This is a genomic window from Paenibacillus sp. FSL F4-0097 (assembly GCF_038593125.1).
GTDB classification, from domain to species: domain Bacteria; phylum Bacillota; class Bacilli; order Paenibacillales; family Paenibacillaceae; genus Paenibacillus_AQ; species Paenibacillus_AQ odorifer.
On the sequence record NZ_CP151965.1, the window covers coordinates 1,038,083 to 1,095,753 of the forward strand.

Sequence of the window (57,671 nt, forward strand, 5' to 3'; positions counted from 1 at the left end):
GTGCGTTCATAGCAAGTACGTAGATACAACTTTTGGGAGGATGAGTAGATGTCTTTTTTTAGCCGTTTTATGAAAAAGAATCAGCCGGAGCCGCGGCCGCTTTTTTACGATATAGTGTGTCCGTATTGCTTCACCAAATTCTCTCCGGAGGATGTCGTCTTTCGGGCTATGCACAGCCGGGAGGACGATGAAAATTACGCATTGGGTGAGGATGACGCCTTGAACAAATACCGTGAGCGCTTCGGGCTCGATACGGTAGATGACATAGAAGCGATTATCAACCCGGCGGATATTCCGGAAGAATATCATCATTACACGGATCATGTGTTAACTGGGCTTACGGATCGTTACGGTGTGCTTACGCGCAGACGGCTTTGCCCGGCCTGCCATAATGAGCTGCCGGTGACTGCCGGGAAGGTGCCAAGTAACATCATCTCGATTATCGGGGCATCCCAAGTCGGGAAATCGGTGTATATGACCTCGCTGATCCACACGTTGCAGCATACTACAGCAGGTCATTTTGATGCCGCTTGTATGCCGCTTAATGCAGAGATTAGCCGTAAGTTCCGTACATTGTATGAAGAACCGCTTTTTGAGCGCGGGGATCTGCTGGCTTCTACACAGAAGGAAAAAATGCAGGAGCCTTTTATCTTTCAATTTGTCTTTAAGGATGAAAATAAACCGCCACTGACACTTGTATTCTTTGATGTAGCAGGTGAGGGGATGGTGGATCAGGATTATCTTGGACTTCATGGTCAGCATATCAAGAACTCTGCGGGTATTCTGTTTATGGTCGATCCGCTGCAAATCCGTTCTATCCGTGAAAAGATTCATATTAACATCGGTGACCGTCCCGGAGAATGGGTCTCACAATATGACGAGCCGCGCGATGTGGTGCTGACGATGTTTGGTGATTTTATTGCCTATCAGGAAAAGAGTAAGACAGACATTCCAACAGCGGTTGTACTTGCAAAAAGTGATATGCTGCATTCGCTGAAGGATGAGGATGGCGATTATATCAAGTCCAACAGCAATGTGTTCAATAACTATGTTCATCGCAAAACATTAAACATGGACGAGTTCCATAACATCGACGGGGAAATTCGCAGATTTATTGGTAAGGTGGACAGACCCTTTAAAGATACGATGGATGTTTATTTCGCGAATACGGGTTATTTTGCAGTATCTGCGTTGGGCAGCAATCCTGTGAATCAAAAGATTGAGGGTGTAGTAAGCCCGATTCGTGTAGACGAGCCTTTTATTTGGCTGCTGCATAAGCTGAAGTATATTGAGGGGAGCGACGGCCCGTGAATGGTTTCTCAGGGTCAACAATCGCCCAACAGATGTATACCCGCGAACGTCGCGGAGTGTTTCGTTCCACAGAAGGCTTCGATACGGTAGCGAAATCAGATAGTCTAGACAATAATTTTGTGAAAAAAATCCTTCATCCCTTCTGCCTCTACGATGCTCCTGCGGAGTTAACCGCACGTGGGGAGAAGGATGAGGCTGCATATCCTGGAGCGCTGCACCTATTTCATGCCGAGAACGGGGATACAGTTATTGGGCTTAGTCGTTATCAAGCGGCCGATTTCACAGGCCAACGAAGCGCCTTTTTTGCACATAACTATGTAGTTCCTGCTTCACGTTCCGAAGAAATTGTGCAGAGCTATGGAGACTGGCTGCATGCTGATTTTGCAGAGCGTTATACTGGAGAGCTTGGTGGAACCTTGCCGGAGCTGCCCTCTATTCCAGTTGTTCGCACAGACCGCAGCCCGGATCCAATCGCAGGCTTACGCTTGTTAGGGATTGATGAAGGGATATTCAAGGCGTTATTGCAAGCTGTGATGCTCTCTGTAGCAGGTAAGAAAAAAATCTACGTGGCTCTAAACGTACCTATCACCGAGTTGTCCGCGCGGGCGGTGGAGCTTACAGAAATTCTGTATAGCGTGCTGCCGTATGAATTCCGCCGTAGATTAGGCGTGATTACGTATGCGAATGAACCGCAAAGCCGTAAATATATACATCTTAGCTTTGTGGAAAAAGGTTCGCTGCGTCCCGGTGATCGTAGTATTGAGAAGGATTATACCTTCGATTTGGCTTCCGGACGGATGGGGAATGTCGATTTTGGTGAGTCCCGCCAGCCTTATGCTGATTTGGTGTGGAAGCTGTTACTGCTGAATCCAGGAGATATTAACGACTTTGTAAGCTTCGCTGATCAGATTCTGCGTGGAGAGAGTCCTGAGCATAAGCTATCCCTTGCTTTCTATAATGAGCTGGCTATATTTTATGAGATTGAGCAAGGGAACGAGCATTTATATACGGAGAATAAGAGTGCGGTGCTAAGTGGTTTGCTCTCTTACCTTAAACCAGACGGTGCAATTCATTCTAGAATCCGCTTGAACGATATTTTCTTAGAACGGTTCGACCGGGAATTTGATCTGATTCGGCAAAGGAATGTGCCAGATCCGGCGATTATGGAATGCTTTAAGGAGTATTTTGTACTTAAGGATCACAATTACAGGGTCAGAATCGTGGATTATTTCATCAATGGGATGCTTCATAGTGTGGAAGCGGGCCGCAAGGATATCTTGAGTGCCGCTTACGGGATCATTGAGAGTAATGATGAGTTAAGTGCAGCCTACTTCCAGCGCGTGATGTCTGAAACATATTTCCGTAAGCAGCTACTTGAGCCTTATATGGAATCAAGACTAGCTGCGGCGTCCAGATCTGCGGATATACTGAGCTTTGTACTCCATTGGGGGCGGTTCCTGCCAGTGGCGTTAGAGCAGTCTTTTGCTCAAAATGCTGTGAAGGATTATTTGCTTGAAAAGCTCCAGCTGGAACATGATCCGGTGGCTTCTGTAGCGGAAATTCATGAAATTGTAGATAAGGCAGAAAAAGATCGCCGCAAAGGAACAGGAGTTGCTCCTAAGGCACTCTCCCTAATGCAGGATCTTGCTGCTTCAGCAGATAGATTCTTACTGAACCGCTTATCGCTTTCCGATATGACGCAGGAGGAGCTTCTGGAGGTAGTTTTTTTACGGTATGGTAATGTTGTCGATTGGCAGCCGCCACTGGATAGGATTAGCAAGCAGAAAGAGAATGCGCTGCGCGCCGCTTACCGCTGGTTTGGTGAAGAGAAGCCGAATGAGGAGATTTTTGCAGGATTGTCTCCGCAGGAACTAGACGATGTGCAGCTACTGGGTCGTCGTTTGCTAAAAGAGGCGCGTGTTCTGGAACCCTTTGAACGGCTTCCGCTAGCCTTCTACTATACAACTCAGCGTGAAGGGGGTCCGCTGGATTACGATGCGCTTCTGGAGCTGTTAAAGCGTAAAGCCGGTTCCGACAAAGAAATCATCTATCGGTTTTTTGCTTGGTCGCAAGGCAATCCTTTATTTACGGTTTCGAATAAAAAGCTGCAACCGGGTTACCGTAAGGCGATTCTGAAGTATTTCCTAAGCAGTGATCGTGAAGCGTTCAAGAATCGGGAATTCCGAAAGAACTATGTCGCGGCAGCTCGGCCTGCTCTGCAAAATGTGTACAATGAAGCCCGCTCCCAACTGGCTTCCCCGCTGGCGCGCTGGATCAGCCGCAGCCGATTTCGACTCTTAATCTCCGGCTCCATTACGGGTATTCTGGTGATTATTGCAATTATCGTATTCAGTATGCTGCGTCCGGATGATACGAAGACGGCTCTGCCGGGGACAAGCCCTGAGCCGACCCCTGTTCAGAGTGCAGGTAATGAGCTGCCTCCGGCTTCAGTATACTTGAAGGATCAGAGCGACGAAGGAGATAAGGGGAGCAGCATATTGGTGTTCACCTTCGCAAGTGCAGATGACTGTGTGCAGTTTCAACCGACTGAGATTAGTTTAATGTCTTCGTCTACAGAGATAGATAAAAGCTTTAAGGTCGCTGCTACGAATGGCACTTGTCCAGTGCCGTCAACGGATGGGACGGATGAGGGAAACGCCGCTGACGATTCAGATGCCGCTGGCACTACTGGAGGAACAGCAGAAGGTGCAGATGCTCCTAACGCAGTAGCTGATGCTTCTCCGTCTCCTACGCCTTCCTCTGATACTGAGGACAGCACTGGGTTGCCTTCCGCAACAGCTGTGACTGAAGGTGAACAACCATCCTATCAGGTTGAGGTTACATTGGAGCCTGGAGCGACAATTCTAGAGAAAAGTATGATCAAGGCCGGAAGATTTACATTGATCGTAGATCCCGACCCTAATTTTCCACCAGCTTCTGATTCAAGTGCTGAACCCTCCCCAACTGCAAGTCCGGAAGGAACAGCCGAATAACAAGCTTTCTGAACAGCAATACCTACCGGCAGGTGGTGTATTGCTGTTCATTTTTTTGCTGCCCATACTAAGCTTTTCTATAGACATGCTATGTATTAATAGATATGATTATGGATGTCAAAATAAGATACTACATACTGGAAAAGGTGCAGACTCTATCAATCTAGTCGTCTGCTTAAAAGGGAAGTCCGGTGCATGAGTCCGGCGTGGTCCCGCCACTGTATGTGCGGAGCGTTTCTTCTATAAGCCACTGCCCTGAAGGTAGGGTGGGAAGGTGAAGAACAGCGATGAAGCATTAGCCAGGAGACCTGCCTTTTTTGTGAGCGTTTCTATTCTTCGTGGGGTAAGAATGTGGAACATATACAGATGGACTATCGGCAGGAAGCAAGCGCCGGAGCCTCGATTTGTAATCTTCCCTGACCGCCCTCCAAAGGGGCGGTCTTTATGTTATGCGTCTTATTCCCAGCAGTACCCATTCTTATACAGAAAGAGGTTAAACAATGAAGAAAATCATGTCTTCCAAGTTTGTAGCACTTGGGCTGGCCTTATTCATGGTCATTTCAATTCTAGGAACATCTCTTGCTCCGGCAGGACAAATATTTGCAGAAGCGAGCGCTGGCTCCGGTCTGGAAGCAACTGCTGCGGAGCGGATTAATGTTGCGGATGCGACTTATGCGGCTGCAGAATATCTCTTGAAAGGTGGCGTGCAATCGGATTGGCAAGCTATTGGATTAGCGCAAGCAGGATATAAGCTGCCAGCCAGTTACCATTCAGAGCTTGAGAAAAAAGTAAAGGATGCAGCTGGCAATTTCGCCAATGTAACCGATTATGCTCGAATCGTGCTCGCAGTGAGAGCGATTGGTGCAGATCCTACTAGCTTTGCTGGTAACGGAACGACTCCTGGCTATAATCTGATTGAGAAAATTTATAATAACAGCAAGCTCAGTGAACAGACGCTAAATAATCCGGTATATGCCTTACTTGCGCTGGATTCTGGTAAATATAATATCCCAAGTGACGCGAAATGGACGGCGGATAAGCTCCTTACGGAGATTCTCTCCAAACAGAATCCGGATGGGGGCTTTGCATTAACCTCGGGCGCAAGTGAGTCTGATATGACAGCGATAACCTTGACGGCTCTGGCGGCACATAAAAATAATCCTGAAGCCTACTTAGCAGGGCTACAAGCCGTAGCTTGGTTATCTGCAGCTCAAGATAGCCATGGGGGTTACGGTGACAGTGCTGAAAGTAGCGCACAAGCAATCCTTGGACTCACATCCTTCGGAGTTGATCCTAGTGGATTAGAATACACCAAAAACAAAGTGGATCTAATGGAGAACCTGCTTAGCTATCGTCTAGCTGATGGTAGCTTCACCCATAGCCGTGGTGGAAGCAGTAATGTTCTGGCGACAGAGCAAGGACTTCAGGCGCTGGTTGCGTATAATTTGCTGTATAAAGGAAGCAACAGTAAGCTATACGATTTTTCCAAATCCTCCGTTCAGAGCTCACTCATCTACGCTCCTGTAACGATTGAGGGACCACGGGCCACGTTGGCACAAGGGTACGCCTATGCTGGCAACGCACTTGGAGCGTTAGAGAAGCTGGCGCTTCAAACGAACTTGCCGATCACGAATCCTTCGGGCAGTTATGTGACTGGCATCGGAAGTATTGCTGCTGGAAGCTTTGGTGGTTATGACGGATGGATGTATGTTGTATCACGTGACGGAAAATGGATTAATCCCGATGTAGGCATGAGTGATTTTGTACTTAAAGATTCAGATCAGGTACTGGTTTATTATGCCGGAGATGACACTAAACTTGTGGATTCCGTTACCCTTTCCAAAGCAAATCTTAAAGAGGGCGATTCTTTTAACGTCATTGTAACTAGTAAGACGTGGAAATGGGACGCTGCTACGAACACTTCCTCTCCTGTAACTGCAAAAGCTGCGGGTGTTCAGGTCCAAATTGGAGCTCAGACGGTAACGACGAATGCTAAAGGTGAGGCCGTATTCTCAGGAAATGTGCCCGCAGGTGACTATACACTGACTGTAACTGGCTACCGCGAAGGTAAAGCGCCAACGGTTGCTAAATATACAAAAGCTATAAAGGTAATTTCTAAGAATGTAACAGCTTCACTTACCGTTGAAGGCCCGGAAGGATTGATTAGTGAAGGGACTTTAAAAGCCTCCAATGCTCTTGAAGCGTTGCAGCAACTAGGGTCTACCGATGATTTTAAAGTAGATATCACCAAATCGTCTTATGGCAACTTTGTATCAGGTATCCATGGAGTTTCGCAAGGTACTTACGACGGATGGTGGAGCTTCGTAGTATCACGCGGCGGGGAGTGGATATATCCAAGTGTGGGTATGGATGCGTTCGAACTACAGGAATCCGATCGTGTGCTTGTCTATTATGCAGGTGAAAATACACAGGTTATAGATTCTGTGGCGCTTTCCCCAACGCAGCCAAAAGCTAATGAAGCTTTTACCGTAAAGGTTTCTCAGAAAAAGTGGGTGTGGAATCAGGACAGTTTCACTTCTGATCCGGTTACCTCACCAGCAGCAGGTGTGCAGGTTTCGATTGGTGATAAGAAGGTAATCACGAATGAACAAGGTGTAGCTGTTGTTGATGGGGGTCTCCCGGCAAATAGCTATACAATGACTGTTACCGGCTATGCTAAAGACAGCGTACCGAGCGTAGCGCGTTATACTCAGTCTCTGACTGTTGGATCGTCTGTTATTGCTCCAGCTAAAGCTACCGCTACCCTTTCAGTGATTGGAGATAGCCGGAAGGGAACCATCCTAGCCAGTACAACAGTAGCTCTAAAAGAGGGCGAAACGGCTTATAGCTTACTAGTCAGTCAATTAGGCACTAAGGTAGTATCATCCGGCAACGCTGGAAGCATCTACGTGAAGTCTATTGACGGGTTGGCTGAATTTGATGAAGGCCCAAGCAGCGGATGGAAGTATAAAACGAACCGGGATGCTGATCCAAGCATAAGTGCAGACAGCTATATTTTGCAGAACGGTGATACTTTATATTGGTACTATACCTCTGGAGAATAAGGAAGAGGATTGATTAGGCGGGTACATGGATTCGGAGTAACTAACGGATCGGGTGCCCGCCCTTTTTATATTTGGAGGAAAGTCGTTTTATGACAATATATACTTTTATTCGACACAATATTCAAAAAATCATCAAACTCTTAGCCCTTCCGACCGATAAAAATAGATAGATCATAAGATAATGCGAAGGCGGAGTGTAGATGAAAAATTTGAAAGTGAAATACAAAATAGGGCTGCTTTTGGTATTCGCTGTAATCATGGTGAATGTTGTAGGGGGCATAGGCATCATCACGATGACCCGAATGGCCGAAAAGACAAATGAGACATATAATGAAAATTTATTGCCTGTTTCTTACGTGGGGCAGATGCGTACGAATAATCGGGCTATTGAATCCTATCTTTTGGAGCGTTTGATTAGCGTTGATGCCAGCAAAAACAAAGAACTTTCTGAGAGTATCCAAGTGAAGGTTCAGGATAACAATGAACTTATGAACAAGGTGAAAGCGATTCAGTATAATGATCCTGCTATTGTAAGTAAAATCAAAGAGTATGAGTCCTTTTTGCCAGATTATCGCGCACAGCGGGACAACATTATAAAGATTGCTGATAGTAATCATAATCAAGAGGCCTATCGAGTATTTTCAGGCGAGTTTAACGATTCCCGTGAAAAAATGATCAACCTACTTAAAGGAATTAGTGATTCGTTGCTTAAAGATGCTGATGAACACAATTCAGATTCCATGGCAACCGCTAAAAGCATGCGGGTAAACAATACCATAATGATTACGTTCGCCTGTGTGATTTGTATCGTGATTAGTATTGCAATCATTCGACTGATAACAAAACCCCTTAAAGAACTGCAAGGAATAATGAAGCGGGCAGAAAATGGAGATTTGACCGTAATAGCAACGTACACTGCCAAGGATGAGATCGGCCAAATTAACAGTTCATTTAACAATATGCTGCAGGGCTTGCGGAAGATGATGCAAGGGATTGCAGAGAGTGCGGAGCTGCTGTCAGCTTCATCGGAAGAGATGAGTGCAAGCGCTGAGCAGACCTCATTGGCTTCACAAATGATCGCTGTATCTTCTGGAGAGATTGCCGCGGGTTTTGATGAACAGACAGAGAGCATTAACAATACAACACGTTCCATAAAAGCAATGACCAATGATATTGCAGCCGTAGAGGGCAGCAGCTATGAAATGTCGGATCTAATGGGCGTAGTTTCCGGTTCATCGGATCGTGGAGTAGAGGCTGTAGACCAAATCATTGTGCAGATGAAGGAAATTGACCTCAGTGTAACTCAGAGTCAGGAGATTGTTTCTAATCTGGGGACATTGTCACAAGAGATTAATACAATTATTACAACGATTAACGGTATTGCTACACAGACGAATCTGCTTGCGCTCAACGCTTCTATAGAAGCAGCACGGGCCGGTGAGCATGGACGGGGATTTGCTGTAGTTGCTGGAGAAATTCGTAATCTGGCGGAAGCAACTAGAAATAGTTCTTTGCGGGTTACAGATATTATTACACATATCCAAAAGCAAACCGAAAGCGCAGTAGAATCCATGGCTTTGGGTACTGAGCTAGTCACCAATGGCGTAGTTCAAAGTCATCTGGTATCTCAAGCTTTTCATGAGATTCAGACTTCCATTAAAGAAGCTACCTTACAGACAGCCGAAATTAGAGAAGCGGTTGCTCATGTAGCCATGGAATCACAAGGTGTGGCAGCAGCTATGGAACAGGTCAACGTTATATCTAGTAAAGGGGCGGAGGGTGTTCAGGACACAAGTGCAGCGAGTCAGGAGCAACTATCCGCAATGGAGGAAATGTCGGCTTCAGCTCAGTATTTAGCGGTGCTGGCAGAAGATCTGCAAAAAATATTGTCCAGCTTCAAACTATAGAGCTTCATAATAATGTTAAAAAAACAGCAGAGCAGCGGTTCTCCAGTAACGGAGATCGCTGCTCTGCTGTTTGTGGTTTTAGCAGATTGGGAGCAAGCGCGAGCCAGTTGGTCTCAGTTGGTCAAGGGGGATAGATGTAAGCGGACTCAGCAGCTCAGGAGCGGATAGATGTAAGCTGGTCTCCGTAGGTCAGGAGCGGATAGACGTAAGCTGGACTCAGTAGGTCAGGAGCGGTTAGACGTAAACTGGACTCAGTAGGTTGCGGGCAAACATATGCTATGTGGGCTCCAGCGACAACAGTGGCAAGACGAAGGGAAGGAAACAATAAAAACCTTGGAGATGATACCTCGTACCCTGTACCCTGTACCTCGTAACTCGTAACCCGTACCCCGTACCCCGTACCCCGTACCCCGTACCCCGTACCCCGTACCCCGTAACCCGTAACCCTATTGTCCCCGGCTGTTCTCTAGTTTTTTAAACACACTATCTACTTGATATTCCCCAGTTTAATGTCATCTGGGTCCGATAATGTGGGCTTATGCTTACCCCCACAGGCTATCGGACACAGCCGCCGCTATTTGCACATTTATCGCCTTTGTAGCAAAGTTTCGGACTCCAGTGCAGCTATTGGTGTGGAAAACGCTGATAACGGGTGGTTTTTGCACCAATAGCGGCTATGATGTCCGATAGCGTCCGAAATATAGCTAAATCCAGCAATTAAGGTCATGTGGGTCCGATAGCGTGGGCTCATACTCATCCCCACTGGTTTGCGGCTTGGAAGCGGAGTATCGGACACAGCAGCCGCTATTTGCCCATTTATCGCCCTTGGAGCGAAGTTTCGGACACCAGCGCAGCTATTGGTGTGGAAAACGCTGGAAACTAGTGTTTTTTGCACCAATAGCGGCTATGGGGTCCGATAGCACCCGAAACAGTGGCAAATCCAGCAATTAAGGTCATCTGGGTCCGATAGAAAAACTCGGGAGCGCGAATGTGATCGGATTAAATAAAAATTAGTTTTTAGATCAAGACCTGAAAAAAAGAGGGCATCCCCACAGCTAGTTCACAGCTGTGGGGATGCCCTCTTGATTTTTAATAAAAACTCAGCGTGTATCCTTCCAGAAATTCAGAGGTTTCAGATCTGAGCTAATTACGTGGAATGTATATCCTTCTTTTTTCAATGACTCTAAAATACGAGGAAGCACTTTAAGTGTAGCCTTTTGATCATGCATCAGAATAACTGGATTGGTCTGCGATTTCTGCAGCTTATGAACCTGATTCATAACCGAATTATAGATCGTCGTACTAGCATCCTTGTATTTCCAATCCTCAGAGTCCACGTTCCAATCCCACAGATGATAACCTTGAGCCAACACTTTATCTCTAAAGGTCTTTGTGAAATAAGGTTTGCTTCCATAAGGAGGACGAATTAGTGTGGTGCTTTGACCTGTAATCTTTTTCAAAATGGCGTTATCGTTATCCATCTCACCCAGTGCAGCGGCAGGTGAAGCATAAAACTTCTCTTTCCGGTGCGTCATTCCATGCAATGCGAGACCATGCCCTTCATTCGCAATCCGTTTCACTTGCGCAGTATGCTGGTTCATATTCGGTCCGATCATGAAAAAAGTTGCCTTCGCATCATATTTTGCCAAAATATCAAGCAATGTAGAAGTAGTGGCCGTTGGTCCATCATCAAAGGTGAGGTATACGGTCTTACCTTGCTTCCCAACAGTTGGCGTAGAAGTTCCAGGAGTTGCGGTTGGCTTCATTTCCTTTTTAAATTTACTCACAAATGTTGCATCATCTAATGTAGCTGAGCCATCTTTTACACGCAATAAATTTTGATCTGCTTTAAAGGAAATTCCGAAACCAAGATAAGAAGTCAATTTCAGTGGAACCATTGTTTTTCCGTTTTTCAGAAATGTACTCATGGATATGGTCTTTCCATCGCTTAGAGTAGCTGTTGCATGATCATTCAGCAGTTTGATTGATCTGTTCTGACCTGTAACTTTTATCCCATCACTCACTCCAGTTAGCGTTAACTTAAGTTCCTGTGACAGATCACGTAGAGGAACGTAATAGGTATCTTTTACCGAAACTGCTTCAATAGTTGTTAACTTATCGTTCACACCTAACCTAAGGGAGCCTGCACCTGCTGCATTCACTGAATCTATCGCTCGTATTGATCCAGAACCTATGAATAATACGATTAATAATAGCCATACTTTCTTTAAAGACATCGTCAAAAATCTCCTATCTATGTATATTTGTCTATTACCTTATCATACATTGATAGAATGAAATTTGAGAGATTGTAACCCCCAGCAGAATAATTTGTTACCTTTTAGTAGTTAACTGTGATTTCAACCACAATCATAAAAAGCACGTAACTCCGGCTAAATACTGACGCATCAACAAAAATGGTTAAAATAACCCCGTTTTGCGCAAAATAGATGTGTCCAAATTAGCAACTTTAGTAAACTATTGAACAAAGTTTGAACGGAATTTTTCAACCCATAAACAGCGCCGTTACAGTGATCTTTATCATACTATTAGAAACTTGTAACGAATTGATCACACATATTTAACTTGTTCGCCATTATTAAGGTCTTTTTTAGATTAAATGGAAAAATAAGTCTTTTGCTTTCTTCCCCATAAATTCTTACTATATATAAAGGTTAATGTTGAGGGTTAATAAAAGAAGTATTGAAGGAAGGAGCTTAAGCATGAACAAAAAGGGACCGTTATACGCTTTATTTCTCAGCCTAATTTTACTCTTGCCAGGATGCAGTTCAATCGCTGTTCTGAATCCGAAGGGGCCGGCTGCAAGAACTTTATCTGACACGATCATTCTCTCCATTGTTATGATGCTCGGTGTTCTGGCAGTTGTCTACATCTTATATGTCTTCGTGCTTCTGAAATACCGTGCCAAAAAAAGCAACGAAGATTATATTCCTCCTCACGAGGAAGGAAACAAATGGCTGGAGGCTATCTGGATTACCATTCCGATTATTATCGTGGCATTCCTCTCCGTAGTCACCGTCAAAACAACAGTAGATGTAGAAAATGTTGCAGCGGATTATAAAGATCAGAAACCGCTTGTAATCTATGCTTCCTCCTCTAACTGGAAATGGCATTTCAGCTATCCAGAAGAAGGGATCGAAACAGTAAACTACGTTAACATTCCAGTTCACCGCGCTGTAGAGTTCAGATTGTATTCTTTCGGTACGATCTCAAGTCTTTGGATCCCACAATTGGGAGGACAAAAATACGCGATGAGCGACATGATCACAACCCTGCATCTTTCAGCTGATACTGTAGGTTCTTATGTCGGAAGAAATGCGAACTTTAATGGTAAGGGCTTTGCCCACATGGAGTTTGAAACACTTGCGATGACAGATAAGGATTATCAGGAATGGGTGAAAGACGTTAAAGAAACGGCGGGTCCACTGACGGAAGATGAATTTAAAGGTCTTTTGGAAATGGAACATGTCGGACGTAAAACGTATACGAATACTCACTTATCCTTTAGCCCGCCTCCGGGAAGCCATGGTGACCATATGAGTAATGGTGGCACTGAAATGGATACGGATAACGGAAGTATGGAGCATCAGGATAATAAAGAAATTCACCCGACTCCAGCACCATCCAGTGAGACGGAATTCAACACCGAGCCTAATCCAGAACTGGATGAGCCGACACCTAGTTCTCCATTAGAAGAGAGCACAACACATGACGGACACTAGTCAATGTTAATTGAACAACTTGAAAGGAGCGATTCCTAATGGATTGGGATAAATTTAAGGTCCACGGCGAACCCTTGATATACGGAGCTATGGCAAGTATTGTTCTGGCTACGATCGGGATTATTGTCGGCCTGACCTATTTTAAAAAATGGGGATATTTATGGCGCGAATGGTTGACTACTGTTGACCACAAACGTATTGGGATTATGTATATCCTCGCAGCATTGCTTATGCTTTTCCGCGGCGGCGTTGACGCTATTATGATGAAGCTGCAAACAGCAGCCCCGGACATGAAATTTCTTGACGCACAGCATTATAACGAGGTATTTACAACACACGGCTTGATTATGATCCTTTTTATGGCCATGCCGTTTATTATCGGTCTGATGAATGTTATCGTTCCGCTGCAAATCGGCGCTAGAGACGTTGCCTTCCCGCGTCTGAACGCTGTCAGCTTCTGGCTCTTCTTCTTTGGAGCTATGCTGCTTAACATTTCGTTTGTTATCGGGGGATCGCCAGATGCTGGTTGGTCCGCATATTTCCCGCTAGCAAGTCTAGAGTTCAGTCCAACGGTGGGTAATAACTATTACTCGCTCGCACTACAAATTTCAGGTATTGGTACGCTCATCACAGGCGTTAACTTTATTGTAACGATTCTGAAAATGCGTGCACCAGGCATGAAGTTGATGAAAATGCCGATGTTTACTTGGTCCGTATTGATCACCAACGTAATTATCGTATTCGCATTCCCTGTGCTTACGGTAGCACTTGCGTTGATGATGTTCGACCGGCTGTTCGGCTCTCAATTCTTTACGATGGCCAATGGCGGTATGGATATGTTATGGGCCAACCTTTTCTGGGTATGGGGTCACCCTGAAGTATATATCGTTGTCTTACCGGCATTCGGTATTTATAGTGAAATTATCGCCACCTTCTCTAAAAAGAACCTGTATGGATATACATCCATGGTATTCAGTATGTTGATCATTTCTCTCTTGTCCTTCTTAGTATGGGCTCACCATTTCTATACAATGGGTCAAGGTGCTATGGTTAACAGCTTCTTCTCGATTACAACCATGGCCATTGCCGTACCAACAGGTGTGAAAATATTTAACTGGCTATTCACCTTACGAAAAGGGCGAATAACCTTTACGACACCTATGCTATACACCCTGGCCTTTATTCCGATCTTTACGATTGGTGGGGTAACAGGTGTCATGCTGGCTATGGCCAGTGCCGATTACCAGTACCATAATACGATGTTCCTGGTTGCCCATTTCCACTACGTTCTTATTCCAGGTGCGGTCTTCGCCGTTATCGCAGGGTTCCATTACTGGTTCCCTAAAGTATTCGGTTTCCGTCTGAATGAACGTCTTGGCAAGCATGCCTTCTGGTGGATTATTATTTCCTTTAACGTATCGTTCTTCCCGCTGTTTATTCTCGGACTTAAGGGTATGACCCGTCGACAATACACATATTCTGCGGACACTGGATTCGGCCCGCTGAGTATGGTTTCATTTGTAGGTGCGATCGGTCTCGCGATTGGATTTGTAATCCTGGTTTATAACATTTACTGGAGTACTCGTTACGAACCAAGAGATACTGATGGCGACCCATGGGATGCACGTACTTTGGAGTGGGCAACGAAAAGCCCGATTCCAGCTTACAACTTCGCAGTGGTTCCAAATGTAAAAACACGCGATGCATACTGGTCTGCTAAACAAGATAAAGTACCACTTTTTGAAGATAAGATTACTAAGATTCATATGCCTAGCAACACAGGAAAACCATTTATTCTGGGTGTTATCTTCTTCATCGCAGGGTTCTCTCTGGTCTTCAGTCTTTGGATTCCAGCGATCCTCTCTGGAGTAGGTATCCTCATTGTTCTAGCTGCTATGTCCTTTGATCGGGATCACGGATTCTACATCCCAGCAGAAGAAGTTATTGCTACTGAAAAGAAATTGCGGGGTGAGACAGTATGAAAATAGATGCGTCTAAGCCGCTTGAATACTCAACAGAAGAGAATAGTAATAAAATCTTTGGCTTCTGGGTTTTTCTAGGAGCGGAGATTGCACTGTTCGCTACGTTGTTCACTGTTTACTTTGTAATGGTAGACCGTTTTGCCAGCGGCCCTAGCGGGCCGGAGCTTTTCGAAATTGGTCCGGTGATGATCGAAACATTGCTGCTGCTGACAAGTTCGTTTACGATTGGTCTTGCGGTTCATGCCATGCGGCATGGTTACCAAAAAGCCATGATGGTCTTTTTCGGACTAACCCTTCTAATGGGTCTCGGCTTCCTTGGGATCGAAATCATGGAGTTTGTCACTTATGTTCACGAAGGGGCTACACTTCAAACCAGTGGTTTCCTATCCAGTCTCTTTGTACTGCTGGGAACACACGGAGCTCACGTATCGTTCGGGTTCCTGTGGGGTGCGGCTATTCTAATCCAGTTGAAGCGTCAAGGTATTAATCCGGCTACGGCCAATAAATCCTTTATCTTCTCGCTGTACTGGCATTTCTTGGACGTTGTCTGGATCTTTATTTTCAGCTTCGTCTATCTGAAAGGACTGATGTAGCATGATGAAGCAATTGTTTCCAATTCGCCATGTGATGGGTTTCTTAGCCTCTCTTGTCCTTTCTGTGGCTGCACTTGCTGTAATCTACCTTGATCTATCCAACACTGCGAACATGGCAATCCTGCTTGTTACAGCCCTCATTCAGGCTTCCTTGCAGCTCTTCCTGTTCATGCATATTGGTGAATCAGCAGATACCAAGAAAGAACTTTACATCAATATCGCCTATGCCTTATTCGTTGGTTTAGTTACGATATTCGGTACGCTCTTCATCTTCGTATGGGGCTGGTATGCTTAATTACAGTAACTAATACTCAAAGGGACGTCTTCTATGCCTAAATGGCTTAGGGACGTCTCTTTTTTTTGGTTTACTTAGGAGGTTTGTTGTAGCGGATGCCCGGAAATGAGCATCTTCCCAAGCAATAGCTGCACTGGAGTCCGAAACTTCGCTCAAAAGACGAAAAATGTGCGAATAGGGTCATCTAGGTCGAAAACCACGGGGGTTAAGATGGCTCGGCGCGATCGGACTCAGATGACCTTAAAAGCGGAAATCAGCGGCTTTTGAGTCCGAGAGCCCCGTGAGACAAGGGTGGCTCGGCGCGATCGGACTCAGATGAGCTTAAAAGCAGGAATCAGCGGCTTTTGGAGTTGTAACAGACCCCAAAGCCGCTATTGGTGTGAAAAACGCGCAAAATGAGCGCCTTTCTAGGCAATAGCTGCACAGGAGTCCGAAACTTCGCTCAAAAGACGAAAAATGTGCGAATAGGGTCATCTGGGTCCGAAAGCTAGCGGGGATAAGGAGGCTCGGCGCGATCGGACTCAGATGACCTTAAAAGTGGGAATCAGCGGCTTTTGGAGTTGTAACGGACCCCAAAGTCGCTATTGCCTAGAAAAACGCGCAAAATGAGCGCTTTTCTAGGCAATAGCTGCACATGAGTCCGAAACTTTGCTCAAAAGACGAAAAATGTGCGAATAGCGTCATCTGGGTCCGAAAGCCACGGGAGATAGGGGGGCTTGGCGCTGTCAACCTCAGGTGAACTTAAAAGCAGGAATCAGCGTCATTTGTGTCCGAAAGCCACGGGGATGAGGATGGCTCGGCGCAATCGGACGTAATTTTGATTAATAACAAGGGATAGATAGATCCCCAAAGGATAATCTTGGGGATTTTTTGTTGACATATAAATCAAACTGTATTAATAATAGTAGTACAGTTAATACACATCAAAATGGATTTAATGCAAGATAGTGGAAGGAGGAAGGTTATGTTCGAACTGGACGTTCGTAGTCGGAAGCCGATTTATGAGCAGCTGACCGATAAGGTCAAGGAGATGATTCTGCATGGTATTTTGCAGACGGATGAACAGCTACCTTCTGTAAGGACTTTATCCCAGCAGCTAACCGTGAATCCCAATACGATTCAGAAGGCTTACCGTGAATTGGAACGTGAGGGGTATATCTATTCATTACAGGGGAAAGGAAGTTTTGTAGCCCCGATGAAAAAAGAACAAAATGCGATCAAAAAAGCGGAAGTCCGGAATGAGTTGCTGAGGCTGATGGCGGAGGCGGTATACCTTGGGTTCACCGCAGCTGAGATTAGTTCTTTGTACCAACAAGTGGAGAAGCAAAGAGAAGGAGGGAAGAGTGATGATTGAGATTCGAGGAGTCAGCAAGTTATTTCAAGGCGAGAAGGCAGTCGACGATATCTCTTTAACGGTACATAAAGGAACAATTTATGGGCTGCTCGGCTCTAATGGCGCGGGCAAAACTACGCTGCTCAAAACATTGGCGGGCATCTACTCTCCAGATAAGGGGACCGTGCGGGTGGATGGTGAAGCAGTATTCGAACACCCGACGACTAAGCAACGGGTTATTTTTATGCCGGATGCTCCTTATTTTTTCCCACAATCGACCATGCTGCAAATGGCGGCCTTCTATCGCTCGATTTATCCGAGCTGGAATCAGAAGCGTTTTGAAGATTTGGGAACCGTATTTCAGCTCGATAAAAAGCGCAAACTCAGTCGTTTCTCCAAAGGGATGCAGCGGCAAGCGTCATTCTGGTTGTGTTTAAGCTGTATGCCGGATGTGCTGATTATGGATGAACCGATTGACGGATTAGATCCGGTGATGCGGCGTCAGATCAAAAACCTGCTATTCCAGGAGGTTGCTGAACGCGAGCTGACGGTAATCATATCTTCGCATAACCTTCGTGAGATTGAAGATCTGTGCGATCATGTCGGGATTATGCATGGTGGGAAGATGTTGATTGAGAAGGATCTGGATGATCTTAAGGCGGATACACATAAGATTCAAGTGGCGTTTCGGGATGAACGGCATGAGATTCCGTTAGCTGCCAAGTTACAAGTTCTGCATCAAGAGCGCCGGGGAAGTGTGAACCTATATATTGTAAAAGGGGATCGTGAACGGATCAAAGCGGCTTTTCAGGTGTACGAGCCATACGTATTCGATTTGCTTCCATTGACGTTAGAAGAGATTTTTATTTATGAAATGGGGGATGTCGGATATGACGCGCAGCCATTACTACTTTAATAGCAGTATTTTTCGCCAGAACTTCCGCCAGCATGGCTGGATAGGGATTATATATGCACTCGGCTTATTATTCGCTCTTCCATTGCAGCTCTTCATGAGCAACAATCCGGATGCAAAACCGCAGGAAATTGATCATTTATTTCGCATAGCTGGTAGTGTGCAAGCCTTATTTATCATTACGATCCCAGTTGCCGCAGTACTATTCTTATTCCGATACCTTCAGGCAAAATCACCCGCAGATCTTTGGCATAGCCTGCCTTTACGCAGAGAGCATTTATTTACAGCTCATCTGACGAGTGGACTTACCTTACTGTTGCTGCCTGTTTGGTTAACTGCTGGGGTGGTTGACGTTATTAAGCCATGGAGTGGGAATTTTTATATTTTTCAAGGCGCAGATATTTGGCAATGGTGTATCACAGTTAGTATTCTGACTTTGTTCCTCTTCTGCTTTAGTGTTTTTGTGGGAATATGTACGGGCCAATCTATTCTTCAGGGAATTATCATTTATATTTTGCTTATTCTTCCTGCTGTACTGATCTCATTAATCCACAGCCATTTAGCCATGTATCTTTATGGTTATGCAAATGCAAATTCTAACTTGCATGATTCCAATTCGCAGATATGGTCTCCTTTTGTTCATATCGTGTATTATTTTACCGGCAAACCCTTCACCAATACAGAATTATGGATTTATGGGGTATTGGCACTTCTATTTATTGGGTTGTCCTACCTGTTATACCGTAAGCGTAATACGGAAAAAGCGGGTCAGGCTATTGCTTTTGGATATTTCAATCCACTGTTTAAAGCAGGGGTAATGTTATGTGCCATGCTTATTGCCGGTAATTATTTTGCGCAAATGAAGCAACAGCAAATGGGCTGGGTGATTAGTGGATATGCCATCGGAGCCATTATTGGTTATGTTGCCGCAGAAATGATTGTTCGGAAAACATGGCAGATTATGACGCGTAAAGTGGTAGCCGAGTTTGCAGTTTATGCAGTAATGTTGGGATTACTTCTGTATATCCCGGTATCAAGTGTTACGGGGTATGAAGCCAGAGTGCCTTCCGGTGATAAGATTAGCGGAGTATATATGGGAGCTAACTACCGGTTGTATACCCCAACGGATGATTTGTACACTACACCCTACATGGGGCAGAACCCTTTTTCCGATGATAAAGATTATATAGAAGCTGTCCGTAAACTTCATCAAACGGTAGTTGCAGTACGTCCAGATCATACGTCACGACAATATGTTTATGAATATTTTACTCTGGCTTATCAATTGGAGAACGGCGACAAGCTAGTGAGGGAATACTGGATCCCTAAAAAGGGGTTTGAATCAGAGCTAAAAGCGGTTAAGGATACCGAAGCTTACAAGTATGAAAAGTATAATTTAGCTCTCTTAGACAAAGACCTGGATTTTATGTGGGTTACTAACAGGAATAAAAAAGTAGCCATCTCGGATCCCGGGGAAATTTCAGAGCTAAAGCAGATTATCAAACGCGAAATTTCGAATATGTCCTACGAAGTACAGATAGATAAGGACGGAAAACCTGATGTGGCTAATATCCAAGTAGAGGTAAAGGTAAAAGAGAACAGTAATCAAGTTTCTACAGATTATGGTTATTATTATCCGTGGAAGTCAACTTTTCATGAGTTAGAGAAATGGATGAATGAAAAAGGTTATGCCGATAAAATACGAATAACAGCTGAAGATATCCAATCGGCAGAGATTATAAAAGATGATTATATGGATGAGAAAACACCTAAGAACCCTACTAGTCCTGAACAAAGAGTAGCGCTTGCACGTGAAAAGAATCGTACGGCTGTTACGAAGGATAAGGTTTTATTAACAGATGTTTTGGACCATCATTTCAATTATGGTGTTGAGAATGGCAACTACATTGTGAAGTTGATGTACAAAGAGGGTTATAGCGATTTTGTAATGTTAAAAGAATCAGATATGACGCCCGAATTGAAAGCATTGCTGAAATAAGCTAAGAATAAGGTAAGTAAAAGATTACAGAAGATAAAAGACTACTGGTTGACATAAACTGGATAGTTGGAATATGCTTTTGGAGATAGGTTAAGGATGAAATGGGACTTTCAGGTCAGCCTCAGAGCCAGTATATTCGTTCCGGTAAAATAACATCGCTGTATTAACTGGTAAGGAGTTCTGTATTTAGGTGAAGCCCGACCATGGACGAAAGAGTCCATGGTCTTTTTTTACATATTTAGAGGTAATACATGGATGTGCGATTGCTGTAATGCCTCTGGAGTCTGCTTCGGCAGATCTTTTACTGTAGAATAATATAAATAGGGAACATTGAGGTGGAAATATAATGTTAAGCAATACAGCGGAAGTGTCGTTAAGTAAATTTATGACTAAGCTGCTTCGGCATACCCCGGAGCAATATGGTCTTATTTTGGATCCAGAGGATGGTTCCTGTAGGTTGAATGATTTGCTGTCTGTTATTGTCAGCACTCCTAGATGGTCAGAGGTGACTGTGGGAGATATTCGGCAAGTGGTCGCAGGCTGCGACAAGCAACGATTGGAAATCGTTGATGACCGGATCAAAGCCCGGTACGGGCATAGCCATACAAAAATCACTTATGAGCCGGGGACTCCGCCTGCTGTACTTTTTCACGGAACTCATTCTGGTGTGCTTTCTGTGATTTTGGAGGAGGGACTCCAATCGATGGGACGGCAGTATGTTCATTTGTCTGAAGGGACTCATTTTGCCAGTTTAGCCGGAAGTCGCAGAGGGAAATTGATATTGTTAACCGTTGATACGATTAGAGCGGGTCAAATGGGTGCAACCTTTTATAATGCGGGTAATAAGGTTTGGTTGGCAGGTCATATACCGCCTTCATGTCTTAAAGTGTATACCCCGTAAGTTGAACTAGATCGACGTTTGGTTAGGAGGCATAATAACATGGATGAAATTCCAGATCACTTAGATCACGGATTACAGATTGTATTTATTGGGTTCAACCCTAGTATCCGTTCTGGTGAGGTAGGACATCATTACGCGAATCCGCGGAATAATTTTTGGAGAATATTACATCAGTCTGGACTTACTCCCCGGTTGTATGATGCGTCTGAGGACGGGGACTTGCTAAAGCTGGGCTATGGGTTTACAAATATTGTTGCCCGTCCCACACGGGGAATCGACGATATTACTCGTGAAGAATACCAGGAGGGTCGTGAATTGCTTCGCTCCAAGCTGGAGAAATATCGGCCTCAAGTCGCCTGTTTTGTAGGTAAGGGTGTGTATACAGAGTTTAGTCGCAGAACAAAAGCTAACTGGGGATTTCAAGGGGGCGAGCCTCCAAAGGTAGATGGTGTCCGTGAATTCGTTGCACCCTCTTCTAGTGGATTAGTTAGAATGCCGATGGGAGAGATCATTGGAATTTATCGCAGATTAGCCGAGTTTACGCAAGAGAACGATGGGTGATTGATGTATTTGGAGTTAGGGTGCTAAAGGACACAGGAGTCGCTAAAAGTAACAAATCACTCTAATTTGCGTGCTATCGGACTCCAATGCAGCTATTGGGTAGAAATAGACTGAATATGAGTCCATTTTGGGTAGATAGCGTCTCTGGAGTCCGAAATCACCACTAAATGGCCGCAAATCCACGAATAACGGCGACTGAGTCCGTAAGAGTAAAAGCTGCGGAGTTGGCCATGGATCTACGTAGATTCCGTAGATCCCGTAGATCACCGTAGATCACCGTAGATCACCGCAGATCACCGTAGATCCCGTAGATCCCGTAGATCCCGTAGATCTCGCAAGCTCTGGCAAACTATCGCATCTTAGCTATCTCTCGCTACTCTAGAATACCCTCAAACACAAAAAGAGCAAGATTCCATATCGGAATCTTGCTCTTTTTATAACTTCAAAGGGCAGTCTCAGTATATGAGACATGCCCTTAGTCCCTAATACATTAGGTCTCAATCAGCAGCAGAATGATAGAGGATAAGGATAGACAAACACTAATCAGGCATAGCACGGCAACGACCTGCTTCTGGTTCAGGCCTGCCCGAAGCAGGCGGTAATGAGCCTGGGTGGCATCGGCTTGATAAATGGACTTGCCTTGGATGAAACGTTTGACTACGACAAAAATGTTGTCGAAGATCGGTACGCCCAGCGCCAGAATAGGGATGAACAGCGACAGGACGGTGGCTTGCTTGAACGCGCCGTCGAGTGCGATTACCGCAAGGATGAAGCCGAGAAAGGTTGCCCCGGCGTCGCCCATAAAGATTTTGGCGGGCGGCTTATTGTAGCGCAGATAAGCAAGCGTAACGCCAATCAGCGAAATTGCCATAATGGCAGATGAGGATTGACCCTTCGCCAGTGCGACTACGAATAACGTAACCGCCGAAATGGCCGTCAAGGCACCAGCTAGACCGTCCATGCCATCCGAGAAATTAATAACAGTGGTTACGCCGAAGATCCAGATAATCGTCAGCAGAAACGATAGAATGACTGGCAAAATGATATAATCACCTGAAAATGGATTGTAAAATCCGGTAAAGGCGTTGCCAGAAGCATAAACCAGGATCGCTGCGCTAACTTGTACAATTAACTTGGGCAGAGCTGGGAAATCTTTGCCCTTCGTTTTGTACCAATCATCCACCGTGCCTATGGTCAGCAACAGTACTCCACCAACAAATAATGCGACAGTCTCCATGGAGAAATCACGCGCGAACACCAGATAAGTAACAAAAAATCCGAGAAATATTGCGTAGCTGGCCGTTAGCGGAATGGGCTCTCTATGAATTTTACGCTCAACGTCCTGCCGAGGCTTGTCCACAAAATCAAGCCGAAAAGCAAGCTTGCCGAGCGGCGGAATTAGAAAGTAGACGATAAGAAATGACATTAGAAATGATAAAACGTATAAAATGACGCTCACCACCGTTTTCTTTTTAAAATACCACAGATCGATTAAATCTACCTTAAAAAAGTAAAATTTTGTCGTGAGAGGTGTGAAGTTGACTTGCCAGCATCGCTGTAGTACCTTGTTGAGAAAAGCTCTTTGGGGGATATTTATGAAATACGATGTTATTTTATTTGATGCCGACGATACGTTGTTTGATTATGGAATGGCAGAAAGTCACGCGTTGTCTAATGCCTTTCTACACTTTGGGATGCCCACAGGTGCAGCAGATTATGCTGCCAGTTATCAAGAGATTAACCACGCATTGTGGAGGGATTTAGAACAAGGAAGGATTTCATCTGCGGCGCTGCGGGTAGAGCGGTTCAATCGGTTGTTTGCTGCACATGCGCTTGAGCTTGATCCTGAATCATTTAGTGAGGCGTATCTACGTTTCTTAGGCGAAGGAACCTTTCTGATGCAGGGAGCGATCGAGCTATGCGGAGAGCTTGCAGAGTGCCGCCTGGCGATTATCACGAATGGAATCAAGGATGTGCAAACTTCCAGAATCCAAGGCTCGCTGCTGAGTGATACATTTGAGCAGATCATTATCTCAGAGGAGGCAGGATGTCAGAAGCCAGAGACCGGGATTTTTGATTACGCTTTTGCCAAATTGGGGATTGAGGATAAAGAAAAAGTATTGATTGTGGGTGACTCCTTAACCTCTGATATTCAAGGCGGAATTAATTATGGGATTGATACCTGCTGGTTTAACCCGCTCGGTAAGATTAATGAGTCCGGCGTTCAGCCAAAATACGAAATTCGAAACCTCTCGGAGCTACTAGATATTGTAGGGAAAGCTACTAACCTTCAATAAAAAAATAAGGTGTGAGCGCATAAGCGTCTCACACCTTTTATTTAGTAACCTGAAAGAGGTTTATTGCCGAGTATCCAGCGGCTTCAGATACGCCTCGATTTGCTGGCGTTTCGATTCCAGAAATGGCGGCAGCGCAAGCGATTCACCTAAACTTTCCATAGGCTCATCTGTAGCAAAACCTGGTCCGTCTGTAGCTAGCTCGAAAAGGATGCCGTTAGGCTCACGGAAATAGAGGGAACGGAAGTAGAAGCGGTCGACGAAACCGGAATTAGGAAGCTGTGCCTGGCGGATGTGTTCGATCCATTGCTTCAATTCGTCTTCATTATCGACGCGGAAGGCGACGTGATGCACCCCGCCACGTCCCAAATGCTCTTGATCCAGATCATTGCGTTCCTCCAGATGTACCTCAGTGCCTGACCCGCCTTCACCGGTCTCGAATACGATCACATCTGGCTGACCGGCAACTGTTGAAGGGTAGGTTCCTATACGGCGGAAGCCAAGCAACTGCTCCAGCACCACCGCTGTATGTTCTGCACTTTCGACTGTGAGATGTGCGGGTCCTAAGCCTACAATGCCATATTGGGCAGGCACTGGGCTTTTAGCCCAAGGAGTACCGCCGGCAACACCGTTATTATTTTCGTCGGATACGAGAATGAAACGTTGGGTCTCGTGATCGCGGAAGGATAAAGTCTGGCGTCCACCAAGTACCTGTATCGTCCCATGCTCCACGTTAAGCTCGGTGAAGCGTTGCTCCCAGTAGGTAAGTGCGGCATCGCTTGGGACTCGAAGGGAGAGGGCGGAGATACTGTTATTGCCCTCGCGGTTGCGGCCCGCCATCGGAAGCTCAAAAAAGGTTAATTCAGTTCCGGGATTGCCCTTCTCATCTCCATAGAATAAATGGTACACTGAAATATCATCCTGATTTACTGTTTTTTTAATGAGACGAAGTCCGAGTACCTCTGTATAGAACTTAAAGTTCTCCTGTGCTTTGCCAGTAATAGCTGAGACATGGTGAAGTCCTTTTAACGTTAAACTCATGGTAGTTACCTCCGTTTAAATGCTTAGGGTTTGTGGATTATTTTTAATATCGATAGAATTATTGGTGAATATTATTAAGTTACTATAATTTTAATAGTAATAACAAACTTTTGCAAGTGGATATTAATGTTTCATGAAATTTAATTCATACATAAGGAGAGAGTATAAGTGCACACAACAACAAGCTTGATGAAACAATTACAGGAGTTGGAGATTGATCCACGGGGGACCATTCTAGTTCATTCCTCGTTAAAAAGTGTTGGCGAAGTAGAAGGAGGTGCGAACACGGTGCTGGATGCACTCAGCGAATATATGAAGGACGGGCTGCTTGTTTTGCCAACGCATACATGGGCTTATATTAATGCGGATAATCCACGCTTCTCTGTTCAAGATTCCCCATCTTGTGTTGGGATATTACCGGAGCTGTTCAGAAAACGTCCGGGCGTTGTTCGCTCTTGGCATCCGACTCATTCTGTAGCGGCTTTGGGTGTTGATGCTGAGGCGTTTACTGCAGGGGATGAACGTTGGGATACGCCATGCGCCCGTGGTTCAGTGTGGGGCAAGCTGCTTGATCGTAAGGCGGAAATAGTACTGCTGGGCGTCGATCTGCGGCGGAATACGTTCATTCACGGTATTGAAGAGTGGGTGGATATTCCGGGCAGAATGACGGATAGTCATGAGGAATTATATACTGTGACGCCGGGTGGCGATGAAATCATGGTGCCTTCTCGCAGACATTGTGGTCTCTCTTGGTCGGAGCATTTTTGGAAAGTGGAACGTGAGCTTGAGGAAGGCGGTGCCATGCGTAAGGGGAAGTTCGGGGATGCGCTAGTTAGAGTGTGTGGAACAGTAGAAACGACGGATATTTTAAGCCTGATGCTAAAAGAGAATCCTGATCTTTTCTCCGATAATGAACCGCTGCATGGTGAGTCCAAACCAGATCCGCTTCCAAAGACCAGACGTGAACAACCATAGGTGGGAGAGGCTAAACCAATTTTTCAGCCCGCACAATCTGGAAGCCGCTATCAATGTATGGTATATTAATCTCACTAAAACATAGTAAGGAGATTGGAAATGGAAAAAACATTGGTCTTTGGACACAAAAATCCGGATACGGATACTATTTGTTCGGCAATTGCTTATGCAGCACTCAAAAAAGAATTAGGCTGGGATGCTGAGCCAGTTCGTCTGGGAGACGTTAGTGGTGAAACGCAATTTGCGCTTGATCATTTCGGAGTAGAGGCTCCTCGTCTGGTAGAGAACGTAGCTGGAGAAGCTAATCAGGTTATTCTTGTTGACCATAATGAACGCCAACAAAGTGCGAATGACATTGATCGAGTGCGTGTAGTTGAAGTTATCGACCATCACCGGATCGCTAATTTTGAGACCGCACATCCGTTATACTATCGTGCTGAGCCAGTAGGCTGTACTGCTACTATTCTTAACAAAATGTATAAAGAAAACGGTGTAGCTATCCCTAAAGACATCGCCGGATTGATGTTGTCTGCAATCATTTCTGATTCCTTGCTGTTTAAATCTCCAACCTGCACCGCTGAAGATGTAGCTGCAGCACGCGAATTGGCTGAAATCGCTGGTGTAAATGCAGAAAGCTACGGCCTTGATATGCTGAAGGCTGGTGCTGATCTTAGCGACAAGAGTATCGCTCAACTGATCTCCTTGGATGCTAAGGAATTCAAAATGGGTGAATACAAAGTAGAAATCGCCCAGGTGAACGCGGTCGACGTTAATGATGTACTCTCCAAGCAGGCTGAACTGGAAACTGCACTGACTTCCATTATTGCTGAAAAAGAATTGGATCTGTTCCTGTTCGTAGTTACAGATATCCTTAACAACGATTCGGTGGGTCTGGCTCTGGGCCGTGTTGCAGGTGCAGTAGAACAGGCGTACAACGTGAAGCTTGATGACAATAAAGCCCTTCTTAAAGGTGTAGTATCCCGTAAATCACAAATCGTACCGGTACTTACAGAGACGATTGCTAAACTGTAAAGCATTTTGACAGTTGTCTATGAGAGTAGATTGGATAAAACGAGCTCATGCCCCATCAGTTGTTAAGATGGTGACATGAGTTCTTTTTGTTTTACGGCGTATTCTGCTACAATATTTTGGGAGGGGATCCAACTGATCCTCTTCTAATTGCATGAACTTTGAACCAGCATGAGGAATATGACAAAGGGATAGGGGATATTGGAAATGGAATTGTTTGGAGCATTGGAACGGGACGACTACGAGGAATTATTATTTTGTCAGGATAAGGCATCGGGATTAAAGGCGATCATCGCGATTCATGACACGACACTGGGACCAGCACTGGGTGGAACACGGATGTGGACCTACGCTACGGAAGAGGAAGCTATTGTTGATGCGCTTCGATTAGCAAAAGGGATGACCTATAAAAATGCAGTATCCGGCCTGAATTTGGGTGGTGGGAAAACAGTAATCATTGGAGATCCCAAGAAGGATAAAAATGAAGCCATGTTCCGTGCTTTCGGAAGATACATACAAGGTTTAAATGGACGGTACATAACTGCTGAAGATGTAGGGACTACGGAAGAGGACATGAACATTATTTATCAAGAGACAGATTATGTTACTGGCACCTCACCTACGTACGGTTCTTCGGGCAATCCGTCACCAGCAACGGCTTACGGTGTTTACCAAGGAATGAAGGCAGCCGCTAAAGCCGCCTTTGGCAGCGATTCACTCGAAGGGAAGACGGTAGCTGTTCAAGGTGTGGGGAACGTGGCCTTTACACTGTGCAAACATCTTCATGAAGAAGGAGCACAGCTTATCGTAACGGACATCCATAAACCAGCCGTTCAACGTGCAGTAGAGGCCTATGGCGCCAAGGCTGTAGATCCAGGCGATATCATCAGTGTAGATTGTGATATTTATGCTCCTTGCGCTCTTGGAGCGACAATTAACGATGAATCCTTACGGGTAATCAAGGCGAAAGTGATTGCAGGAGCTGCTAATAATCAGCTGAAGGATTCCTCGCATGGTGATGCACTTCATGAGATGGGGATTGTATATGCTCCAGATTACGTGATTAATGCAGGTGGCGTCATTAATATTGCGGACGAGCTGAACGGCTATAATAAGGAACGTGCCTTTAAGCAGGTGGCGAAGATTTACGATAATATTACCCGCGTAATGGAAATTTCCCGTTTGAACGGAATACCTACTTATGCCGCTGCGAACCAGCTTGCAGAGGACCGGATAGCGCTATTAAGAAATAGCCGCAGCACCTTCCTGCGTAATGGTCAACATGCACTTAGCAGAAGATCGCTGCGGGGATAAGCTGTAAAAAAACTCGGCAAGCTCCATCCGATTACAACTTCGGAGGGACTGCCGAGTTTTTTATGTTCTTTTATTTCTACAAGAAACGTTTATCCTCTTTCGAGGAGGGTAACGTCGCTTCTGCTTATTCCTAATTACTGAACCTTTTGGGGTTCTGGGTAAGTGACGCCGAAGGTGTCGACCGTCACCTTTTTCATTACTGGTGGCTCATCTGGACGATCAGAACCGTCACGAGGCAGGCTCACAATTCTTTTTACAGCTTCGATACCTTCGGTTACTTTACCAAAAGCGGCGTAGCTTCCATCTAGACTAGGGTAAGCTGCATCCATAATAAAGAACTGGGAACCGGCAGAGTCAGGAGCCTGTGATCTTGCCATGGATAGAACACCTTCTGTATGCAGAAGGTTATTGGTGAACCCGTTGCCAGAGAATTCTCCGGCGATACTGTAACCCGGGCCTCCCATACCTGTGCCATCAGGGTCGCCGCCTTGAATCATAAAGTCAGGAATTACTCTATGGAATATAGTGTTATCATAAAATCCTTTTTGAATAAGTGAGATGAAATTGTTTACGGTGTTAGGGGCAACCTCAGGATATAGCTCAGCTTGGATGATATCCCCGTCTTCCATTTCAATGGTTACTAAGGGATGACTTGCCGTAGCTGAAGGAACGCCTTCAGTTGGGGCTGCACCTTCCCCAGGTGCTGATCCGCTGCTTCCATTATTACTGCTTGCATTGTTATTGTTTGGTTTGTTACCGCAACCTGCCGCAATAACCATGACCAGGCATAACATGATCAGAAGAATAGCGGATTTTGTTCGTGTAGACTTCACTAAATAATCTCTCCTTTTTATTGAATAATCTCGTAGGTACTTCCCATAATACCTCCTTTGTCCTATTACATGCAAAGGTCAGTTATGACTTCTGGGATTGGCACATCTTAAAAAGAAGTTTACAATGGTAGGATGTTTCCAAAGAGAACATCGAGAAAGGATGTGCATAGGATGCTCTTTTCGTGGAAGCGGAATTTGATCGTGCTTTGGATAGGGGTTTTCTTTTGTAGTACAGCTTATTCGATCTCGATTCCCTTCCTTTCCATTTTTTTGAGCGACGAACTTGGGGTTTCAAATCATTTGGAGATTTGGTCAGGGGTTAGTTTTGGAATAACCTTTCTTGCCAGCGCTTTAATCTCTCCCTATTGGGGTTCGCTAGCCGACAAGTATGGTCGGAAACCGATGCTTATTCGCTCGGGTTTTAGTCTGGCAGCTTTATACCTTATTAATTATTTTGTACATGATCCTTATGTTTTTTTGATTGTGCGTGTGCTGCAAGGACTGCTTGCCGGTTTTGTTCCAGCAGCTATTGCAATGGTAGCCACCAATACCCCTGAGCATAAGACGGGGTACGCTTTAAGTATTATGTCTACAGCCGGAGCTACAGGTAGTATTATTGGGCCATTAATCGGCGGTGTAGTGAGCTATTATACCAGCAACCGGATTGCTTTTTTATTCTCGGCGGGTATTGTACTTATCTCAGCGCTCATTGCTACTTTTTTTGCAAAAGAGGAGAACTTCGACCGTTCGGCTCCAAGGTCACATGTAAGTGATGATATCAGGGAAGCGAGAAGTAACCGAGCCTTTATTACTTTGCTCTCGCTGGCGGGAATCAGTACCTTCTCCGTTATGATTCTGGAACCGTTAATCCCAATTTATCTACTGGACATGGGGATCTCCAAAAATAGTGCCTCGCTAAGCTCGGGAATAGTGTTCTCTGCTGTGGGGATTGCTACGGTGCTGATGGCTCCGCAGTGGGGCAGAATCGGCAGCCGAAAGGGCTTTGGGATGATCTTATTTATTGGACTGATCGGGGGCGGCATCGGTAATATACTACAGTTTTTTGTTTCGGGCTATGTAGAGTTCGCTATCCTTCGCTTTGCTTACGGCTTGTTCTATGCAGGTGTGCTGCCGTCAGTGAATGCCATGATTGTACAAGTAATTGAGCCGGGATTCCGTGGACGGGCCTTTGGCCTGAATCAGGCGGCATCTCAGCTTGCGACGATGGCTGGACCGATTATCGGCGGCTTATTGGGCGCGGTTATTCCAATTCGCTGGGTGTTTGTAATCAATGGAGTGATGCTGCTGGTAGCAGCGATATTGGTTAAGACCCGCAAGCTGGAAGCACAAATCGCCGCTGCTCGTCCCGCAGAACAGCCAACAACGATGCAGGGTTAACTGCTAACTCAATGAGCATGTCGTTATTTAGAAACAACATAAAGCCGCCGGGCTCATGATAAGCTCCCATCATAGTAGACAGTAGAAAAAACAAAAACTTCTACTGCTACAATGATGGGAGTTTTTCTAATGTCTAATAGAAGTCCAACATCTTTAAAAGTAAAATTACATGTCGTAAGGCTGTGCCTTGAGCACAAGTCAAATCCAAACTATGAGGCAAAGCAGCTAGGTCTTAGTTCACACACAGTTAGAGAATGGATTAGGAAATATAAAGCAGATGGTTTGGACGGGTTGAGAGAATCGAGAACATGGAAATCATACCCAAAGGAATTGAAGCTTGCTGCTGTTAACGAAGTGTTGTCTGGTCGTTGCTCCGTTGAAGAGGTGACAAACAAGCATTATATTTCAAGCAGAAGTGTTTTGACAAAATGGATTACCAAGTATACTAATGAGATAGAATTGAAACCTACACATACAGGAAAAGGACTATCTCATATGAACCAAGGACGTAAAACAACTTTCGAAGAACGCATTGAAATTGCACAATATACCATCGCTAATGGATTGGATTATCAGAAAGCGATTGAAAAGTACGGAGTATCTTATCAGCAAGTTTACGCATGGGTTCGGAAATATCAAGTTGGCCGCGAGGAGGCTCTTCAGGACAATCGCGGTCGCAAAAAGCCTGTAGAAGAACTAGATGAGCATGACCGCCTTAAACTACGGATTAAAGAGCTAGAAGCGCGAAATGAATACCTAGAGATGGAGAATGACTTCGCAAAAAAGTTGGCGGAGATCAAGCGACGAAATACACGCTAACCCTCGTTCGACAAGTAAACTTGTATCAAGCGATTCAAGAACTGAACAAAGAAAAAGGTCACGCAATTACGAAGTTGTGTGCGTTAGCTGGGGTTGCTCGATCTGCCTATTACAAGTGGTTAAAATGGAAACCCTCTTGCATAGAACTTGAAACTCGTGCGTTAGCGAAAGAAGTAAAGCTACGATATGACAAGCGAAAAGGGATTCTTGGCTATCGTCAAATGCGCACGCAATTAAACCGAAAGCTCAAAAAGCAGTACAACAAAAAGCGTTATTACCGAATTATGTGTGCTCTTGGGCTTAAAGCAGTCATTCGCAGAAAACGAGCGAGTTATGTGAAAGCTACGGAGATCCATGTAGTTGAAAATGTAATGAACCGTAACTTTGATGCCAATTCTCCTAATTCAAAATGGTGTACAGATGTGACTGAACTGAAGTACGGGAATGGGCGCAAAGCCTATTTGAGCGCTATTATTGATGTATATGATAATTCCATTGTCTCATGGGTATTAAGCCATTCCAACAACAATAAACTCGTGATGGATACGTTGAAGAGGGCTTACGCGAAGAATCCTGGCGTATCCCCTCTTTTACAAAGCGACAGAGGCTTCCAGTACACGTCTCATGAGTACAACCGACTTCATGTAAAATACGGATTTAAGAAAAGCATGTCTCGTGTGAGTCGGTGTTTGGACAACCAACCTATTGAGCGTTTTTGGGGTACATACAAGTCAGAAAGCTATTATCTTACAAAGTATGACACCTATGATGATGTCCTCACAGAGGTTAGCAAATATATTCACTACTACAATAATTACCGCTACACAGAGTGTTTGGATGGCTTGTCACCTAGCGAATACCGACGAGCTGCATAACGAAGATACCTCAGTTCTGGCAATACGAACTGAGGTATCTAAACTAACTATTTTTGTTTTTTACACTGTCCACTTGACAGGGAGCACTTCACTCATAGCCCGGCGGCTTTATTCATATTAAGCTGCTATTCTCCCTGCGAACCGTTCAAAACGTCTGTTCCCGGCATAACATCCACTGGCGGGGAGGCAGGGTCAATAATGGAATTTGGATATACATCGTCTGCATCTGGAACATCCTCTAGCGGCTGATCTTCTTCTTCCATCTCCAAGAGTTCCTCATCCTTAGTATAATCCGTATCATCTAGGGTTAATCCTGCGGTTTCAGCGGCTAGATATGCATCGGATTCCACCAACTCATCTCTTTCGATTACATCCTTAGGTGAGTTTAAACCAATATCTGCTGCCAAGTATTTATCGCCAACCAAGACAGGATCTGCGTCATCATCAACAATATCCTCTTCATCCATATCAGCTTGTATATAACGTTCATATTCAAAGTCAGCTTCAGTTTTATTTGGTGAACTATCCATAGCCGTTCACTCCTTTTTTATGATAAAATTTGAACTTCCTATGTTTATCTTTACCCGTTTGACCATGATCGAATCGCTGATCCAATAAATGGGTATGTCTGTATTGGATTAGTAAAAATGGGTGAAAGCAAAAGCCGATGAAAAACGTCCTTTTTCGAGAAAATTTACAAGAATAGGCAGGGATAGTGCGAAGCTTGTCGAAATTAAGAAGCATATATGAACGTTTAAACAACTAATGAATTACTGAGGTGCTACGATGAAGTTGCCAAAGCCCAATATAGCGGCTGCTTTTTTATTAATTCTACTGCTGACCGCTATGGTCCCTTTTGGTACGGCGATAGTGAGTGCTGAATCATCAGACTCTACGCTGCCCAATTGGGAGATTAAATTTGAACGTATAGAAGTAGATCATATTGAAGAAGCTGTGGCAGCTCTTGATGAAGAATGGACTCGTGTTATGCCTCATGGGAAAAGCCCAGAGACTCCAAGTGGGGCAACCTCAGCCTGGCTGCGGTTTACTTTACCACAAATTGGTGATAAATCTGCGTTATTCATAGATAAAGTATATGGAAATAATGTTAAGGCTTATTTAAATAACGAATTAATATATGATTCCGGAAAAGATTTTAATTTCAATGGCAGTAAGGTTTTCATTCCTCTGTCCAAAAGTGTTGGAGGACAACAGCTATATTTATGGACCCATGGTGGCAGCAAAGACTTAGGGATCCACGGCGAAATAAGAGTAGGCCAATACGATGAGCTGTTATCTGTTTATGTAAAGCAGGGCTTAATGGATCTGATCATTGGAACGACGCTTATTTTTATTGCGATTGTACTGCTGATCTGCTCGCTATTCATGAGAAAAGGTTATTTTTCCGGCGGATTTCTATTGGTGCTGATTATTTTATCCATTGGCGTGTTAGTGGTAACGTATTCATCGTTCCTGCCGACAATCCTAGGCGATTATGGAGAGATTGTACTTGTTTTCTTTGATGTAGCATTATATACGCTTCTGCCCTCCTTTACATTTTATTTTGAAAAAATATTTGGTCCAGGGAAAAAGAAAATCGTTACCCGATTCCGCAAGTTTCAAATTGTCTATTCTATATTCTGTTTTTCTCTAATGGTTGTTAATATCCTTTTGTCATATCAGTTGGATGACTTTTATAGATTGATGACTACGAGTGTGCTGGGTATCCTTATGATTGTGCAATTTATATTGTTGATCAGCTTAGCGTTTATTCATGCGAATCGTGGGAATGTAGATGCTGTTGTTTTTACTACAGGGTTCTCAATATTTGCTTTCATGTCTCTTAGCGAACTGGTCATGTTCTATGTATCGGGGCAATCCTATCAATTATATTGGTGGAAATGGGGAGTGGTGATTTTCGTAATTGCCTTAATCGTCATTCTGGGAAGAAGGTTTACTCGAAACCATGAACAGCTTATTGAATATTCCCATCAGCTTGAGAAGTTCAATAATGATTTGCAGCGCTCGGAGAAGATGGAGATTATTAGTGAGCTGGCAGCTTCGGTTGCGCATGAAGTACGGAATCCATTGCAGGTTACCCGAGGGTTTCTGCAGATTCTTGGGGAGCGTTCAGATCAAAAGGAGCGGGAATATCTGCAAATGGCGGTTACAGAACTGGATCGAGCTACGCTCATTATTACAGACTTCCTAACCTTCGCTAAACCAGGACTTGAAACCGTAGAGCAGCTTGATGTGTCCGAAGAGTTGAGGCATGTGACGGGTATTCTTTCTCCGTTAGCGAATCTGCAAGGGGGCGTCATTGAACTTAACCTGCAGCCAGGACTTTACGTTACTGGATCATCTGCCAAGTTCAAGCAAGCGTTTATCAACATTCTCAAAAATAGTATTGAAGCTTTAAAGGACAATGGGCTGATTAAAGTCACAGCCTGGAAGTCTGGAAAACATATAATAATCAGTGTTCATGATAATGGGGAAGGGATGAACCGGAATGAGCTGGCTCGGTTAGGGGAACCTTATTACTCCAATAAGACCAAAGGAACGGGGCTTGGACTGATGGTAACCTTTCGGATTATTGAGGCGATGGAGGGATGCACTGAGTTTCGCAGTGAGAAAGGGGAAGGGACTGAAATTATAGTAAAAATACCAGAACTTAGAAGAATTTAGAAGTAATTTATGATAATTCCGTTTTTTAGAAGGAAAGAGTGAGGGGCTGAGCGAAGTAGTACAGACAGAATATTGTTTCTGATACTTACTTCTGAGGTGCATATATGCGCTTGATGATTAAAGTCCTACATATAGCAATAGCCCTTACTCTCCTTCTGATAGGATATAGTTCAATTGTTGTATCAGCAGCGACCCCATATCCATCCCAAGAAATTACCAGTTGGCAGATGAGATGGGGCGATGGAACCGAAAACAGCGGCGTAGTGGTTCCTCAGAATAATGACCAGCAGTATTGGATAAATGTGAACGCTACGAAGGAAATCCCACATCTGCCATCAGGCGTATCCACTTCTTGGACTCGTATTTCCATACCTAACTTTAGTTATATCTCCCCTTCAATCTACATTGATACTTTATATGCTCTTCATGTGAAGGTGTATGTGAACGACCGTTTAATCTTCGAGGAAGATCGTAATTATATTAAGGATAACTATTCTTTGTTGTTGCCTTTGAGTCAAAGCGATAGTGGGAAAACATTATACATTTGGACTGAAACGCTGCAGGATAGAATCGGAATTAAAAATGAAGTAGTGATCGGTGAACACAACCTGTTAATCAATGATTATATTAAAAATGGACTCAGCGATGTGATTTTGGGCTGTGCTTTTTTTCTTGTGGCTATCGTTCTATTTATAAGTTCTCTCTACATTAATAGGGACTATTTTTCCAGTGTGGCTTCACTAGCCGTTGTAATAGGTTCAACCGGAATTCTCTCGATAACCTATTCTCCTTTTATTTATACCTTTTACAGCAATTTGGGCGCGATTAGTAATGTATTTCTTGATTTGGCTTTATTCTCACTTTTACCGGCGCTTACTCTTTTATTTGAAAAAATATTTGGCAGTGGAAAATATGCGATCGTCCGTCGTTTTCGTCAATTTCAAGTCATTTACTCCTCATTTTGTTTGCTATGTCTTTTGATCAATTTTCTATCGAATAATAGCTATATTGAGTTTTATTATTTTGTATCCACCACTATTATCGGGTTCATCCTCATCCTTCAGTTCATCTTGCTTATCGTATGTGTGATTATATTTTCGCTTAAAGGGAATAGGGACGCTATCATTTTTGCCATTGGCTTTGGAACGGCTGCATTTACTGTAGTGTCAGAGTTACTGTGGTATTACATTCATAAGGGGAACTATGATTTATTCTTGTGGAAGTGGGGCATTGTTGCCTTCATAATCTCCTTGATCGTAATTCTGGAGCGAAGACTAGCCTATAGCCATCAACAGGTTGTTAACTATTCTAAAGAATTAGAGCGTTTTAACAACGAATTGCAGCGTTCAGAAAAAATGGAAATTATTAGCGAGCTTGCTGCATCAGTTGCTCATGAAGTGCGGAATCCACTCCAGGTAACTAGGGGTTTCCTTCAGCTGCTTAGCGAGAAATCCGTTGGTGAAGAGGAAATATTTATGTCGATGGCCCTTAGTGAGCTGGATCGTGCTTCCGGGATCATTACGGATTTCTTAACCTTCGCAAAACCGGAATTTGAGACGATTTCCAGTCTGAATTTGTATAATGAATTTAAGCATATTGAGAGTATTATGCAGCCGCTTTGTCATTTAAATGGAGGAAAAATGATTCTCGATGTATCGGGCGAATTATGGGTGAAGGGGAATTCCTCGAAGTTTAAGCAAGCCTTCATCAACATTATCAAAAATAGCATTGAATCTTTCCGTGACGAAGGATTTATCTATATGTCGGTGTATGCGGAAGAGGAGAACGTAATTATTCATATCAAAGACAACGGGGAAGGGATGGACGCGGATGTCCTGCACCGATTGGGAGAGCCTTATTTCACTAAAAAGAATAAAGGCACAGGTCTTGGATTAATGGTCACTTTCCGTATCATCGAAGCTATGCAAGGTAAAGTGAAATTCACAAGCAAAAAAGGAGTGGGAACCGAATCCATCACCATACTGCCATTGGCAGAAGCTCCGGATGATTCTCACTCCTTAGGGGGTTAATCTTGTTGTCTTACCACGAACCGCGTGGTGCTGCGGTTGCCTTCAATACATCGGATGTAGGACTTGGTGGAATTACAAGATAGAATTCGTTGGAACCTTCTTCAACGGCTTTCAAGGTAACGCTGTCGGGAATGATTACGCCTAATGCTTCTTGGAGAGCCGCTTTTGGGTCTGAGAGTAGTCTTTTCTTGAAACTTGGATCTTCCCATGCCTTTTGAATGACTTGATTTCTAAGAATTGCTTCTGACATAATAATCACCCTTCCCAAATTGTATATATTTACCTTTAATAATATAACATAGCAAAACTACTAATACTATTCTTTTTATTACAAAATAATAGAATTAATGGACATTTTTTGACAACCAATGATATAATCCTCCGTTTAGCAAGAGCTGCTTGTCCGCTTCGATGGAATCAGAGATCTGCTGTAAGTTACTTACTAGCATGGAATGGAACGCGATAAGATGAGGGGCATTAAGGTCGGAAGCTGTAACTTTGTTATGTGTGTCGTGTGCTAATTCCGTATAGGTATGTAGACCATTTGCAGTGAATAGATAAAATTCGACCTCTTGCGAAGTGAGTTTAGCTGCACTGCTGTTAGGCAGATGTTTGCGAGTTAGGGAGAGAAGACAATTATAGTTGCCCGCGGATAAATCTTCTTTCCAGTCCTCATAGTCATCCAGCATTTGCAGTGTAAGCAAAACCGAATGGATAAGTTCTTCAGCTTGCGGCACTAAATCACTCTTTCCAGACATCAGAAGGGCAGCGGTGCTGGATAGCTTGAGCGGACTGGCTTTATAGGAAATTTTGACCCGATCATTAAGAAAATAGTCACTGGTATTTTCGTTGCTAACACTATCTGCCCACTCCATGATATAACGATTAAATAAGATCCAGAAAGCGGATGGCTCCGGAAATAGTATCCGGTAGATATTTAAAAATTCCACATAAAGCAAATTCGCCAAGGGCAATTTTTCGTATGCAGAGGATTCTTGGCTGTCCATCAGGTCATCCTGTATGAAGAAATACAACATAAAAAAGACGTTGCCCATCGACATCTGGCGAGTAACCTCTGCAGAGATTCCGCATCCCTTTTGCAGCCAAAAGGGCAAAAGATAACATATGTAGTTTTTGTGGCTTTCAGCGTTAAATACGTTAAAATGCTCAAGATAGGACATGCCTTGTTGATTTAGAGGTTCTGGAAATTCAGAAATAATCCGTCTGCTTTCTTGGAATACCAAGCGCAGTTCATCTTCGTAGTCATTTAGCCAATCCATAACAACCCTCCTATAAAATTTTTACGAAAATGGTTCTTTTGCCCTGATTATAGCTTTCTCTTTATTCCATTACAACTAAAATTTAGGAGGTATTAGCAGATATGGAATGGTATACTTTCGGCCAGATGCTTATGGCTATTCGAATGGGTCAAAAGGCGGAAACACCGGATGGCCGCATGGTTATGCGTACTTCCACGGGACTTTTTTGGATAAACGGAATCTTGAAGGGAAAAGTGGTAGAAATCAAAGACTATCTGTTCTCTGACCTATGGCGAATCTATGAGGATGAGGAAAGCCAGCAGGAGGGAATTGGCAGGGAACAACACGAGCAACGTGAGCGGGAGATGCTTGAGAATCAATATGAAGAGCTGCGTTGGGCGAACCGAAAGCGTTAGTTCAACGTTCGATTACCCAACAGCAGCTATATAGTGAATATTAATAAGAGGGATTAGGAACTTACGGATGCGGAGAGTTCTGATTTCAATGCTTCATATTGACTACGCAGGCGTTGAAGTTTCGAGATACTTTGCTCCAAGCCGCCGAGCCGGTTGCGTTCCGTCCACAAGAGACGATATTGGTGAAGGAGTACATCAAGGTCATTGATTTGCTTCGTAATCAGCGCAGGGTCAAGCGAATCTGGTGCTGATGTCAACTGTAGCTTTATTCTGCCCAGCTGCACAGCATGCTTCACAAAATGGATGCCATTACTCAGTTCTTTCAGCACAAGAGCAGCATCTTCACATTGAAGATCTAACCCCGATAGCCGCGCCTCAATGGAGAGCAGATATTCTTCGAGATGATTGAAGTGTTCCTCAGTAAGCTTCTCTATGATTAGGAAATTGTCCAGATGGGTACGCAGCAGCAGGGACATTTCTGCATCATTTGAACGGTTGATACTGGATTCAAGCTGATAGTAATTGCCGAGATCCAGGAGCAGCTGGCCAATTCCCTCAGAACGATCTGCAAAAATAAATCTATTTAAATACTGTGCAGTATCTGCTTCCAGATTATGATCTACACTCCAGGATAGGGCTGCGCCGTAGGCGAAGCCGGCATAGCTGACCGGCAGATGCTGCCAGTGTCCAAAATCTCCCCAATCCGTAATGAGATAACCGATAGCGCCGTTGTTTTTGCCATGAATAGCTGCACTGCGCAGATTGGCTAACATATTGTCTGTGCGTCCTGTAATGGAGTTCCATGAGCTGGTGCCTGGGCAGACATAAAAAGGAATACCTGCTTCACGGAATTTGAGCGTATCGGACTCGAAGGGATGCTCAGCGCTATAACCCCATTCCATAGCAATAATATCCTTAGGAAGCTGAGGAATCAGTTCGGGATGCTGGATAATGATATCGCCCCAGAATTGCATCGTTTTGCCACGTTTTGTAACCAACTCATAAATCTTTTGCAGGAATGATAAATAGAGTTGACCTTTGCCTTGAGTTTCTGCCAGAGCTTTATTTTTACCAAGACCGAGTTCATAGGTCTCATCGCAGCCTACATTAAACTGATTGGAGCTAAAGTAAGGTAGCAGATCGTCAAACATTTTGTCTAGCAGAGGTAGTACAGCAGGATCTTCGGTATCAAAAGTACCAGGGTGCATAAATAAGCCTTCTGGATAAACGTCCTGCGCATACAAATTCTTCGGAAGCATAAAGCCTTCGGGAATTTCAGCTAAAGCGTTGAATTCTGGACGAGAGAGCCAGCCCTCCATATGCCCAAAGCTGTTCTGATTGGGAACAAGCTCTATATAACGTGCTTTGCAATAGGCATCCAGAAGCAGGATTTCCTCTCCGGTAATTGGGGTTTCAAGCTCCCAGACTTGAGGGAAGGATTCATAAGCGAACGGAGCACCTTCTATATATAGCTGAAGTTCATTCATCTTCAAATCAGCCATAAGGTCAATGATCCGGTACAAGGTTTCTTGCTTCGGGATTTTATTGCGGCTGATATCTATGAGCAGGCCTCTGGCTCCAAAATCAGGTTCATCGCGAATATGCAGCTGAGGTATAGATTTGCCACTTTGTTCTATGATTTGTTTCAGGGTTGCTGCTGCGTAGAAGGCGCCTACAGGAGAGCTATAGGAGACAACGATACCCTTCTGATCGACAACAATCTCATATGCCTGTGCAGACAATAATGGCACATAGTTAAAGTTACAGACAGATACAACGGTTGGACGTAAGCCAATGGATAAAGTCAGCTGCAGATTCAATGCTTGTGCAATCACTTCCTGTAGTTTTCGTGCAGCTGGCATGGCAGATTGTTCTTCCATATTAGGAAGCACGATGCTTCCGCTTGTTGGGAAATGGAAGGAGCCTTGTGACAATGTGATTTCACGCGGATTAGGGAAAAGCAGTAGTGTAGAATGATTAAGCATAGCGTGGACACCTCTTATTCATGTAGAATATGATCATCTTCACAATAACCTTATCACTACTAAACAAGGGGAGGAATGCCTATAATGTCCAAGCACATGGATTATATGATCAGTCCATATCCAATAAGAATTATTGATCCGAAGGTTGAATCCTCCAAGCTGAAGCTCAAGAATATAAGGGTGGGACAGGCAGGTCATCTGCCAGGAAGAACGTTATTCCGTTCAGGTGTAGTTTTTGAGCACTGGGCCATTGTTTACATAGTGTCAGGTAGTGGCTCCTACATGGAGATTGGGGGAAAAGAGCAGCAGGTGCGTGAAGGCAGCTTATACTTTTTTCGCCCAGGTTACAGTTATAACTTTGGTCCACCACCGGGAGGCAGCTGGGATGAGTATTATATTAACTTTAATGGCACGCGTGTATCCGAATGGCTGGAATCGGGCCTCATAGCCGGGGGAAATGTTTTTCAAGCCCAATCTATAGTAGGTCTTACTACCTTATTTGAAGAAGTGCTGGAACGGATGGAGAGCGGAGAACCTGTGGATGCGGATCGGGCAGCATTATTGCTCGAAAGAATGCTGCTGGAGTGTTCTTTTATAATAGAAGAAAAAAGTTGGAATTCTCAGGCTGATTATATGCGTCAGATTCGGGAAGACCTGAACTTATGCATTTATGGTGAAATGGACCTAGAACAAATAGCGGCAAAACATCATGTTTCGATGTCTACACTTCGTCGTCTTGTTCGACGCAGCAGTGGATACCCGCTTCATGAATATATTCACCGTCTAAAAATGGCGGAAGCCAAAAAGTTGCTTTTTAACACCTCATTACAAATTAAGGAAATTTCTAGTATGCTTCATTATAATGATCCGTTCTATTTTTCTCGTTTATTTAAAAAATATATGGGAATCGCACCCCAGCTTTGCCGGAATAACATTTAAATCGACATCCTCCTACTAGAGTCCCAACAGTAATTGTTATAATTTGTATAATTGTTGTCGTTTTATAAGATATGTTGAAAAATATGGATTAATATTACATAAATGTGTTAGTTCTTATTAACTATAGTGGATAAAATTCCAAATTTTAGTGATAAAACCTACTAAAAAAATAATAAATTTTTTGTAACTATTTTTCAAATGGAAGCGCAAACATGGGAAATGTCAACTTGTTATTGTGATTTTTCTCATGTATGATGCTTTTATCGAGCACAGTACAATCTCGCATTTTCCAAAAAAACTGGAGAATAGGGTGGTGGGATGAAAATCAAACCAACTGCAGAAGACAAACTGATTGCGTATTACAGGTATTTTTCATTGTCCCTCACATCACTCATGTATCTTCTAGATAAGACGGGACCTTCCATAATTTATAAATCACTTATTATTGCTATACTTGTTGTGTTTGCACAAACGTTCTCATTTTGTTATCGAAGGCTACGCAGCAGGCCAAAGACTCTCGTCCTGGCTGTTAGTATAGAGATGGTGGGAATTATCGCATTGACCTTGTTTACGGGTGGGTACGAAAGCTCTTTTAGGCTCTATGTGCTTAATCCTGTATTGATTGCTGCAGGCTCATTGTCCATTTATTTTGGATGGTCGTTGCTCTTAAGCTATATCAGTATTTTTGCGGTGCTCTGTTATTTTTTTATCAATTCTGCGAACAGAAATTTTTTAGAAATTGTATTTATAAATGGGAATCTGTTTCTAACACTGGTACTTACGGTTATAATAATGCAGATCGTTAATCGGATGAAGCGGCAACGTGAAGAATCGAATGCTCGCACGAAAGAGACGATGGAGCATATCAAATCCCTGTACCATATCGTGGAAACCTCAAGCCAACATGATTTCATGAATATCGGTCAAGTGATCACCGATTATGTTGTTAAGCTAACGAAGCTAGATAAGGCTTTGTTTTGGTTCGCCAAGAAAAGCGGAGAACCAGCTCCGCAGAGCAGGCAGACCGGCTGGCAGCAGGAAGAGGAACAGTTCCTATTCTCAGAACTGGGAAAACATGAGCATGAATGGAGATTGCAGCGAGAGCCTATTTTTAGAAATCTGCCGGGATTAGGCGATTTCCTGCTGATGCCTGTACGGATGAGCACCCGTTTTGTAGGGATGATTGGACTCAAGCTGGAGTCTACAGAGGGGCTGGAAGGCCGCAGATGGTATATTCAACAATTGATATTCTTATCTGAGCTAAGTGCGAATATTCTTGAAAGACATGAGCTTGGTGTGATCGAGAACCGGTTGATCATCACGAACGAACAGAACCGGATTGCGGATGAAATGCACGACAGTGTGTCGCAGAGCCTTTTTGGTATTGTGTATGCGACGCATTCGCTGAAGGAATCGTGGAAGAGAATGTCTGATCATGAGCTAGAAGAACAAATTGAGCTTATTCATGACTCTGCAACAAAGGTTGCCAAAGAACTGCGGATCACGATCTACAGTCTTAGCTCCAAGAAGAGTGGCGGTCCTACTTGGTTGGGCATGGTAAGATCACATTTGAAGAGCTTATCCAGATTAAATGATGTTGATATTGATTTAAAAATAACGGGCGATGATTTCAGTCTCCCTTATCCTTACCACAAGGCGCTTTTTCGGATTATCTCCGAAGCCACGGGTAATGCCATCAGGCATGGTGCTGCCAGTCGAGTGGATGTAGAACTGTCTCTGAAGCCGACTTGGATTCGATTATTGATTTGTGATAATGGTGTTGGTTTTGATACTGATTTGTTATGGATTGAATCTGAAGATAGTGTAAGCGGACTTGGCATGAAGAATATGCAATATTTGACCCAGTCGCTCGGTGGCGACTTTCAGTTGTCCAGTAATGAGAGCACAGGAACAAGAATTATGATTTCGATTCCTGTCGGTGTAGCTGAATTAAAGAATGCATAAACTTTAGGCGGGAGGTCGTTTCTGTGAAAATCGTCATTGTTGATGATCATCCTTTAGTTAGAAGAGGACTGGCATCTGTCATTTCGATGCAACCGAATGTGCAGTTTGCGGGTGAGGCGACGAATGGCCAAGAAGCGCTTCTTGTGATTGAGGAGACGCAGCCTGATCTCGTATTGATTGATCTTAAGCTAGCAGATGAATCGGGATTGGATGTCATCAAGACAGCGCGTGCTCGTGGTATCGTTAGTAAGTTCATTCTGTTGACGTCATCTGCGAGCAGAGAGGATTTCCTGAAGGCTGAAGAAGTACTGGTAGATGGATATGTACTGAAAGAGGCGTTGCCCGAGGAGTTACTGTTTGCTATCCAATTGGTGCACAAGGGAAGAAAGTATTATGATCCTGGTCTGATGGAAGATAAAATGCGCATGAGTGGAAGCAGCCCAACGGATGAATTAACACCCAAAGAAAAGGAAGTCCTGATCGAGCTGGGACAGGGCGCCTGCAACAGAGAAATTGCTTCACGTCTTTTCATTAGTGAATTTACGGTGAAGGAGCATGTCAGTCAGATTTTAGCTAAATTACAGGTGGCTGATCGTACTCAGGCAGCGCTTTATGCAAATGCTGTCGGATTAACCAAATATGAAATGTCTTACGAGTGAAAATTGAAATAATTCGTAAGCATAGTACATGAACACGGACAGGTTGTCCGTGTTTTTTTGTGCGTTAAAACCTAAATTTGCCCTCGATATGGCACTAAAGTATACCTAATCCCCCTCTTAAGAGGTATAACGTCTTACTCCAAAGTGAAGAGGAAAGTGATGGTATGAGCCATGTGGCGAATGGTGTGGATTGATAGAATTAAAGCAACAACTGAAACTTTCATGAATGCTTTCAGAATGTAATTTTAGCGGAAGGAGGGTTACTGTGGAAAAGACGATTCTGGATTACATTAACCTGATTAAAAAAAGGTTTTGGCTCATCATGGTGTTCGTTTTGATCTCCTGTGCTACGACTTACTATGTTAGCAAAAACTTCGTTGAACCCGTCTATTCCGCTTCCGGACAGCTGCTTGTCAACAACATTGCCAAAGCTCCCGAGAGCAACAATCTTAACGATTTGAGCTTTAGCCTGAATTTAATTGAGAGTTACAAGGAAATTATGAAATCACCGACCATCATGAAAAGCGTAATAGAAAATCACCCGGAGTTTGGTCTCACGGCCGATGAACTAAGCCAGAAGCTTGAGATTAAAACTTCAGAGAAGAGTCAGGTGATCAACCTCAATGTTCAGGATGAAAGCTACACTAAAGCTGCCGGGATCGTAAATGCGGTATCGCAGACATTCATTCGTGAATTGCCATCGCTGATGAGGGTAGACAATGTTACCTTGCTGACACCGGCCGATCCGACTGATGTTCCAGGGCCCTCGAACGGCGGGTTTGCGATGAATCTCATCATCAGCTTTGTTGTATCACTTATGGCTGCCCTAGGAATTATTTTGCTGATGGAAACACTTAACGGCACATTAAGGTCTGAAAAGGAAGCGGAATATGACCTTGGTCTTCCGGTAATTGCTTCGATCGCAACCATTCGTAAACGTGATTTAGGTAAGGCGGCAGGCAACACCAGAGTGAAGGAGGGTGCTTATGTTGCGGCTAAATAAGAGTCTGGTTACAGACGTTAATCCATCCTCGCATATCTCCGAATCGTTCCGATCACTGCGCACATATATACGTCAGCTTGGACTAGCACAGGGCGGCGGAGGAAAAGTGCTGCTCTTTACGTCAGCAGAAGCTGGAGCAGGCAAGACGACAATATTGTCGAATCTCGCGGTCTCTTTCGTCCAGGATGGCAAGAAGGTAGCGGTGGTTGACTGCAATCTGAGACATCCCGGTCTTCATACCGTGTTTGAAGTAGAGGGGAGTGACGGGCTTGTGGCTTATTTAAGTGGGCAAGAGGAAGCAGATAACATCGCTGTCCTCGGAAACTTAGCCAATCTTTCAGTCATCCCGGCGGGAAAAACTCATGTTAGTCCGCCGGATTTGCTAGGCAACCCCAAAATGACCGCTTTGCTTGAGGAACTAAAAGAAAACTACGATCTGATCCTGCTGGATTCTCCTTCGGCAGTCGATTTCAGTGATGCTCGTATATTGGCACCTCAAGCGGACGGCGTGATTCTGGTGGCCAGATATGGAAAGTCCAAACGGGAATCGATTCGCAAAGCGAAGACGCTGCTTGAACAGACCGGCTCTAATCTAATCGGAATTGCCATGAACCAGGCGAAGTAAATGTTTATGCTTTCGAAGTGTTTTTTGCACGAAGTGAAATCATTGAAGCTAATGCTCACAAAACTTAAGTTTATGCTTTCGAAGTGAGTTTTGTACGAAGTGAAATCTTTGAAGCTAATGCTCACAAAACTTTTAGGAGGTAAAGTGCGATGAAAAAGGTGAAAAAAGTAATCATACCCGCGGCAGGACTAGGTACGCGCTTTCTTCCTGCAACGAAAGCCATGCCTAAAGAAATGCTTCCGATTATCAATAAACCAACCATTCAATACATTGTTGAGGAAGCTATTGCTTCCGGTATTGAAGATATCATCATTGTTACTGGTAAAGGTAAAAGAGCCATTGAAGATCATTTTGACAATGCGTTTGAGCTGGAGTCTAGGCTTCTGGAAGATGGAAAGCTGGATCTGCTTAAAGAGGTTCAGCGTTCAGCCAAGGTAGAAATTCACTATATCCGCCAGAAGGAACCAAAGGGTCTGGGGCATGCGGTATGGTGTGCAAGACGGTTTATCGGAGACGAGCCATTCGGTGTCATGTTAGGCGATGATATCGTCACAGGAGCCGTACCTTGCCTTAAGCAGCTGATTGATCAATATGAAGAAACACAAAACTCGGTTATCGGAGTTCAAGAAATTCCTGATGAATTCACGAATCGCTACGGTATTATTGAACCGGATTTGCAGGACGGTAAATTGTATCGGGTTAACAATTTTGTAGAGAAGCCGCCACTAGGTACGGCACCTTCCAATCTGGCGATCATGGGTCGTTATGTGTTTACTCCGAAGATCTTTAAGTATCTCGATTTGATGGAAGAAGGCGCCGGCGGAGAGATCCAGTTGACAGATGCCATTCAGAAGCTGAATCAGAGTGAACGGGTATATGCCTATAATTTTGACGGAACAAGATATGATGTCGGCGAGCGGCTTGGATATATTTTGACAACACTTGAATTTGCACTGCAAAGCGAAGATTTGCGCTATCCGGTGATGGATGCAATGTCGGAATGGCTGAATAAAATGGGACAAACCAGCTTGAGTAGTTAAGTTGAGTTCGCAAAATTTTAGATGAGGAGGATGAGCATGCAAAAACTGCCGGAAGACTACGAGGCGGTCCTGCCGAAAATTTACATGCTGCATACCGATGAGAGAAGGAAAGAAGCAGAGTCCTATTTGATAATGAAACGGATGATCGATATCTTTTTTTCCGCTCTTGGTCTTCTCGTGTTAATGCCATTATTTGTTGTCGTGGCGATTCTGATCAAGCTGGAGGATCCGAAAGGAAAGGTGTTCTTTCGGCAAAACCGGGTTGGGAAGAATGAAAAGCAATTCCCGATGTATAAGTTCAGATCCATGGTTAGTAACGCTGAGGAGTTAAAAGAAAACCTGATGGCCTATAACGAAGTGAGCGGTGCCATGTTCAAGATTAAGAACGATCCGCGGATCACACAGATAGGGAGATTCCTGCGCAAGACGAGCATCGATGAGCTACCTCAGCTGTGGAATGTGCTGATAGGTCAAATGAGTTTGGTTGGTCCTCGTCCTCCGCTGCCAGAAGAGGTGGCTCAGTATACGGAATATGACAAACAGCGTTTGACGGTTACACCAGGCTGTACCGGATATTGGCAAGTGAATGCCCGAAACAGTGTCGGCTTCGACGAAATGGTACAGCTGGACTTAACCTACATCCATATTCGGAGCACCATGCTGGATCTAAAAATCATTGCTAAAACCGGACTGATGTTACTCGGTTCAAAAGATGCTTATTAATAATGTGGAAATTAGGTGAATGCCGATGCGTGAATACGGAGACGTTCCTAAGCTTTCCATTATCATCTGTACCTACAACAGAGCACCTTTATTGATCAAGACGCTTCAGTCACTTTTAAAGCTGGATCACTTAGAGCAGGCGGAGATCATTGTTGTGGATAACTGTTCCAAGGATGATACTGAAGCTTGCGTCAAAAAGTTTATAGGAAAGCATGGAGCTGATGTGGATATCCGCTACATGATGGAGCCGATGCAGGGGCTTTCAGCGGCTAGAAATACAGGAATTCTGGCTTCCAAATCGCCGCTGATTGCCTTTCTCGATGATGATGCGATACCTTGCCAGCGTTGGATAACAACGATTGTCAGTACTTTCGAGAGTAAACCGGAGGTCATGGCTATGGGAGGCAAAATCGCTCCGATATTTGAAAGTAAACGTCCGGACTGGTTGATTAAACCCTTTGAGCTTCCGTACACGATTGTTGATTTAGGTAGCCGGATTAAGGAATATCCCAAGCAACTTCATCCTTGTGGGGCCAATATGGCGATGCGGAAGCTCGTATTCGACATCAGTCTTTTTCCCCTGGATCTCGGAAGAAAGGGTGATTCTCTGCTCTCCGGTGAAGAGACCTGGTTATTCGGACAGATTCAAAAAGAAGGGCATTCCATCCTCTACCATCCGGAAATGGCGGTTGACCATTTCGTGCCGGCGGCCCGCTTGACGGAAGACTGGATTATGAGGCGCTATTATAGCCAAGGTATCTCTAACGCTATGAAAAGCGAAGGACTAAAAGGCAAGCTGCTTCTAGTGGGAAAGACAGCCGCTAAGCTCGTGTATATCCTGGCTGATTCTATCCTCTCAAGAAGCAAAGGAAGAAGGCTTTTGAACAAATGCAGGCTGGAGAGTATTCGTGGAACGCTTCATATGATTCTCAATCGGGAGAGGCATTCCGCAGCGGGGTGAGGGATTAACATGACAAATTTTGAGTGGGGCTCCAAATTAAATGTTTTGCCATACGGGATGCTCTATCTCATGTCGGCCCTGTTCTTTGGAACGGCGGTCATCTACCAGCCGATGATTGCGATAGCTGCCGTGCTTCTGATTATTTTGCTGGGAATCTCGATTTCACGGCCTGAACTGATCAGTTATTTCGTTCTAATCACAACGGCAATATCGATTAACTTTTTATATGATGGCAGCATGTTCGGAATGGAGATACTGTCCCTTTATAAATTGGTTATCGTGATGCTGCTTGTTCCTTGTATTCTGGTCAATGGCTTGCGGTTTCGTCTGAGTCACCCCTTGTGGGCAATGGTGGCGCTGCTGGTGATTACCTTTGGATCTTCGATCTGGCTGCCGGAAATGACCTCATCCATTGCAGTTAAAGCTTTTATCGGTCTATCCATTCCATTCGTATTTTTATTAATTAACTGGAAAAAGAATGTAGCCGAGCTGCAAATCAAAATTATCTGTATGCTTCCTCTTGTTAGTGTAGTGGTTGGTTTGTTGCTGCAGCTTGCGCATGTTCATAATTTTCTCAACATCGAGTATACAGGCGCTGTACGGATTCAGGGGGCTAATATTCCTGCGCATCTAGCGATGCTGGCCTTTATGGGAGTAGCGATTCCATTTATTGAGGTGAAGCGGAATCCGCAGCAAGCACGCTTTTTCTATATCATGTTAGTTCTGAATTTCTTTATCTTGATTGGAACAGGAACAAGAGGGCCTATCTTGGCACTTGGACTTACCGTTCTCTACTACTTCTATGATATTCTTCGCCAATATTTGAAGGGCAGAACCTATCTGCTAATTCCGTTGATGGGTGCATTTTTCCTGATTATGGTCGCTGTTTTCTGGCAGCTTGATAATTTTGAGAAACGTTCCTTTGAGAGACAGACAGATACGGCTGTTGATTTATCAGGAAGGTCGGAGGCATGGGAGTATTTCTTAAATAAGGCTGCGGACTCTCCTTGGTCTGGTAGAGGGCTTGGAGCAGTGACGGTAGCAAATGATGGAACGTTGTATAAGGGTTTTGTAGTTCCGCACAACGAGTATATCCGCTTTTACTTCGATGGGGGATATATTGGCGCTATTCTGTTGATGTTCTCTTTATTGGCTGTATTTATTCTGGTGTACAGAGCATTGGCTCCGCCGATCAAACCTTATTATCTGTTATTTATTGCAGCGTTTTTAATCTACTCATTCTCCGATAACACGCTGTCGACGGTCCAATTTATTATTCCGTTCTGTTGGTACCTGAACTGCCTGTATCGATCTTCACAGCCAACCGATTCCCCACAAAAAGAAGTGATACGATGAGTCAAGTGAATATGTTCGATGTCAATTTTGATAACTATGATTTCATGGATTTGCTTGATTACATTGATAAAACCATTCAGGAGAGGAATCAGTCTTATATTCTCACTTGTAATGTAGATCATGTGATCAAGCTTCGTAAGGATAAAGAATTTCAAACGGTATATTCGAAGGCAGGCGCAGTTGTTGCTGACGGAATGCCACTGATCTGGGCATCCAAAATGCTAGGTAAACCGCTTAAGCAGAAGGTATCCGGCGCGGATCTATTTAATCGATTGGGCAACGCCTTTGAGCAAAGGAAGTACCGGCTGTTCTTCTTAGGCTCAGCTGAAGGCGTGGCGGAACGGGCAGCAATGAATTTGAAAACAGCGCATCCCGGAATAAATGTGGTTGGCTGTTATTCTCCATCCTATGGATTCGAGCACAATGAGGAGGAGAATGAACGCATTATAGAAATGCTGACAGAGTGCCAGCCAGATATCGTATTTGTTGGTGTAGGAGCGCCTAAGCAGGAAAAGTGGATTTATCGCCACTATACCTCTTATCAAGCTCCGATATCGATCGGAGTGGGAGCGACCTTTGATTTTCTGTCAGGCTCAGTGAAACGAGCACCTAGCTTCATGCAAAAAACAGGGTTCGAATGGTTCTGGCGGCTTAGCCAGGAGCCCGGCCGGCTCTGGAAAAGATATCTTGTGGACGATGCACAATTTCTACTTTTATTACTTAAGGAACTGCGTAAGCGGGATAAGGTGAAGGAAGGAGGCTTGGAATGAGTGTATTTACGCCCCCATCACTTAGGTTCATCAAGACAGCTGGATTAATAGGGGGGACTGCTGCTGTAGGTGTCTCTCTTCCGCTGATCATTGGCTTCTCCAGTGCGATGCTGAGTTCATCGAACAGTCTGCAGGGAGCCATTCTCTCAGCCATCCTATTCCCGGCTTTCTTGTTAGCCATACTTAGACCGAAAATGCTGGTTGCTTATACCTTGCTAATCTGGGCCGTAGCTCCAGAGCTGCGCCGCATTGCTGACTGGTCAGAAGGAGTTTATCACTCTGTATCCTTGCTGAGCTTAGCTCCCTTGTTAACCGGTGTAACCTTGATCATTCCGCTGCTGAAGGAGATTCATAATATTCAAAAAGCCTCCACGCGGATCATGTTAATGTTCGCAGTTGCGCTGGGTTATGGTGCTTTAATCGGTTTGGCTAAGAATGGCATGGGCTCAGTTTATGACTTAGCGAATTATATTGTGCCACTGCTGTTATTGCCGTACTTTGCCGTCACGAAGTTCAAGCCGAAGGATATCGATCGATTGCTTACTGCTTTTGCCAATATTGCAGTCCTAGTTGCCATTTATGGGATTGTTCAGTATTTGACAGTGCCACCTTGGGATGTGTTCTGGATGAAACATGCGGACATGATGTCCATCGGAAATCCATATCCATTGGAAATCCGAGTGTTCTCTACGCTGAATTCGCCCGGACCGGCAGCAACATTCTTAGCGTTTGCTTTAGTTCCGATGATACTGGAGAAAAAATGGCGGGGAACATTGCGCTGGATCGGCGTTCTGCTAGTTGTAATTTGCCTGCTGACTACTTTAGTACGTGCGGCATGGCTGATACTTCTGGTGATGCTGCTCATGTACATTGGAACCTCTCCTTCTAAGGGAAAGTGGAAAACCTTGATCCAATTAGTTTTTGTGGCTGCTGCGTTGTTCTGGGTTGTGCCGAAATTGCCTGGCGCCGAAGGACTGGTTGCTCGGGTAGAGACACTATCTTCTGTTCAGGAAGATCACTCTTATAATGAACGGCTAAGCTTATGGCAAAACATGCTGCCGATGGTCGCTGCCAATCCAGTAGGTCAGGGAATTGGTAGTGTAGGCCAAGGGACTAAGCTTGGTAATGACGGCGAGCTTGGAGAGTACGGAATTATGGATAACGGAGTTATCGCTTTACTGCTTACCTTTGGTGTTCTGGGTGCTGTTTTCTTCTTCGGAGCTTTAGGCGCAGTTGTCAAACAGATATTCGCTAGAGTAATCAGCAGGGACCAATTGCAGCCCTACGCCCGACTTGCGTTAGCTACTTGGACCGGTGCGATTGTCAGTCTAGTTTCAGATAATGGGTTTCCCGGACTCAAGGGATACTTAATCTGGATGCTGATCGGTCTTGGCCTCAGCGCAAGGGAGATTACTCAAAGTAGAAGGAAGGGAACACCGTATGCAGCAGTTGAATGCAAAATCTCTCCCCGCTAGAACAATCTGGTCATCTTTTAGACTGTTCGCCAAGAGCAAGGACAACAGCTCGGCAGCCGTAAAAACTATGTTTGTCAGTGTCATGATCCTATTGATTAACATGTTAACTGGTGTACTGACCGCCCGTTATCTTGGACCGACAGGTCGTGGGGAACAGACGGCGATGATTAACTGGTCACAGTTTCTGGCGTTTAGCATGAGCTTTGGCATTCCTTCAGCTCTCATCTATAACGCTAAGAAAAACCCGGAGGATGCCGGAGTGCTTTATCGTATGGCGTTGCTGCTTGGTACCATTTTTGGGGTCATAGCGATGATTATAGGTATCGTGGTCTTGCCTTATTGGCTGAAGTCATTCAGTCCGGAGGTCGTGACCTTTGCTCAGTGGTCTATGATTCTGTGTCCGATTATAGCGATCTCTCAAATTAACAATGCAGCTTTTCAATTCAGAGGAGAATACAAGAGATTTAACTGGATTCGCTATCTAGTGCCATTGCTTACACTGACGATGATCGGGATATTGATCGCGCTGGATCAGATGAATCCTTTTACAACTGCAGTTGCCTATCTCCTTCCGGGGGCGCCGCTGTTTATCGGAATGACGATTTCCTTGCTTCGCACCTATAAGGTGAAGATGAGAGGGGCCTATCAGAATTTAAAAAGATTGTTCACTTACGGGCTGGGTTCCTACGGCAATGACTTGCTTGGCAATTTCTCTACCTATATCGATCAGATTGTAATTGCCGGTTTGTTAAGACCTGCTGATTTGGGGCTGTATGTAGTGGCTGTGAGTCTATCGCGGATGGTTAATTTTTTCTCAAGTTCGATTACGATCGTCTTGTTTCCTAAGGCTTCTGAGCTGTCAAAAGAACAGGCAGTTGAGTTAACATTCAAAGCCTTTCGAATAAGTACGACCTTCACCATGCTTGGCGGAGTAGTTCTGATGCTCTTAGCCCCTTTAGTAATTCCGTTGATGTACGGCAAAGACTTCAATGCGGCATTAACCGTGTTTCGTTTGTTGCTCCTTGAAGTGACTATTAGCGGGGGGACGATCATTCTGGCGCAGGCCTTTATGGCGCTAGGCAAGCCGAAAATTGTTTCGATGCTTCAAGGTTTTGGCTTACTCTTGGTTATCCCAATGTTGTTCCTGCTCATCCCTAAATTTGGCTTACTCGGAGCAGGGATAGCGATGTTGTCATCAGCAATCCTGCGATTTTTCTTCATTGTTCTCAATATAAAGTACACCTTAAAAGTTAAACTTCCGCGGCTGCTTATTACCCGCGAGGACATTCAGTGGATGAAGACGACGATGAATTCTTACATTCGCAAGAAACCTATGGATATGAATGGATAATGCGAAAGATAAAGGAGGAAACCTTCATGGATTCAATAAAAAGCGTGGTAGGCGGCCAAGGCAATTATCCAATATCGGCTGTCATCATCGCTCAGGATGACGAAGTTCGAATATCTAAGGCCATACAATCCTGCAGGTTATTCGCCGACGAGGTGGTTGTGATTGACGGAGGCAGCAAAGACGGTACAGTACAGCTTTCTGAAAGCTTGAATTGTCGAGTATACGTCAACCCTTGGCCCGGATATGCGAAACAGAGGGAGTTCGGAGTAGAACGCGCGGTTCATGATTGGGTCTTCCTTATTGATACTGACGAAGTGGTCAGCGACGAGTTGGCCGCAAGTATTCTTGAACTGAAACCGGGGCTTATGGATCAATCGGTTGCCTATTCTATCTACCGGATCGGTGATTTTATGGGCAGATGGCTGGATCGTGGCGAATATCTAGTGCGCCTATACAACCGCAAAGCATATGGAATTCGAAATAGCTTGGTGCACGAGATGCCCGAGGTCTCAGAAGAGCGAACCATACGTTTGACAGGAACCCTCTGGCATTATGGTTACCGCAGTATTAACGATCATGTGGCACGTTTCAATAAGTATACTGACTTGGAAGCTGAAAGTGCGTATGCCAAGGGCAAACGATTTCGGGTCAGTCATCTGCTGTTAAGACCACCAGCCCGTTTCCTGCAAAAGTATTTCTTACATGGGTTGTTCAAGAAGGGAATGTCAGGCTTCGGTGTATCCGTATTCTGGGTCATGTATGAATTCATGGTCGGCTTCAAGCATTACGAATTAATTAGATCAGGAAAGCTGACTCAGCACAATGCGAAGACGAGTCAGACCGAGAAGGAGAATAAAGGAGAGAGAAGCTATGCCGTACAGTGACGGATTGAACATTATGACGACAGGCCTTAGCTGGCCGTCGCTACAGCCGGGTGGGCTTAACACGTATTTCAAATCCGTTTGCGAGCAACTCTCCTCACGTAATCGGGTGCATGCGCTGATTTGCAGTCAAGAGACGCCTGCTACCCCTGAGGAATTGATTATTCACAATGCCGGAGATCCAAAAGATGGGATCTGGAAACGTAAGGATGCTTTCCAGCGTAAGGCGGCCGATCTGATGGGAGAGGGCAGTGGCCGTATAGATATTTTATACACTCACTTTGCTCCTTATGGTATTGGTCCAGCCTTGGAAGCAAAGAAACGTGGGATTCCTGTAGTGATGACTTTTCATGGCCCATGGAATGAAGAAATGAAAATCGAAGGTCAAGGCATTAAGCACCGGGTCAAAACAACCATCGCCAAATCCATTGAACATAGAGCCTATAAGCTAGCGGATAAGTTCATCGTGCTTAGTGAGACGTTCCGCGATATTCTCCATAAGCTGCACGGAGTGCCACTACACAAAATTATTGTGATTCCAGGCGCAGCTAATGTGGAACGTTTTATCCCCGCTACGAATCGATTGGCGATTCGCCGGACCTTGAATTTACCTGAGGGAGCAACAACCGTGCTGACTGTCCGGCGTTTGGTCAATCGGATGGGACTACTCCAGCTGCTTGAAGCCTGGAAGCAAGTTGCGGAGCGATTCCCAAATGCAATTCTGCTGATTGGTGGTAAAGGGCCGTTGCGGGGGGAACTGGAAGAAAAGATCGCCGACTATGGCTTAAGCAACAAGGTAAGGCTGCTAGGCTACATTCCTGATCATGAACTAGCCTCTTATTATCAGGCAGCGGACATGTTCGTGGTTCCCTCACAGGCATTGGAGGGCTTTGGATTGATTACCGTTGAAGCCTTATCTTCAGGATTGCCAGTGATGGCTACACCGATTGGCGGCAATAAGGAGATTTTGCAAGGCTTCCGGCCGGAATTGCTATTTAAGAGTTCAAGTAGCGACCACATGGCCGAAGGCATGATCCATATGCTTAGCAATCGAAAGCTGCTTCCGAGCCGTGATGAATGTAGAGAGCATGTACTAGAGAGATATACTTGGGAGCATGTTACGGATCAAGTAGAATCCGTGTTCCTACAAGCCTTAGGAGAGGAGGTGACCACGTAATGCTTAGAGTGGCCTATATAGATCACACTGCTAAATGGAGTGGTGGAGAAGTTGCCCTGTTTAACATCCTTACCCATATTGGAGAACAGATCGATCCACTGGTAATTCTGGCTGAGGATGGTGCGCTGGCTGAACGGCTACGTGAAAAAGGGATGGATGTCCGTATTATTCCGCTGGATGAGAGCATCAGAAGTCGTGGTAGAAATGCAGTCAACTTGGGAGCACCTGCTGCAGCCTTCAAGCTGTTGGCTTATGGCCGCAAGCTTGCGCCGCTCTTAAAAGCGGAGAAGGTAGATTGCGTGCACACCAATTCCCTGAAATCTGCATTATACGGAGCCATCGCTGCAAAAATAGCAGGCGTTCCATTGATCTGGCATATCCGGGATCATATTGGAGCCCCTTATTTAAAGCCTATCGTTGCCAAAGGAATTCGTTTGCTGTCGCGACTGCTCCCAAATGGAGTCATCGCGAATTCACATTCTACGCTGAATGCTTTGGAGCTGCCGCGTTCCAAAAAAACGCTGGTCGTATACTCCGCTTTCGCTAAAGCGATTGGTAATGGGATCGGCATGCGGGACCAGAAGGATTTTAACGTACTGCTAGTTGGTCGATTGGCGCATTGGAAAGGTCAGCATATTGTGCTGGAAGCCGCAAAAAGCTTTAAGAACGAACCTCGTGTGAAGTTCTGGCTGGCCGGAGACGCTCTGTTTGGAGAAGAGGCTTATAAGCAGGAATTGTTGCAAAAGATAAAAAACGACGAGCTTACTAATGTAAGCATGCTAGGGCATGTGGATGATATTCAAGGCCTTATGAATACTGCTGATTTACTGATTCACACTTCGGTAACTCCTGAGCCTTTTGGCCAAGTTATCGTTGAAGGAATGGCAGCGGGATTACCGGTGATCGCCTCCAATGAGGGCGGGCCGGTAGAAATTGTAGTTCAAGGTGAGACAGGATTACTGATAGAGCCTGGTGACGCGGCTATACTGGCAGACTCCATTAAATGGATGCTGGATCACCCAGAGGAAAGACGGCGGATGGCGGACAATGGGATGAAACGAGTGAAAGAGCATTTTGTTATCGAGAATACGGTCAAGGACATCGTTGACTACTATAAAGGTTTGTTGGCGGGCACCTGACAGATGATATGACGCGGTAATTCTGAAGATGATGCTCCATAAAACTTTGAGGATGATTCACATGAAAATTGCGATAGCGCACGATTACTTAATCCAAATGGGCGGCGCGGAAAGAGTGGTGGAAGTCTTTCATCACATGTATCCCGAGGCTCCAATCTACACAACGGTTTTTAACGGAAGCCGCCTTACTGACAATCTCAAAGATGCGGATATCCGTGCCTCCTGGCTGCAAAAGATTCCGGGAGTAAAGACCAATTTTAAAGGGGTGCTGCCACTTTATCCAATGGCCATCCGTGATTTGGACTTTCGCGGTTTCGATATCGTCCTGAGTTCCAGCAGTGCTTTTATGAAAAGTATTCAGGTTCCTAAACATACGTTTCATCTTTGTTACTGCCATACGCCTATGCGCTTCGCATGGGACTATGACACCTATATGGAACGTCAGTCGAATTCCGGGCTGTTCAAGAAAATGCTTAAGGTATACATGCAGCAGCTTAAAACGTGGGACCAACGGACTTCTAAAAATGTGAATCAGTTCGTAGCCAATTCTTCAGTAGTGAAGACGAGGATTCAGAATTATTATCACCGGGATGCAGATGTCATATTTCCACCGATTAATACAGCCCGGTTTACAAGCTCTTCTACCATTGGCGACTATTATTTAATTGTCTCCCGGCTTGTTTCCTACAAGCGGATTGATCTGGCGGTAGAGGCTTTCAATCGTAACGGTCTTAAGCTTTATATCGTAGGGGATGGACCGGATCGCAAGCGCCTCGAAGGCATGGCTAAGGATAATGTATCGTTTCTGGGCCGGCTAGAAGATGAGCAAGTGACTGGAATGATGGCACAGTGTCGAGCATTTATTTTTCCAGGAGAAGAGGACTTTGGAATTACACCGCTGGAAGCGAACGCTGCAGGAAGACCGGTAATTGCTTATCAAGCAGGTGGCGCACTAGATACTATTATTCCTTATGTAAATGGTGTGTTCTTTCAGCATCAAGAAGTGGAGGATCTACTTAAGGCTATTTATGAGGTAGAGTCCTACGCTTGGGATATCG

Annotated in this window: 47 protein-coding genes and 1 riboswitch (1 of these 48 cut by a window edge); of the genes, 39 read left to right on the forward strand and 8 right to left on the reverse strand. The window is 44.6% G+C overall.

The window, feature by feature from the left end; genetic code table 11:
* Positions 1-48: 48 nt before the first annotated feature.
* The 4 genes from MHH86_RS04485 to MHH86_RS04500 all read left to right on the forward strand — a co-directional run bounded on the left by MHH86_RS04485 (position 49) and on the right by MHH86_RS04500 (position 9,276).
* Positions 49-1,311 carry a hypothetical protein gene (locus MHH86_RS04485; RefSeq protein WP_038568871.1) on the forward strand — a complete coding sequence of 421 codons (1,263 nt, stop codon included), beginning with the start codon at positions 49-51 and terminating at the stop codon, positions 1,309-1,311.
* Positions 1,308-4,304 (forward strand): glycosyltransferase, encoded by a 2,997-nt coding sequence (locus MHH86_RS04490; protein WP_340888651.1) that lies wholly within the window; start codon positions 1,308-1,310, stop codon positions 4,302-4,304. Before MHH86_RS04485 ends, MHH86_RS04490 begins: the two co-directional genes overlap by 4 nt.
* A 127-nt stretch (positions 4,305-4,431) precedes the next feature.
* A riboswitch (cobalamin riboswitch) is annotated at positions 4,432-4,635 on the forward strand.
* Positions 4,636-4,804: 169 nt separating this feature from the next.
* On the forward strand, positions 4,805-7,369 hold the full coding sequence (locus MHH86_RS04495) for a DUF4430 domain-containing protein (protein WP_051491156.1): 2,565 nt from the start codon (positions 4,805-4,807) through the stop codon (positions 7,367-7,369).
* Positions 7,370-7,569: 200 nt separating this feature from the next.
* The gene (locus MHH86_RS04500; protein WP_036680818.1) at positions 7,570-9,276 is read left to right on the forward strand and encodes a methyl-accepting chemotaxis protein; all 1,707 of its coding nucleotides are present in this window, start codon (positions 7,570-7,572) and stop codon (positions 9,274-9,276) included.
* Positions 9,277-10,376: 1,100 nt separating this feature from the next.
* On the opposite strand, the gene MHH86_RS04505 is transcribed toward MHH86_RS04500, so the two are convergent.
* Complete coding sequence (locus tag MHH86_RS04505; protein WP_036680820.1) at positions 10,377-11,513, reverse strand: polysaccharide deacetylase; 1,137 nt, start codon at positions 11,511-11,513, stop codon at positions 10,377-10,379.
* Between the two features lie 486 nt (positions 11,514-11,999).
* Between MHH86_RS04505 and qoxA the strand changes: the two genes are divergently transcribed.
* The 9 genes from qoxA to MHH86_RS04550 all read left to right on the forward strand — a co-directional run bounded on the left by qoxA (position 12,000) and on the right by MHH86_RS04550 (position 21,596).
* Positions 12,000-13,019, forward strand: a complete 1,020-nt coding sequence (gene qoxA / locus MHH86_RS04510) for a cytochrome aa3 quinol oxidase subunit II (RefSeq protein ID WP_036680822.1) — start codon at positions 12,000-12,002, stop codon at positions 13,017-13,019.
* 38 nt (positions 13,020-13,057) lie between these two features.
* Positions 13,058-15,001, forward strand: a complete 1,944-nt coding sequence (gene qoxB, locus MHH86_RS04515) for a cytochrome aa3 quinol oxidase subunit I (protein ID WP_036680823.1) — start codon at positions 13,058-13,060, stop codon at positions 14,999-15,001.
* A complete protein-coding gene (qoxC, locus tag MHH86_RS04520) occupies positions 14,998-15,594 on the forward strand; it encodes a cytochrome aa3 quinol oxidase subunit III (protein ID WP_036680826.1) in 597 nt (198 codons plus the stop codon). Before qoxB ends, qoxC begins: the two co-directional genes overlap by 4 nt.
* A gap of 4 nt (positions 15,595-15,598) precedes the next feature.
* Positions 15,599-15,889 (forward strand): cytochrome aa3 quinol oxidase subunit IV, encoded by a 291-nt coding sequence (qoxD, locus tag MHH86_RS04525; protein WP_036680878.1) that lies wholly within the window; start codon positions 15,599-15,601, stop codon positions 15,887-15,889.
* A gap of 964 nt (positions 15,890-16,853) precedes the next feature.
* On the forward strand, positions 16,854-17,243 hold the full coding sequence (locus MHH86_RS04530) for a GntR family transcriptional regulator (RefSeq protein ID WP_036680827.1): 390 nt from the start codon (positions 16,854-16,856) through the stop codon (positions 17,241-17,243).
* Positions 17,236-18,138 (forward strand): ABC transporter ATP-binding protein, encoded by a 903-nt coding sequence (locus tag MHH86_RS04535; RefSeq protein ID WP_036680830.1) that lies wholly within the window; start codon positions 17,236-17,238, stop codon positions 18,136-18,138. Before MHH86_RS04530 ends, MHH86_RS04535 begins: the two co-directional genes overlap by 8 nt.
* Complete coding sequence (locus MHH86_RS04540) at positions 18,104-20,134, forward strand: hypothetical protein (RefSeq protein ID WP_179088431.1); 2,031 nt, start codon at positions 18,104-18,106, stop codon at positions 20,132-20,134. Before MHH86_RS04535 ends, MHH86_RS04540 begins: the two co-directional genes overlap by 35 nt.
* Positions 20,135-20,480: 346 nt before the next feature.
* Entirely contained in the window at positions 20,481-21,035 is a 555-nt protein-coding gene (locus MHH86_RS04545) for an RNA 2'-phosphotransferase (protein WP_036680834.1), read from the forward strand.
* Between the two features lie 39 nt (positions 21,036-21,074).
* Positions 21,075-21,596 carry a mismatch-specific DNA-glycosylase gene (locus tag MHH86_RS04550; RefSeq protein WP_036680837.1) on the forward strand — a complete coding sequence of 174 codons (522 nt, stop codon included), beginning with the start codon at positions 21,075-21,077 and terminating at the stop codon, positions 21,594-21,596.
* A gap of 490 nt (positions 21,597-22,086) precedes the next feature.
* On the opposite strand, the gene MHH86_RS04555 is transcribed toward MHH86_RS04550, so the two are convergent.
* Complete coding sequence (locus MHH86_RS04555) at positions 22,087-23,022, reverse strand: MraY family glycosyltransferase (protein WP_038568881.1); 936 nt, start codon at positions 23,020-23,022, stop codon at positions 22,087-22,089.
* 169 nt (positions 23,023-23,191) lie between these two features.
* On the opposite strand from MHH86_RS04555, the gene MHH86_RS04560 reads away from it, so the two are divergent.
* Positions 23,192-23,893, forward strand: a complete 702-nt coding sequence (locus tag MHH86_RS04560) for a YjjG family noncanonical pyrimidine nucleotidase (RefSeq protein WP_036680840.1) — start codon at positions 23,192-23,194, stop codon at positions 23,891-23,893.
* A 60-nt stretch (positions 23,894-23,953) separates the two neighbouring features.
* Here the strand turns inward: MHH86_RS04560 and MHH86_RS04565 are convergent, their stop codons facing one another.
* Complete coding sequence (locus MHH86_RS04565) at positions 23,954-24,931, reverse strand: ring-cleaving dioxygenase (RefSeq protein ID WP_036680842.1); 978 nt, start codon at positions 24,929-24,931, stop codon at positions 23,954-23,956.
* Between the two features lie 168 nt (positions 24,932-25,099).
* Here MHH86_RS04565 and MHH86_RS04570 point away from each other — a divergent pair, with 168 nt between their 5' ends.
* The 3 genes from MHH86_RS04570 to MHH86_RS04580 all read left to right on the forward strand — a co-directional run bounded on the left by MHH86_RS04570 (position 25,100) and on the right by MHH86_RS04580 (position 28,249).
* The gene (locus MHH86_RS04570) at positions 25,100-25,906 is read left to right on the forward strand and encodes an AAC(3) family N-acetyltransferase (protein ID WP_051491157.1); all 807 of its coding nucleotides are present in this window, start codon (positions 25,100-25,102) and stop codon (positions 25,904-25,906) included.
* 99 nt (positions 25,907-26,005) lie between these two features.
* The gene (locus MHH86_RS04575; RefSeq protein ID WP_036680844.1) at positions 26,006-26,938 is read left to right on the forward strand and encodes a manganese-dependent inorganic pyrophosphatase; all 933 of its coding nucleotides are present in this window, start codon (positions 26,006-26,008) and stop codon (positions 26,936-26,938) included.
* Positions 26,939-27,142: 204 nt separating this feature from the next.
* A complete protein-coding gene (locus tag MHH86_RS04580) occupies positions 27,143-28,249 on the forward strand; it encodes a Glu/Leu/Phe/Val dehydrogenase (protein WP_036680846.1) in 1,107 nt (368 codons plus the stop codon).
* A 134-nt stretch (positions 28,250-28,383) separates the two neighbouring features.
* Here the strand turns inward: MHH86_RS04580 and MHH86_RS04585 are convergent, their stop codons facing one another.
* Positions 28,384-29,043, reverse strand: a complete 660-nt coding sequence (locus MHH86_RS04585; RefSeq protein ID WP_051491160.1) for a peptidylprolyl isomerase — start codon at positions 29,041-29,043, stop codon at positions 28,384-28,386.
* 210 nt (positions 29,044-29,253) lie between these two features.
* On the opposite strand from MHH86_RS04585, the gene MHH86_RS04590 reads away from it, so the two are divergent.
* From MHH86_RS04590 to MHH86_RS04600, 3 genes are all read left to right on the forward strand, one after another.
* A complete protein-coding gene (locus MHH86_RS04590; RefSeq protein ID WP_036680852.1) occupies positions 29,254-30,480 on the forward strand; it encodes an MFS transporter in 1,227 nt (408 codons plus the stop codon).
* Positions 30,481-30,609: 129 nt separating this feature from the next.
* Positions 30,610-31,299, forward strand: coding sequence for a helix-turn-helix domain-containing protein (locus MHH86_RS04595; protein WP_076147889.1), 690 nt, complete (start codon positions 30,610-30,612; stop codon positions 31,297-31,299).
* Positions 31,300-31,319: 20 nt separating this feature from the next.
* The gene (locus MHH86_RS04600; RefSeq protein ID WP_081383579.1) at positions 31,320-32,174 is read left to right on the forward strand and encodes an IS3 family transposase; all 855 of its coding nucleotides are present in this window, start codon (positions 31,320-31,322) and stop codon (positions 32,172-32,174) included.
* 125 nt (positions 32,175-32,299) lie between these two features.
* Here the strand turns inward: MHH86_RS04600 and MHH86_RS04605 are convergent, their stop codons facing one another.
* Positions 32,300-32,704 (reverse strand): hypothetical protein, encoded by a 405-nt coding sequence (locus MHH86_RS04605; RefSeq protein ID WP_051490926.1) that lies wholly within the window; start codon positions 32,702-32,704, stop codon positions 32,300-32,302.
* Positions 32,705-32,960: 256 nt separating this feature from the next.
* Here MHH86_RS04605 and MHH86_RS04610 point away from each other — a divergent pair, with 256 nt between their 5' ends.
* On the forward strand, positions 32,961-34,859 hold the full coding sequence (locus MHH86_RS04610) for a sensor histidine kinase (protein WP_036676638.1): 1,899 nt from the start codon (positions 32,961-32,963) through the stop codon (positions 34,857-34,859).
* 113 nt (positions 34,860-34,972) lie between these two features.
* On the forward strand, positions 34,973-36,889 hold the full coding sequence (locus tag MHH86_RS04615; RefSeq protein ID WP_235219388.1) for a sensor histidine kinase: 1,917 nt from the start codon (positions 34,973-34,975) through the stop codon (positions 36,887-36,889).
* A gap of 10 nt (positions 36,890-36,899) precedes the next feature.
* Here the strand turns inward: MHH86_RS04615 and MHH86_RS04620 are convergent, their stop codons facing one another.
* Together MHH86_RS04620 and MHH86_RS04625 are read right to left on the reverse strand one after the other, a co-directional pair.
* Positions 36,900-37,139, reverse strand: a complete 240-nt coding sequence (locus MHH86_RS04620) for an NHLP leader peptide family RiPP precursor (RefSeq protein WP_170914256.1) — start codon at positions 37,137-37,139, stop codon at positions 36,900-36,902.
* Between the two features lie 94 nt (positions 37,140-37,233).
* Positions 37,234-38,169, reverse strand: coding sequence for a hypothetical protein (locus MHH86_RS04625; protein ID WP_036676632.1), 936 nt, complete (start codon positions 38,167-38,169; stop codon positions 37,234-37,236).
* A 101-nt stretch (positions 38,170-38,270) separates the two neighbouring features.
* Between MHH86_RS04625 and MHH86_RS04630 the strand changes: the two genes are divergently transcribed.
* On the forward strand, positions 38,271-38,564 hold the full coding sequence (locus MHH86_RS04630) for a hypothetical protein (RefSeq protein ID WP_036676631.1): 294 nt from the start codon (positions 38,271-38,273) through the stop codon (positions 38,562-38,564).
* Between the two features lie 53 nt (positions 38,565-38,617).
* On the opposite strand, the gene MHH86_RS04635 is transcribed toward MHH86_RS04630, so the two are convergent.
* Positions 38,618-40,549 (reverse strand): glycoside hydrolase family 20 zincin-like fold domain-containing protein, encoded by a 1,932-nt coding sequence (locus tag MHH86_RS04635; RefSeq protein ID WP_036676630.1) that lies wholly within the window; start codon positions 40,547-40,549, stop codon positions 38,618-38,620.
* 84 nt (positions 40,550-40,633) lie between these two features.
* Between MHH86_RS04635 and MHH86_RS04640 the strand changes: the two genes are divergently transcribed.
* The 16 genes from MHH86_RS04640 to MHH86_RS04715 form a co-directional block, all read left to right on the forward strand.
* Entirely contained in the window at positions 40,634-41,488 is an 855-nt protein-coding gene (locus tag MHH86_RS04640) for a helix-turn-helix domain-containing protein (RefSeq protein ID WP_038568894.1), read from the forward strand.
* Between the two features lie 318 nt (positions 41,489-41,806).
* The gene (locus MHH86_RS04645; protein WP_036676625.1) at positions 41,807-43,453 is read left to right on the forward strand and encodes an ATP-binding protein; all 1,647 of its coding nucleotides are present in this window, start codon (positions 41,807-41,809) and stop codon (positions 43,451-43,453) included.
* Positions 43,454-43,476: 23 nt separating this feature from the next.
* On the forward strand, positions 43,477-44,112 hold the full coding sequence (locus MHH86_RS04650; RefSeq protein WP_342479649.1) for a response regulator transcription factor: 636 nt from the start codon (positions 43,477-43,479) through the stop codon (positions 44,110-44,112).
* A 265-nt stretch (positions 44,113-44,377) separates the two neighbouring features.
* Positions 44,378-45,115, forward strand: coding sequence for a Wzz/FepE/Etk N-terminal domain-containing protein (locus MHH86_RS04655; RefSeq protein ID WP_036676620.1), 738 nt, complete (start codon positions 44,378-44,380; stop codon positions 45,113-45,115).
* Complete coding sequence (locus tag MHH86_RS04660; RefSeq protein ID WP_076141773.1) at positions 45,099-45,740, forward strand: CpsD/CapB family tyrosine-protein kinase; 642 nt, start codon at positions 45,099-45,101, stop codon at positions 45,738-45,740. The genes MHH86_RS04655 and MHH86_RS04660 overlap by 17 nt, the downstream gene beginning before the upstream one ends.
* Positions 45,741-45,889: 149 nt before the next feature.
* Positions 45,890-46,780: a UTP--glucose-1-phosphate uridylyltransferase GalU gene (gene galU, locus MHH86_RS04665; RefSeq protein WP_036676615.1), complete on the forward strand. Its 891-nt coding sequence runs from the start codon at positions 45,890-45,892 to the stop codon at positions 46,778-46,780.
* Positions 46,781-46,810: 30 nt separating this feature from the next.
* Complete coding sequence (locus MHH86_RS04670) at positions 46,811-47,503, forward strand: sugar transferase (protein ID WP_036676612.1); 693 nt, start codon at positions 46,811-46,813, stop codon at positions 47,501-47,503.
* A gap of 25 nt (positions 47,504-47,528) precedes the next feature.
* Positions 47,529-48,464, forward strand: coding sequence for a glycosyltransferase (locus MHH86_RS04675; RefSeq protein WP_036676610.1), 936 nt, complete (start codon positions 47,529-47,531; stop codon positions 48,462-48,464).
* A gap of 9 nt (positions 48,465-48,473) precedes the next feature.
* Positions 48,474-49,820, forward strand: a complete 1,347-nt coding sequence (locus MHH86_RS04680) for an O-antigen ligase family protein (protein ID WP_036676609.1) — start codon at positions 48,474-48,476, stop codon at positions 49,818-49,820.
* Positions 49,817-50,590 carry a WecB/TagA/CpsF family glycosyltransferase gene (locus MHH86_RS04685; protein WP_036676606.1) on the forward strand — a complete coding sequence of 258 codons (774 nt, stop codon included), beginning with the start codon at positions 49,817-49,819 and terminating at the stop codon, positions 50,588-50,590. The genes MHH86_RS04680 and MHH86_RS04685 overlap by 4 nt, the downstream gene beginning before the upstream one ends.
* Positions 50,587-52,065 carry an O-antigen ligase family protein gene (locus MHH86_RS04690; RefSeq protein WP_036676604.1) on the forward strand — a complete coding sequence of 493 codons (1,479 nt, stop codon included), beginning with the start codon at positions 50,587-50,589 and terminating at the stop codon, positions 52,063-52,065. Before MHH86_RS04685 ends, MHH86_RS04690 begins: the two co-directional genes overlap by 4 nt.
* A complete protein-coding gene (locus MHH86_RS04695) occupies positions 52,031-53,416 on the forward strand; it encodes an oligosaccharide flippase family protein (protein ID WP_036676601.1) in 1,386 nt (461 codons plus the stop codon). The genes MHH86_RS04690 and MHH86_RS04695 overlap by 35 nt, the downstream gene beginning before the upstream one ends.
* 26 nt (positions 53,417-53,442) lie before the next feature.
* Complete coding sequence (locus MHH86_RS04700) at positions 53,443-54,300, forward strand: glycosyltransferase family 2 protein (protein WP_036676598.1); 858 nt, start codon at positions 53,443-53,445, stop codon at positions 54,298-54,300.
* Positions 54,287-55,474: a glycosyltransferase family 4 protein gene (locus MHH86_RS04705; RefSeq protein ID WP_036676596.1), complete on the forward strand. Its 1,188-nt coding sequence runs from the start codon at positions 54,287-54,289 to the stop codon at positions 55,472-55,474. Before MHH86_RS04700 ends, MHH86_RS04705 begins: the two co-directional genes overlap by 14 nt.
* Positions 55,474-56,613 (forward strand): glycosyltransferase family 4 protein, encoded by a 1,140-nt coding sequence (locus MHH86_RS04710; RefSeq protein ID WP_036676593.1) that lies wholly within the window; start codon positions 55,474-55,476, stop codon positions 56,611-56,613. The genes MHH86_RS04705 and MHH86_RS04710 overlap by 1 nt, the downstream gene beginning before the upstream one ends.
* Before the next feature lie 61 nt (positions 56,614-56,674).
* On the forward strand, positions 56,675-57,671 hold the 5' portion of the coding sequence (locus tag MHH86_RS04715; RefSeq protein WP_036676592.1) for a glycosyltransferase. Its footprint extends 104 nt past the window's final position; the window shows 997 of its 1,101 coding nt (coding positions 1-997); it begins with the start codon at positions 56,675-56,677; the stop codon falls past the right edge of the window.

What these genes read in the sequence shown, in the direction of transcription:
- MHH86_RS04485 (WP_038568871.1), top strand. Translation starts at nt 49, where the DNA reads ATGTCTTTTTTTAGCCGTTTTATGAAAAAGAATCAGCCGGAGCCGCGG.
- MHH86_RS04495 (WP_051491156.1), top strand. Translation starts at nt 4,805, where the DNA reads ATGAAGAAAATCATGTCTTCCAAGTTTGTAGCACTTGGGCTGGCCTTA.
- MHH86_RS04500 (WP_036680818.1), top strand. Translation starts at nt 7,570, where the DNA reads ATGAAAAATTTGAAAGTGAAATACAAAATAGGGCTGCTTTTGGTATTC.
- MHH86_RS04505 (WP_036680820.1), bottom strand. Translation starts at nt 11,513, where the DNA reads ATGTCTTTAAAGAAAGTATGGCTATTATTAATCGTATTATTCATAGGT.
- qoxA (WP_036680822.1), top strand. Translation starts at nt 12,000, where the DNA reads ATGAACAAAAAGGGACCGTTATACGCTTTATTTCTCAGCCTAATTTTA.
- qoxB (WP_036680823.1), top strand. Translation starts at nt 13,058, where the DNA reads ATGGATTGGGATAAATTTAAGGTCCACGGCGAACCCTTGATATACGGA.
- qoxC (WP_036680826.1), top strand. Translation starts at nt 14,998, where the DNA reads ATGAAAATAGATGCGTCTAAGCCGCTTGAATACTCAACAGAAGAGAAT.
- qoxD (WP_036680878.1), top strand. Translation starts at nt 15,599, where the DNA reads ATGAAGCAATTGTTTCCAATTCGCCATGTGATGGGTTTCTTAGCCTCT.
- MHH86_RS04530 (WP_036680827.1), top strand. Translation starts at nt 16,854, where the DNA reads ATGTTCGAACTGGACGTTCGTAGTCGGAAGCCGATTTATGAGCAGCTG.
- MHH86_RS04535 (WP_036680830.1), top strand. Translation starts at nt 17,236, where the DNA reads ATGATTGAGATTCGAGGAGTCAGCAAGTTATTTCAAGGCGAGAAGGCA.
- MHH86_RS04540 (WP_179088431.1), top strand. Translation starts at nt 18,104, where the DNA reads ATGTCGGATATGACGCGCAGCCATTACTACTTTAATAGCAGTATTTTT.
- MHH86_RS04545 (WP_036680834.1), top strand. Translation starts at nt 20,481, where the DNA reads ATGTTAAGCAATACAGCGGAAGTGTCGTTAAGTAAATTTATGACTAAG.
- MHH86_RS04550 (WP_036680837.1), top strand. Translation starts at nt 21,075, where the DNA reads ATGGATGAAATTCCAGATCACTTAGATCACGGATTACAGATTGTATTT.
- MHH86_RS04555 (WP_038568881.1), bottom strand. Translation starts at nt 23,022, where the DNA reads ATGTCATTTCTTATCGTCTACTTTCTAATTCCGCCGCTCGGCAAGCTT.
- MHH86_RS04560 (WP_036680840.1), top strand. Translation starts at nt 23,192, where the DNA reads ATGAAATACGATGTTATTTTATTTGATGCCGACGATACGTTGTTTGAT.
- MHH86_RS04565 (WP_036680842.1), bottom strand. Translation starts at nt 24,931, where the DNA reads ATGAGTTTAACGTTAAAAGGACTTCACCATGTCTCAGCTATTACTGGC.
- MHH86_RS04575 (WP_036680844.1), top strand. Translation starts at nt 26,006, where the DNA reads ATGGAAAAAACATTGGTCTTTGGACACAAAAATCCGGATACGGATACT.
- MHH86_RS04580 (WP_036680846.1), top strand. Translation starts at nt 27,143, where the DNA reads ATGGAATTGTTTGGAGCATTGGAACGGGACGACTACGAGGAATTATTA.
- MHH86_RS04585 (WP_051491160.1), bottom strand. Translation starts at nt 29,043, where the DNA reads ATGTTATGCCTGGTCATGGTTATTGCGGCAGGTTGCGGTAACAAACCA.
- MHH86_RS04590 (WP_036680852.1), top strand. Translation starts at nt 29,254, where the DNA reads ATGCTCTTTTCGTGGAAGCGGAATTTGATCGTGCTTTGGATAGGGGTT.
- MHH86_RS04595 (WP_076147889.1), top strand. Translation starts at nt 30,610, where the DNA reads ATGTCTAATAGAAGTCCAACATCTTTAAAAGTAAAATTACATGTCGTA.
- MHH86_RS04605 (WP_051490926.1), bottom strand. Translation starts at nt 32,704, where the DNA reads ATGGATAGTTCACCAAATAAAACTGAAGCTGACTTTGAATATGAACGT.
- MHH86_RS04610 (WP_036676638.1), top strand. Translation starts at nt 32,961, where the DNA reads ATGAAGTTGCCAAAGCCCAATATAGCGGCTGCTTTTTTATTAATTCTA.
- MHH86_RS04615 (WP_235219388.1), top strand. Translation starts at nt 34,973, where the DNA reads ATGATTAAAGTCCTACATATAGCAATAGCCCTTACTCTCCTTCTGATA.
- MHH86_RS04620 (WP_170914256.1), bottom strand. Translation starts at nt 37,139, where the DNA reads ATGTCAGAAGCAATTCTTAGAAATCAAGTCATTCAAAAGGCATGGGAA.
- MHH86_RS04625 (WP_036676632.1), bottom strand. Translation starts at nt 38,169, where the DNA reads ATGGATTGGCTAAATGACTACGAAGATGAACTGCGCTTGGTATTCCAA.
- MHH86_RS04630 (WP_036676631.1), top strand. Translation starts at nt 38,271, where the DNA reads ATGGAATGGTATACTTTCGGCCAGATGCTTATGGCTATTCGAATGGGT.
- MHH86_RS04635 (WP_036676630.1), bottom strand. Translation starts at nt 40,549, where the DNA reads ATGCTTAATCATTCTACACTACTGCTTTTCCCTAATCCGCGTGAAATC.
- MHH86_RS04640 (WP_038568894.1), top strand. Translation starts at nt 40,634, where the DNA reads ATGTCCAAGCACATGGATTATATGATCAGTCCATATCCAATAAGAATT.
- MHH86_RS04645 (WP_036676625.1), top strand. Translation starts at nt 41,807, where the DNA reads ATGAAAATCAAACCAACTGCAGAAGACAAACTGATTGCGTATTACAGG.
- MHH86_RS04660 (WP_076141773.1), top strand. Translation starts at nt 45,099, where the DNA reads ATGTTGCGGCTAAATAAGAGTCTGGTTACAGACGTTAATCCATCCTCG.
- galU (WP_036676615.1), top strand. Translation starts at nt 45,890, where the DNA reads ATGAAAAAGGTGAAAAAAGTAATCATACCCGCGGCAGGACTAGGTACG.
- MHH86_RS04670 (WP_036676612.1), top strand. Translation starts at nt 46,811, where the DNA reads ATGAGCATGCAAAAACTGCCGGAAGACTACGAGGCGGTCCTGCCGAAA.
- MHH86_RS04675 (WP_036676610.1), top strand. Translation starts at nt 47,529, where the DNA reads ATGCGTGAATACGGAGACGTTCCTAAGCTTTCCATTATCATCTGTACC.
- MHH86_RS04680 (WP_036676609.1), top strand. Translation starts at nt 48,474, where the DNA reads ATGACAAATTTTGAGTGGGGCTCCAAATTAAATGTTTTGCCATACGGG.
- MHH86_RS04685 (WP_036676606.1), top strand. Translation starts at nt 49,817, where the DNA reads ATGAGTCAAGTGAATATGTTCGATGTCAATTTTGATAACTATGATTTC.
- MHH86_RS04690 (WP_036676604.1), top strand. Translation starts at nt 50,587, where the DNA reads ATGAGTGTATTTACGCCCCCATCACTTAGGTTCATCAAGACAGCTGGA.
- MHH86_RS04695 (WP_036676601.1), top strand. Translation starts at nt 52,031, where the DNA reads ATGCAGCAGTTGAATGCAAAATCTCTCCCCGCTAGAACAATCTGGTCA.
- MHH86_RS04700 (WP_036676598.1), top strand. Translation starts at nt 53,443, where the DNA reads ATGGATTCAATAAAAAGCGTGGTAGGCGGCCAAGGCAATTATCCAATA.
- MHH86_RS04705 (WP_036676596.1), top strand. Translation starts at nt 54,287, where the DNA reads ATGCCGTACAGTGACGGATTGAACATTATGACGACAGGCCTTAGCTGG.
- MHH86_RS04710 (WP_036676593.1), top strand. Translation starts at nt 55,474, where the DNA reads ATGCTTAGAGTGGCCTATATAGATCACACTGCTAAATGGAGTGGTGGA.